The organism is Candidatus Profftia sp. (ex Adelges kitamiensis) (assembly GCF_020342455.1).
GTDB lineage: Bacteria > Pseudomonadota > Gammaproteobacteria > Enterobacterales > Enterobacteriaceae > Profftia.
This window is the reverse complement of the sequence record NZ_CP080506.1, coordinates 1095755-1153425: the sequence shown is the minus strand read 5'-3', so window position 1 is coordinate 1153425 and position 57671 is coordinate 1095755. Positions and strand designations below refer to the sequence as shown.

General features: G+C 26.0%; 28 protein-coding genes and 4 tRNA genes (1 of these 32 cut by a window edge). 20 read left to right on the top strand and 12 right to left on the bottom strand.

The genetic code is table 11. The annotated features are described in order from the left end of the window. The first annotated feature begins 1394 nt into the window (after positions 1 to 1394). The gene (pdxY, locus tag K0T98_RS03000; protein WP_225639370.1) at positions 1395 to 2255 is read left to right on the top strand and encodes a pyridoxal kinase PdxY; all 861 of its coding nucleotides are present in this window, start codon (positions 1395 to 1397) and stop codon (positions 2253 to 2255) included. 1035 nt (positions 2256 to 3290) lie between these two features. Here the strand turns inward: pdxY and lnt are convergent. The 5 genes from lnt to ydiK form a co-directional block, all read right to left on the bottom strand. Beyond that, the gene (gene lnt, locus K0T98_RS02995) at positions 3291 to 4826 is read right to left on the bottom strand and encodes an apolipoprotein N-acyltransferase (protein WP_225639369.1); all 1536 of its coding nucleotides are present in this window, start codon (positions 4824 to 4826) and stop codon (positions 3291 to 3293) included. Positions 4827 to 4830: 4 nt separating this feature from the next. Then, complete coding sequence (corC, locus tag K0T98_RS02990) at positions 4831 to 5718, bottom strand: CNNM family magnesium/cobalt transport protein CorC (protein WP_225639368.1); 888 nt, start codon at positions 5716 to 5718, stop codon at positions 4831 to 4833. Between the two features lie 102 nt (positions 5719 to 5820). Further along, positions 5821 to 6270: an rRNA maturation RNase YbeY gene (gene ybeY, locus K0T98_RS02985; protein WP_225639367.1), complete on the bottom strand. Its 450-nt coding sequence runs from the start codon at positions 6268 to 6270 to the stop codon at positions 5821 to 5823. A gap of 1573 nt (positions 6271 to 7843) precedes the next feature. Continuing rightward, positions 7844 to 8188, bottom strand: coding sequence for an iron-sulfur cluster insertion protein ErpA (gene erpA, locus K0T98_RS02980; RefSeq protein ID WP_225639366.1), 345 nt, complete (start codon positions 8186 to 8188; stop codon positions 7844 to 7846). Positions 8189 to 8756: 568 nt separating this feature from the next. Beyond that, entirely contained in the window at positions 8757 to 9860 is a 1104-nt protein-coding gene (ydiK, locus tag K0T98_RS02975) for an AI-2E family transporter YdiK (protein ID WP_225639365.1), read from the bottom strand. 2544 nt (positions 9861 to 12404) lie between these two features. On the opposite strand from ydiK, the gene zwf reads away from it, so the two are divergent. From zwf to kdsA, 5 genes are all read left to right on the top strand, one after another. Next, complete coding sequence (zwf, locus tag K0T98_RS02970; protein ID WP_225639364.1) at positions 12405 to 13859, top strand: glucose-6-phosphate dehydrogenase; 1455 nt, start codon at positions 12405 to 12407, stop codon at positions 13857 to 13859. Between the two features lie 100 nt (positions 13860 to 13959). Next, a complete protein-coding gene (pgl, locus tag K0T98_RS02965) occupies positions 13960 to 14658 on the top strand; it encodes a 6-phosphogluconolactonase (protein ID WP_225639363.1) in 699 nt (232 codons plus the stop codon). 2300 nt (positions 14659 to 16958) lie between these two features. Continuing rightward, the gene (gene metK / locus K0T98_RS02960; RefSeq protein WP_225639362.1) at positions 16959 to 18107 is read left to right on the top strand and encodes a methionine adenosyltransferase; all 1149 of its coding nucleotides are present in this window, start codon (positions 16959 to 16961) and stop codon (positions 18105 to 18107) included. A 949-nt stretch (positions 18108 to 19056) separates the two neighbouring features. Beyond that, a complete protein-coding gene (locus tag K0T98_RS02955) occupies positions 19057 to 19452 on the top strand; it encodes a DNA polymerase III subunit psi (RefSeq protein ID WP_225639361.1) in 396 nt (131 codons plus the stop codon). Positions 19453 to 20827: 1375 nt separating this feature from the next. Next, entirely contained in the window at positions 20828 to 21682 is an 855-nt protein-coding gene (gene kdsA / locus K0T98_RS02950; RefSeq protein WP_225639360.1) for a 3-deoxy-8-phosphooctulonate synthase, read from the top strand. A 1346-nt stretch (positions 21683 to 23028) separates the two neighbouring features. On the opposite strand, the gene K0T98_RS02945 is transcribed toward kdsA, so the two are convergent. Further along, complete coding sequence (locus K0T98_RS02945; protein WP_225639359.1) at positions 23029 to 23337, bottom strand: LapA family protein; 309 nt, start codon at positions 23335 to 23337, stop codon at positions 23029 to 23031. A 2270-nt stretch (positions 23338 to 25607) separates the two neighbouring features. Between K0T98_RS02945 and K0T98_RS02940 the strand changes: the two genes are divergently transcribed. The 14 genes from K0T98_RS02940 (at position 25608) to typA (ending at position 43827) form a co-directional block, all read left to right on the top strand. Beyond that, a tRNA-Thr gene (locus tag K0T98_RS02940) sits at positions 25608 to 25683 on the top strand. A 7-nt stretch (positions 25684 to 25690) separates the two neighbouring features. Then, positions 25691 to 25775, top strand: a tRNA-Tyr gene (locus tag K0T98_RS02935). A 119-nt stretch (positions 25776 to 25894) separates the two neighbouring features. After that, a tRNA-Gly gene (locus K0T98_RS02930) sits at positions 25895 to 25969 on the top strand. Positions 25970 to 25979: 10 nt separating this feature from the next. Continuing rightward, positions 25980 to 26052 (top strand) — tRNA-Thr (locus K0T98_RS02925). Positions 26053 to 27406: 1354 nt separating this feature from the next. Further along, positions 27407 to 27790, top strand: coding sequence for a preprotein translocase subunit SecE (gene secE / locus K0T98_RS02920; protein WP_225639358.1), 384 nt, complete (start codon positions 27407 to 27409; stop codon positions 27788 to 27790). A gap of 1 nt (position 27791) precedes the next feature. Beyond that, positions 27792 to 28340, top strand: a complete 549-nt coding sequence (gene nusG / locus K0T98_RS02915) for a transcription termination/antitermination protein NusG (protein ID WP_225639357.1) — start codon at positions 27792 to 27794, stop codon at positions 28338 to 28340. Between the two features lie 168 nt (positions 28341 to 28508). Then, positions 28509 to 28955 (top strand): 50S ribosomal protein L11, encoded by a 447-nt coding sequence (gene rplK, locus K0T98_RS02910; protein ID WP_225639356.1) that lies wholly within the window; start codon positions 28509 to 28511, stop codon positions 28953 to 28955. Further along, on the top strand, positions 28948 to 29652 hold the full coding sequence (gene rplA / locus K0T98_RS02905; RefSeq protein WP_225639355.1) for a 50S ribosomal protein L1: 705 nt from the start codon (positions 28948 to 28950) through the stop codon (positions 29650 to 29652). The genes rplK and rplA overlap by 8 nt, the downstream gene beginning before the upstream one ends. 348 nt (positions 29653 to 30000) lie before the next feature. Then, a complete protein-coding gene (rplJ, locus tag K0T98_RS02900) occupies positions 30001 to 30498 on the top strand; it encodes a 50S ribosomal protein L10 (RefSeq protein WP_225639354.1) in 498 nt (165 codons plus the stop codon). A 64-nt stretch (positions 30499 to 30562) separates the two neighbouring features. Then, complete coding sequence (rplL, locus tag K0T98_RS02895; protein WP_225639353.1) at positions 30563 to 30928, top strand: 50S ribosomal protein L7/L12; 366 nt, start codon at positions 30563 to 30565, stop codon at positions 30926 to 30928. Between the two features lie 338 nt (positions 30929 to 31266). Then, positions 31267 to 35298 carry a DNA-directed RNA polymerase subunit beta gene (gene rpoB, locus K0T98_RS02890; RefSeq protein ID WP_225639352.1) on the top strand — a complete coding sequence of 1344 codons (4032 nt, stop codon included), beginning with the start codon at positions 31267 to 31269 and terminating at the stop codon, positions 35296 to 35298. A 194-nt stretch (positions 35299 to 35492) separates the two neighbouring features. Next, positions 35493 to 39719 (top strand): DNA-directed RNA polymerase subunit beta', encoded by a 4227-nt coding sequence (gene rpoC / locus K0T98_RS02885; protein ID WP_225639686.1) that lies wholly within the window; start codon positions 35493 to 35495, stop codon positions 39717 to 39719. Between the two features lie 583 nt (positions 39720 to 40302). Further along, positions 40303 to 41265 (top strand): 6-phosphofructokinase, encoded by a 963-nt coding sequence (gene pfkA, locus K0T98_RS02880; protein ID WP_225639351.1) that lies wholly within the window; start codon positions 40303 to 40305, stop codon positions 41263 to 41265. A gap of 738 nt (positions 41266 to 42003) precedes the next feature. Further along, entirely contained in the window at positions 42004 to 43827 is a 1824-nt protein-coding gene (gene typA / locus K0T98_RS02875) for a translational GTPase TypA (protein ID WP_225639350.1), read from the top strand. 949 nt (positions 43828 to 44776) lie between these two features. Here typA and K0T98_RS02870 read toward each other — a convergent pair. From K0T98_RS02870 to ompC, 6 genes are all read right to left on the bottom strand, one after another. Continuing rightward, positions 44777 to 45550: an ABC transporter permease gene (locus tag K0T98_RS02870; RefSeq protein ID WP_225639349.1), complete on the bottom strand. Its 774-nt coding sequence runs from the start codon at positions 45548 to 45550 to the stop codon at positions 44777 to 44779. A 26-nt stretch (positions 45551 to 45576) separates the two neighbouring features. Beyond that, positions 45577 to 46488, bottom strand: coding sequence for an ABC transporter ATP-binding protein (locus tag K0T98_RS02865; protein ID WP_225639348.1), 912 nt, complete (start codon positions 46486 to 46488; stop codon positions 45577 to 45579). Positions 46489 to 47427: 939 nt separating this feature from the next. Next, the gene (gene eno / locus K0T98_RS02860) at positions 47428 to 48741 is read right to left on the bottom strand and encodes a phosphopyruvate hydratase (protein ID WP_225639347.1); all 1314 of its coding nucleotides are present in this window, start codon (positions 48739 to 48741) and stop codon (positions 47428 to 47430) included. Between the two features lie 1750 nt (positions 48742 to 50491). After that, on the bottom strand, positions 50492 to 51445 hold the full coding sequence (trhO, locus tag K0T98_RS02855; RefSeq protein ID WP_225639346.1) for an oxygen-dependent tRNA uridine(34) hydroxylase TrhO: 954 nt from the start codon (positions 51443 to 51445) through the stop codon (positions 50492 to 50494). Positions 51446 to 53005: 1560 nt separating this feature from the next. Beyond that, entirely contained in the window at positions 53006 to 54268 is a 1263-nt protein-coding gene (locus tag K0T98_RS02850; RefSeq protein WP_225639345.1) for an aromatic amino acid transporter, read from the bottom strand. A 3046-nt stretch (positions 54269 to 57314) separates the two neighbouring features. Further along, a protein-coding gene (ompC, locus tag K0T98_RS02845; RefSeq protein ID WP_225639344.1) for a porin OmpC crosses the window boundary here: on the bottom strand, positions 57315 to 57671 show its final stretch. The gene runs 798 nt beyond the window's last position; the window shows 357 of its 1155 coding nt (coding positions 799-1155); its start codon lies beyond the right edge, outside the window — the gene reads right to left on this strand; the stop codon is at positions 57315 to 57317.

The window sequence follows — 57671 nt, the reverse complement described above, 5'->3', positions numbered from 1 at the left end:
TATCTTATAAGATATAGCTTCTATAAGCTTTAAGTGATTATATAAATTAACTTTAATAAAAATAACTTTATTTTAAAATAGATTTTATAAAATAATACATTTATCATAATTAAAGTATATTATGATCTTTTTTGTAACATAGATTATTTTAATAAAATTTTATCAAAATTTCTTTTATAATATTATGATTTTTTTACTAACTAATTAATACTTAAAGTATTTTAACAATTTAAAAATATTTTATTAAATATAAGAACATTTATTCCTACCTAAATACTACTAATATTAATATTATAATAGAAAATTAATATTTTCTTATAAAATTTTTATTTTTACTTATAAAGTATCTAGTATATTAAGATATTGTAAAAGAGTTACTTCTAGTAACATTAATATTTAATAAAAAATAACTGTCTATTACAATATACAGATACTTTTAGTATAATATATTTAATATTGTATTACATTAATTAGAATTTTAGATATATTTTATGATTTATTGAATTATCACTATTTAAGTAAATTTAATGACAATTAAATAATAATATAAGTTATTTTAATCCTAATAATTATAAATTATGATATCATCATTAGATTTAACGTCTACTGAATAATTAATATTAATAATAAAATTAAATTAATTCTTTAAATATCATCCATATATAATATAATATTTATTAAATTAATAAATATTGGGATTAATCAAATTTTATTGAGAGGAGATATCATTTTAATATCTTTTAGATATTAAAATTATATCTCAAATAGATTCTAACTTTTTAAGTTATATAGTAATATTTTATAAATATATGATTAATTAATTTAATAATGGATATAAAAAATATTTTGTCTAAATAATTTTAAAATATTGTTTAATATCTTAGTAATATATAATAGTCTTTAAATAAAACAATATTACTTAATAAGTATTACTATTTTTATAGTATATAATAAAATAAATTTTTATTTTTTTAAGGTAATTAATTTCAATACTTAAAAAATTTAAGGTTATTATCATTTAGAATAAGTCATATTTTTCTTCTAAAGAAAACATAAATCAATTGATATTAATTAAAATTATAGACAAATAATCTTAGATAATTTTAAGAGTAAAATAATTTTTATACGTATTTTAAAGATAGTATATTTATAGACTTTGACTAAATTGTTATATAAGTCAAGATAATTGTAAATATCCTTTTTACGGAATTGTATAAAAATATTAAATTTAAATAAGTATTTAATAAAAGTATTTATTATTTAATAATAAGCTATTACATAGCTCTACTTTACTATAAATTTTTTCTAGAATATAGTTAAGATTCAGGATTTTTATATTTCTCGATTATAAACTATAGTAGTTATTGCTAGCGTAGGTTTATAGGTTTGCGTTCATGAAAAATATTTTATCTATTCAATCTCATGTAGTTTTTGGTCATGCAGGAAATAGTGTTGTAGTTTTTCCCATGCGTCGTATGGGAGTTAATGTTTGGCCGCTAAATACTGTTCAATTCTCGAATCATACTCAATATGGTCAATGGACTGGTTCTGTAATTCCAGGTAAATATTTAATAGATATTGTGCAGGGTATTCTAAATATTAATCAACTTAAAAATTGTGATGCTGTATTGAGTGGATATATTGGTTCATTAGAACAAGGATATTATATTCTAGATATTGTTCGCACAGTAAAAAATGTCAATCCAAATGCTTGGTATTTTTGCGATCCTGTTATGGGTCACCCAGAAAAAGGTTGTGTTGTTCCTCCGGGAGTAGCAGAGTTTTTTGTTCATAATGCAATAGTTAGTAGTGACATTATAGCGCCTAACTTACTTGAATTAGAATTCTTGACTGGAAATAAAATTAATAACGTAGAGGAAGTTTTATGTTCTGCTCGTAATATTATAACTGATAGTCACAAAGTAATCTTAGTGAAGCATTTATCTAATGCTGGGTATCATAAAGATTCTTTTGAAATGATGTTGATAGCCGCTAATGAAGCGTGGCATATTAGCCGTCCGTTAGTTGATTTTGGTATGCGGCAACCGGTTGGAGTTGGAGATTTAACTAGTGGTTTGTTATTAGTAAATATGCTAAAAGGTAAATCTTTAAAGAATTCTTTAGAACATGTGACTTCGGTAGTATATGATGTAATATTAACTACTAAAGCAATGGGGGCCTATGAACTACAAATTGTAGCCATGCAAGATCGTATTGTAAATCCTATGCATCACTTTACAGCGGTAGCTATATAAGATATATTATATCCTTAAATAACTCACTATAATAATAATTTAATAGTATAGTAGAAAATATATAGTTAAAATAATTGTAATTTATGATGTAATGTATTAATACTTCGTTAATTTATATAAATTATATTTATACTTTATAAGTATCATTTAAAATTACATTAATTTATAATATAATAATTATTATATAGTATTTAGATGACTGGTTAATACTGAAATTATATCTTATAGTTTATATTAGTTCATAGATACAGTATAATTATATCACTAAATAGTAATTTTGATTGTATCATTTTAATTTTTTTATTGATTTAAGTATATAGATATAAATGAAAATGGGGATAATAATTTTATAATTACTCTTATATAAATTTATTTACTCTATTTATAAAAAATTAAAAATTAATTGACAGTATATTATTATATTTATAAATAGAGTAGAAAGTATTATTTTTACATCTAAAATTTTCTTCTATTTATTATATAATCTAAAGTGAATTTATGATCTTAATATTATTACTTCTCCATGTTTTATTACATGTTAGATAAAAAATATTATAGTATAATAAAATTGAATCAATACTACTAGTTATAATAGTTAGCAATACAAATAAATGTGGATTATCTAGTATTAAAATTAGTAAGAAAAAATTTATTCAGAATTTTTTCGAAAATAAATTTAATATGCATTGAATATATAGTTAATTATAAGAAAAAAATTAAGGATCTAATCCTATTATAAGAAGGTAAATACTTAAAATTAATAGTAAATTTCTTGGGGTAATTATTATATTAATATTTCACTACAATAGTTACTCTGAGATCTACCATTGATTATAATAAATGGTAATAAAATTGATATTAATAGAATATCTTATGGTTAGAAATTATAAATTATAATAAATTTATTTATAGATGATATCTTGTATATTACTCTAGATTTATGTAGTTTATAAGAACTAAAAAGATGCAAGATTTAGTACATAGTACTATCTTGATTATCTACAATCATTCATATTAACCTTAAGATATAACAAATTATTTTAATGGTATATTTCTAAAATATATAGATAAATAAGACATAGTAAAGATTATAATCCATAATGGAATAGATCCAAAACGAGCATAAGGAGTAATTCCAATAGTTGGCATAATCATTACCTCTAAGACTTTCCGTTTAAATTGTGGTATTTTAGCAATTACGTTACCTGAGGCATCTACTGCTGCCGTAATACCATTATTAGTACTACATAATAATGGGCGACCAAGCTCTAATGCACGAATACGCGCCATTTGGAAGTGTTGCCACGGACCTATGGAGTGACCAAACCAAGCATCATTAGATATAGTGAGTAAGAAGTTAGTATCAGGACTAAAATTTGCTCGTATCTGTTCTCCTAGTAAGATCTCATAACAAATCATAGATGTTATCTTATATCCTTGTACACTGAGTGGTGGCTGAATATAATTACCTTTTGTAAAAGAAGACATAGGTAAATTAAATAAAGGAGCGAGAGGCCTTAGAAAGCGTTCGATTGGTACAAACTCACCAAACGGTACTAGATGATGCTTATTGTATCGATTGCTGCCTGCATATTTATAAGGTTTTTGATCTCCTAGTACAATAATACTATTGTAATAACATATATTATACTGACTATTCTCGCATATATTATCATTAATAATACCAGTAACAAGACTACTGTGATGTAAATAAAATAAGCGGTCAAGCATAATGAGAGATTGGTTTTGATGTTTCTCCGTATCTGTAATAGTTAACTCAGGCCAAATAATAATTTGAGCTTTATAAAGATAAGGATAAGACTCTGCGAGATAAGTTTTTAGTGTATCAATAAATAAATTTGGATTCCATTTTATTGTTTGTTTAATATTACCCTGAACCATTGCTACACGAACTACCCTACAAGGTTGACTCTGATAAAATTGAATACTACACAATGGATAAGGTAAAATTAATAAAATAATAGCTAAAATAGAAGGTGTTACTGTCCGTGATGATATAGATAGTACTAATAAACCGCTAATAGTCATTAGTAAGTAAGTAATTATATTTACACCAAAAATAGGTATTAGTCCTTTTAGTGGGCCGTTGATTTGGCTATATCCAAACTGTAACCAAGGGAACCCAGTTAAAATATAACTACGTAAGAGTTCAGTGATTTGCCAAAGTGTAGGAGCAGCAACAACTAAACGCCAAAAATTAACAGTAGGCCAAAAATAGTTAAGTAATCCAGTAAATAGCATGGGATAAAATGAAAGATAAGTGATTAGCAGGGTTATTAGTAATATATTTATAGGAGTTGACATACCCCCAAATTGTTTTATGCTTATATAAATCCAGCTAACTCCGGTACCAAATAATCCCATACCCCATAAAAAACCTAATATAATAGTCTTTTTAGTTTTACAATTTAAAGGCACAGCAAGTAAACCTATCATAGAAATTAGTGCCGTTGGCCAACAATCGTAGGGAGAGAAAGAAAGCGTTCCAGTGGCACCTAATATAAATGCTAGTAGAGCTGATAACCAATTATATGAAAAAAATAAAGACATATTATTATAGATTTTCCAGGTGTAATATTGGTTCAGGAGATTTTTCTGGTATTTTTACATGAACCTGTATAATACGCCTGCTATCTACTATCGCTACTTTAAACTGATACCCATCAATATTTAGGATATCTCCGCGTACAGGTAAATGTCCAAAAGATCGCATTATTAAACCACCTAAAGTATCTACTTCTTCATCACTAAAAGTAGTGCTAAAGGACAAGTTGAAATCTTTAATCTGGATGAGCGCACGTATTGTATACACATTACGACTAATTTGACGTATATCTCTATCCTCTATTTCATCATACTCATCATCTATTTCACCTACGATAAGTTCAAGAATATCTTCTATAGTTACTAATCCGGAAACACCACCGAACTCATCAATAACGATTGCCATATGATAACGTTGTGAACGGAACTCTTTTAGCATACGATCAACACGTTTGCTTTCTGGGACAATTACAGCAGAACGTAATATTGTATCAATATTAAAAGGTTTAGAATCATTATGCATAAACTGCAGTAGATCTTTTGCTAGTAAAATTCCTTCAATATGATCTTTATCTTCGCTAATTACAGGGAACCGAGAATGTGCAGAATCAACAATAATATCTAAACATTCTTCTATGGTTTGATTACATCTTAAAGTAATCATTTGGCTTCGTGGAATCATTATATCGCGTACTCTCTGCTCAGTAATATCCATTACCCCTTCCAACATATCACGGGTATCTAGATCTATTAATTCATTTTGCTCAGAGTCACGAATCAGCTCAACTAAATCTTTACGATTTTTAGGTTCTCCATGAAATAGTAGGTTGAAAATCAAAGAAAAAAAGCTTTTTTTTGGACTATGGTTATCTGCGTCTAGCGAATGTGCGTCGCTCATAGTATTAATCTGTGGTTACCTGGAATAAGTTTTAAATCAATAAAAGATGATAGTGTATTTTATTAAAGGGTATCAAAATTGAATTTAATTATTCTTTAGTTTTTAAATATTAATATATCCTAGTTCTTGCATTATTTCCGTTTCTAAAGCTTCCATTTCTTCTGCTTCGTTATCAAAAATATGATTATACCCTAGTAGATGTAAACTGCCGTGGATAACCATATGCGCCCAATGTGATATCAGTGATATATTTTGCTCTTTAGATTCTCTTTCAACTATTTGGCGACAGATGATAATATCACCTAATAAAGGAATATTCATACCTAAAGGTGATTCAAATGGAAAAGATAAAACATTTGTAGGTTTATGTTGACCACGATAAGTCATATTTAGTTTATAACTTTCAGTATCATCAATTAGGCGAATAGTAATCTCTGTATTTTTTTTATACTGCCGTAAAGCTATATTTAACCAATGATAAAAATTATCTTTATTGGGAATACCCTCAATATTTTTACAGGCTATTTGTAGATCTAGTATTAGATGATGCATATTTTAAATATTTATTAAATAAGTTAGGTTGAGTAAATACGTTCTTAGTATAATATATTTATATATCATGAAATAATGGTATTAGGCGTAAGTGTGTAAGTTAAGGCTGTATAACTAAGAGGGTGTTGGTACTTTATAATTCTTTCTTTAGTTAAATATAAATCATGATAATTTTTTCTGTATTAATATAGAGTAATTAACTTACATTTATTAATATATTTAAAGTTTAATTGTATATTTATAATTTATTATTTATTTTAATATTATATTACTTTATATAAAGTATAAAATAAACATTAGTAATTATGCTTCTAATCAACGTGATCTTGACATATAAAAGCTAATATTGTTCATGTTATAATATAAATGTTTCTTTTGTAGATAATAATCAATATATTTATATTACTCCATTTATCGTAAAATATCATAATATAATTTATTACTCATTAAGAAACTGAATCCTCTATATCTTATTTAGTTAACACAATGAAGTTAATAAAAATTTTATTTGTATTATATTTTAGATATCTTATTAAACTTTATGTCTGTTTATAAACATAATACAGGATTACACTATTATTAATAATATAAAAAGTTTTTATCTTGTATATCAATTATTATTTTATATGATTCCATTTTTTAGCATAATTTTTAAGTTATTTTAGTATTCTACATGGGACTATCTCATCTAGAATAACATACAATTATTATATTAAATGTTCTATCGTATCAATTAGAGTATTAATAATATTGAATCCAATGTATGAAAGAATTATAGTGTTTATAAAATAGTATTATCAGTTTATATGTTTCATATATAGTACGTATACTGATTATATCAGTATAATAATCCTATTTTATAGTATGTAATACATTATATTTTATATTATAGAGCTATATGAAAGAGTTAATTATTTGATTTTTAATAAGATAGATTACCTAATGTTTATATTTATGAGATAAAAATCATGGTATATCTTAAAATATTACTTAATACCTTATTGAAATACTTTTACAACACTCACTTTATTCTAAGTAATAAAGATATAATATATAATAGATTATTGTTTTTATAATTAGAATATCATTTAAAAAATAACATAAATACAATTACTTATTCAAGATACTTAATATGAATTTAATTCAGACTTAAGATGCATATATATTATTTAAAATTATTACTGAAATTAAAAATATATTATAAAAACTTAATAAGTTAGGTATCTTTTACTTATTTACTAATAGATATTTTAATAGTATACTATCAAATATAGCTATTACAATTAGCTATAACTTAATTCATTATATTTAAGATTTTTAGTAAAAAATAGATTTAATATTATCTCTTATAAAGAGAGTATATTATTTATTACAGTTAATATTGTAGTTAATAATAATTACTACCATCTTATTGAATCTAATAATTTATTAATTTTATTTAAAAGTCACTCATTATTACAATAAATGATTTTAGCTTATTAGCTATAATATACTATAGAAATAGTAAATTAAAATTTAATAAGTCTTATTTTTACTGTTCTTCATAAAGAGTTAGTTATTATAAAAATTAATCTTATATACTAAATGATAATCCACATCCGCATATTATTTTAGCATTTGGATTGTTAACAATAAAGCGAGAACCTTGCAAGTTTTCTATATAATCAATAGATCCGTTAACTAGATATTGCATGCTAATTGGATCAACAACTAACATAACACCGTCTTTATCTAAAATTAGATCTTCTGCATTTATCTGATCATCTAAGATAAAACCGTACTCAAAACCGCTACATCCACCACCATTAATATAAACTCTTAGCTTTAGATTAGGATTTGACTCTTCTGCAAGCAGCATTTTTAATTTACATGCTGCAGCTTGAGTAAATTCTAACGGCAACTTTAAATCTTCATTCATTTTTTATTCCAAATTGTATTTTGATTGGATATTACACAATTATTAATTAGTGTAGCCATACAAAGTATCCTAAAGAAGTCTATAATGTTTTACTTAGTTTTGAATTCACTAATTATATATTTTATAATATTGTTTAATAATAAAATTTAATTCAGTTCCTTTATAGGAAGTGATTTATAAGGTAATCTTGATATTACATATTTTATTAAACAAAATAACCAATAATCTTATATTATTTTAATATTTTATTGCTTTAAATATTACTTAATTATATATTTAAAGCAATATTTTTATTTATTTACTAATTATATTGAATTTTTATTAATAAATAAAATTATTATATATTAAAATATTTATTATTCTAATATATTACTTTGTAAAAATATTTATTATTTATAACGTTATGATATGTTTGTTAAAATAACATTAGGTGATTAAATATTCTTATTATATTTATATACTGAATATAGTGCAATTAGTATTTAGTCACTACTGAATGTTATTATTTTAGATTTAGTAAAATATATATTAAATTAATTAAATATCTCTATATGAGAGAATCATATAATTATATTTTATCATATTTTTTTTGAGTAATTTGTTTATTTTGTTGAAATGGTATGGGATTTTCATGAATCCATGATGATACTAATAGATAGGTAACAGCCAGTACTACTGGACCTATAAATAGTCCTATCATACCAAAAGCTAGTAGACCACCAATAACTCCAGATACTATCAAAACCATTGGTAAATTTGCGCCCATAGATATCAGTGCTGGACGTAAGAAATTATCTAATATACTAACTATGCAACTCCATACTACTAAAATAGTACCGTGAGTATTATCGCCAATCCAGTAAAGCCAGATAATTGCTGGGATTAGAATTAATAATGGTCCAAGCTGCGCAAGACAACAGATAAACATTAATAATGTTAGTAGCATTGAGTATCTAACACCACTAATAGCTAGACCAAGTCCTCCCAAAATTGATTGTACTAGAGCAGTTACTACCACGCATAGTGCAACGGCGCGAATCGCTTGAGCTGCTAACATTACGGCAGCCTCTCCACGCTCAGATCCTAAACGGATTGCAAATTGGCGTATTCCTAAGGCTATACTTTCACCATGGCTGTGTAATAAGGCACTAAATAATAGCATTAGCGCACAATGCAGTACAAAAGAGCCTAGATGAGCAGCTTGCGCCACAAACCAAGTAATAGTCCGGCCAATATATGGTTGAATTTTAGTAATAATTATACTACCCCCACCAGTTAATGTTAAATGCCAACTATTGTATAGCTTATAACCAATAATAGGAATACTTTTGAGCCATAAAAGTTCAGGAATTGACCAGTTTTTAGCTGATGATGCCCAAATTAAAATAAGACCACTATTGTCGATTAAACTACCAATAATTAAAGATACTGGGATAATAAAAAGCATAAGAAGTAGAAGTGTCATAAGTAATACAGCTATCCAACGTTTACCCCAAAATATATTCTGTAACTTTATAAGCACGGGCCAAGTTGAAATAACTATCATACTTGCCCATGTAAATCCAAAAAGAAATGGCTTAATTACCCAAAAGCATGCAAGCATCATAAGTGATATAAATAAAACCTCAAAAGTAATACGTGGTACATCATAATTATTCTTTTTTTTATACATTTTATGTAGTATCCTAAAATATAATATTAGGTTATATATATTGATAATAATATTTTTAAATATTTCTTTTTTTAGAATATCTCTAAAATTAGAGTTAATATTTTAATTATTGGTAATTATATAATATTAATTGGATTAATCTTTTATTTACTAAAATATAGAAAACTTTATACAGTTAAGGAGGTGAGATAATTAGCTTTTATTTAGTCAGTGTATACAGTTAATCTATATTTGTAAGTGTATAACTCCATTAATAATGATATCGTATATCTTTATAGAATAACAGATAAAAAGTATCATTAAGATATTATAAGGTAGAGCATAAAGTAGTATGAGTTTTTATTAATATAAAAGTTACACTTTAGAAAAAGTATTGTAACTAACATTCTCAATCAAATACCCAAAATTTCAATAATAGCAAAATATTGATTTCTAAGAAAAATAAATTGGAATCAAATAGTATTACTACTATCAGTAATCAGTTGTAATATACAAGGTATCGTCAAAACTTATATTTTATATAAAAATATTATAGTATACTACTAAATGCTTTTAATTTATGTATAATTATATAGTAATAAATATTATCTAGTAATATGAGTATATTTTTGAAGGTTTTATAACTAAAGAGTATAATATTATTTTTTACTTGAATATTATTCATGCCCTTAAAAATGTATTCTTAGTATGTTTTAATTATATAAAGATCATGAGTTAGTTATTTATATTTAAAATGTATTGTATTAAAATTAACCTGATACATTTAGTATTTTAAAAACTTTATATAATTAGAATTAAACTTATTATTTATAGCTATAGTGTTAAATTTTAATGTATTATCGATTATCTATAAGATAATAAAACTTTAGTAATATTGTATCCTAACTATTATTATCCCAGTAATCAATAAGCAAAATTATACGATAATCTTTAAATATAATATTCAGAATAAACTTATCACAAGGTATATATTAATCTAATAAAGATTAAAATTAGTTATTTATATTATATGATGTAGGTATATTATACGAGAAAGGAATAATACAAAATCTTACATTTATAGTTTTAATAAACTTTTAGTAACCATAATTTAATTTAATAATTAAATACTAATAAGATATCTTATCGAAGATAATTTATCTAAATTACTATAATTTATTAAAATTATTTAATTAAAACTTTTAATTAAAAAATACTTTATTATTTGAATAAATATTAGGATTATATCCTACTTAATTATCAGGATATAATCCTAATATTTTTAAGTTATAAATATGATTAGAATTATATATAATATACTTCTTAGTAAATGTTTAGAAACTCTGATTCCACATAAATCTAACTCTTTTAGAGAGTATCTGTGTTCAATTTAATCTTAAAGTAGTAAAAGTAGTAGAATAGATTTATAATCTATTTATGTAAATATATTTCTTTTAAATATTTGATATAGATATATATAAAATTTATTTTTACCAATAAAGTTCAATGAAAATGATTTTGATATAATTATAAATTATATAACAGCTAGTATTTATAAGACACAATGTTTTACGTTAACTGATTTTTATATAAGATAATAACTAGAGTATAAGATTACATTTTTAGATATTTTATATAAAAATTATTTTAAAGTGTAAGGTGTAAATAATGTTATTAACCCATAGACATTATCTATGATAATTAAGTAGTATTTTATTACTATTCATTTAAGAGTATAATTTTATAGTAATTATAGTGATACTTTGGGTATATTTTTATTTATTATATTCTAGTAATGTCTTTTATTTGTATTATAATATTGTTATTATTATATATAATATACGACATACTATGTTAGTATGAAGATCAATTCTATAATTATTTAATTACCCTATATACCATAAATAATTTAAAATTATTCACATTACAGTGTAGAATAAAATATACATAAAATATGATTTTATCACTATCCAACTTTATATATTTAGATATGTCCTTATGTATATGTTTTTATTAATCAGCATCTCTATTCCCTTTTAGTTTTTTTACCTACAAACATTTAGTACCCTTACTGTATACTATATTTACTGTTATCTTTGTTTATTTTATGATAAATAAATAGTTAATACAGCATAATAATAATTATCTAAGTATCAAGTATAATTACATGCATGTTTTAATTTTATGTGATGTATAAAAAGTTATAATATATTTTATTCTTAATAGAATACTAGATAACATGTTATTTACATTATATAAGTTACTATAACATTCAAAAATAGACATACAATATTTTTAGATTGGTTATCTATACATTAACTCTATTCTATCATTTAGTCTCTAATACTAAAAGTTTAATTACCATTTTTAGTCAGTTATTAATTTCATTTTCTCTTTTATAATCTAAGCTATATTATTTGTAATAATACTTCAACTGTTTTAACTATAATTATATGTTATAAATTATATTAGTACAATAAAATCTACTATGATCAAAATCATAAATTTATATTTTTTGTAATTCAATAAATAAAATTACAAGTATCCTGCAACGAGGAAAGAAATATGGCAATGATATCAACAGTACAGGCTTGTAACCTAGTTATTTTTGGTACAAAAGGAGATTTAGCCCGTCGTAAACTATTACCTTCGTTATACGAATTAGAAAAAGCCGGCCATATGCATCCTGATACTCGTATTATTGGTGTTGGTCGCGCTATATGGGACAAAGAGTTATATATTAAATTTGTTCGTGAATCCTTGGATACTTTTTTAAAAGAAAAAGTTAATGAAGTACTATGGAATAAATTTATTAAACGTCTAGATTTTTGTAATTTAGACGTAAATAATATTCAATATTTTAAAAATTTAACTAAAATTATAGATAATAAAAAAAGAATAAATATCAATTATTTAGCTATGCCACCAAGTACTTTTGGTGCTATATGTAAAGGGCTTAATGCATCAGGATTAAATAAAAAACCAAGCCGTATTGTAATGGAAAAACCCTTGGGTAATGATTTAAACTCCTCACGTGATATTAATAATCAGGTGGCTAAATTCTTTGATGAGTCGCAAGTTTATCGTATTGATCACTATCTAGGAAAAGAAACAGTACTCAACCTATTAGCGTTACGTTTTGCAAATTCATTATTTATTAATAATTGGGATAATAGGACTATTGATCGTGTGCAAATCATTGTTGCCGAGGAAGTTGGAATAGAAGAACGTTGGAGTTATTTTGATAAAATAGGTCAAATGCGAGATATGATTCAAAGTCATTTATTACAAATATTAGCTATAATAGCCATGTCACCTCCAGCTGATCTTTCTACTGATTCTATTCGTGATGAAAAATTAAAAATATTACGTGCTCTACGTCATATCAATTATTCCAATGTACATGATACCACTATACGTGGTCAATATATATCAGGCATGATAAATGGTAAAAAAGTTCCAGGGTATTTAGAAGAAAAAGGTGCTAATAAATCTAGTAATACAGAAACTTTTGTCTTTGTTCGTGTAGATATTGATACTTGGTCTTGGACTGGTGTTCCTTTTTATTTACATACTGGTAAATGTTTGTCTTCAAAATGTTCTGAGATCGTTATTTTCTTTAAGAAACCACAGCTGAATTTGTTTGGTAATTCTTATAAAGAGTTACCACAAAATAAACTAACAATAAGATTACAGCCTAATGAAGGTATCCATATTGATATTCTAAATAAAGTACCTAGTGTAGAACATACAGAACTTTTGCAACAAACTACATTAAATGTAAATTTCTCAGATATTTTTTATCATAAACATTTAATGGATGCTTACGAGCGTCTATTATTAGAAATAATGAGGGGGAATCAAGCGCTATTTGTTTGTCGTGACGAAGTAGAAGCAGCATGGAAATGGGTCGACTCTATAATGGAAGCATGGGCCATGCATAATGAATCTCCTGAGTTATATCAAGCAGGTACTTGCGGTCCAATAACACCTATTGGGATAGACCTTTGTATGAAATAAATACAATATACTTAAAATATATTTATTTATAATACTAATTAACAAAATAAAAAAGTAAAAATCTTTATTAAATAATTTTAAGTATTGGGAGTTGTTATAAATGGTAAAATTTAAAGAATTTATTAATCAAGAAATTCTTAACAAATTTTTTGCTAATGAAATTTCTACAACTATAAAATATAGAATTCAATATAATGAAAAAGCTAGTTTAGTAGTTTCAGGTGGTAGTACACCATTAGGATTTTTTAAGGCATTATCTCATAAACAAAATATTGAGTGGCATAAAGTTATGATAACTTTGGCTGATGAGCGTTGGGTAGATGTACAAGATGATTCTAGTAACGAAAAACTTATACGTAAATACTTACTACAACATTCTGTATTAAATGCAAAGTTTATTGGTTTAAAAAATAATTATAAAACCCCGTTTAATGGGGATGTTTATACCGAACATATGCTAAAAATTATTGCGAGACCTTTTGATATAGTTATACTTGGTATGGGTGATGATGGACATACAGCATCTCTATTTCCCAGAGCAAACAATTTATTTACTGCTCTTGCTATGGATTCTGGTCGAGTTTGTATAGGTATAACCCCATTGAATTCTTCACTTAATAGGATTACCCTTACACTACCAACCCTACTTAATAGTCGACGTATTTACCTTCATATAACAGGAAGTAAAAAGCTTGATGTTTATAAACGTGCTATGCATGGTGTAGATATAAATGAAATGCCCATACGTGCTATATTACATCAAACACAAACACCGGTTAGTGTGTATTGGACATTATAAGATATTGTAATTAATCATATATTATTATTATTCATAATAAAAATTATTTAATTTAATTACTGTTGCTAATAGTATATAAAAATTGAGTATATACAAGATAACAGTATATAATTATTAATTAATTCATAAATATTTAATCATAATATATAGGTATTTTTTAGTTAGAATATTCAATTCTATTAAGATGATACTTGAACATAATAAATATTATTTCTTGTATAAATAGCTGTATAATATTTTACTTCGTAAAAAGATTAGATTACTGCTATCACTAATAAATAATAATCTATTATTAGTATATAATATGCATAATATATGAAAGAAATGTATATATAATATAGAATTCTTATAGAGAAGCGTATTAGTCCTTTTTATGTATATTAGCTTGATAAGCTATATGAAAAATATTATTCTGTATGTAATATTATTTCATTATTATTAGATTAAATATAAAAGTTTTCTTAAACTACAACTAAATTATCCTAATAATATAGTAGATAAATTATAAATTTTTAACATATATAGAAAATTTTTTATTAATTAACATTTTATAGTTTACTTTAACTAATTTTTAAAATTATATTGCTTTATATAAGTATAAATTAACTAAATAGTTGAAATTATATTGAATATATAATTATATTAAGTTATCTCTTAGTAGTACTTAGAGTATATAGTAATAATTATGTTGTTATTAATCAGTAAAACATAAAGTATCTAGAAGTTAGATCTATAAGAATAGTAAAAGATTTTTAATAGATTATTTATTATATTAAATGCATATAAATATTAATATTTCATTTAATATTTACTTTATATTATATATAAAAATATATAATAATATGTATTTTAAATAAAGTTGGTTATTATTTACCATGTGGTTTTATAATAAAAACTGAATAGAGTATTTTTTAAAAAATTTACTTGAAATAATATATCCTGTGTATAATTTAATCTCAGATATATATCTAATGTATATTTACTATGATACTTTATATAGATCTATAGATATATAGTTTTGTATTTTATATTAAATATTTTAAACCAAATTAGTGTCTGTATAAAGTATATGTAGTTAATAATATTATGGATTATTATGATATGAATTATATTTAGTTATGTAAATAAATATTAAATTAATTATTTATTAAAATAAACAAGTATTAAATATAAAATATAATAACTCGTAAAATTATTAACATAAGTATTGATAATCACTTCGTTTACTAGTGTTCTATTAAATACAGAATACCAGTAATATTATGATAATAACAAATACAGCTAATACTATATCTATTACGTTTAATATTCTTAGTGCAAATCATCTATTAGTGTTACTTATATACAATAAAATATTCTCTAATTATATTTTGTTTAATATCTTACACCACTGCGATATATATGGTTATATCAATAATTACAAGTATTATTGCAAGATAGTGGTTAAGTAGTTTTTAGTTAAAGTTAAACTATTCTATAATTATAATAATATTAACCTAATGATTATAAAAATTACAAATATAGAAAGTACTGCATTATAATATAATAATTATTAATTATATTATACTTTGAAATTAGTAAAGTTAGTAAAAATAGATAAGATACTACGCTAAATAGTATCTTACTACCTTAAGTAGTAGATATTATAGTCGATACCTATAATATCTCAAGTTATTAAGTAAAATATAAATATATTTACGTAATTTATAAATCTTATTAAGCAGTAACTTGGTTATAGTATAAAGATATTGATTTATAGAAAGATAATAATTTATTAGTATTATTAGTTTTATATTTCTAGTTAAAATAACACTAGTACGCAGATATATTACATAAAATTATCATATTAATTTTATTGATTAATGCTATGTAAATATAATTAAAATATTATGCTATGCATTACAGATTATTAATCTGTTAGACCATATATAGATATTACAAAGAGTATTGTTATTTAAAATATCTTGAATAATTATTACTTATTATTTGTAGTACATGCCGTACAGTAGTGATATTCCTAATAATAAAAACTAATAGATAAAACACCTTTTATATATTTTTAAAATTATCCAGAATAATTCCCCTAGTACATATTATCTGACTCTTAGTTAGTGACATTAAGTTATTCAATAGTATTGTAGAAGAGATATTTTCTAAAATTAATTTACTCCCATAAAAGTAATTTCTTATCTTATATAAAGCATAATATGCTAAATAAATCTATATGGTTAAAGAGATTATATACATAATTTATTTATTATTTAGTTATAATCCCCTAATTTTATCAAGGTAAAACATATATGTCTAGATACCTTTTTACTTCTGAATCAGTTTCTGAAGGACATCCAGATAAGATTGCTGATCAGATTTCTGATACCATACTAGATGCAATTTTAGAACAGGATCCTAAAGCACATGTAGCCTGTGAAACCTATGTGCAAACTGGTATGGTACTTGTTGGTGGTGAAATTACCGCTAATGCATGGATAGATATCGAAGAATTAACTCGTCAAACTATTGCTGAAATTGGTTATATAAGTTCCGACATGGGTTTTGATGCTTATTCTTGTGCTGTAATAAGTGCTATAGGTAAACAGTCTTTAGATATTAATCAAGGCATTAACAACACTAATCCATTAGAGCAGGGTGCTGGTGATCAAGGTATTATGTTTGGTTATGCAACTAACGAAACTGAAGTTTTTATGCCTGCACCAATTATATATGCGCATCGCCTGATGGCACGTCAAGCAGAAGTACGAAAAAATGGTACTTTGCCATGGCTATGCCCAGATGCTAAAAGTCAAGTAACTTTCTTATACGAGAATGGTAAAATTTCTGGTATTGATACAGTAGTTATATCTACTCAACATGCTAATTGTATAACTTTATCAAAGTTAAAAGAAGCAGTTATGGAAGAGATTATTAAGCCAGTTCTTCCGCCAAAATGGTTGTCTTGTAGTACTAAATACTTTATTAACCCTACTGGACGCTTCGTTATTGGTGGTCCAAAAGGAGACTGTGGATTAACTGGCCGTAAAATTATAGTTGATACATATGGTGGTGCTGCTCGTCATGGAGGTGGTGCATTTTCTGGGAAAGACCCTTCAAAGGTTGATCGTTCAGCTGCATATGCAGCTCGTTATGTTGCAAAAAATATTGTTGCTGCAGGTTTAGCAGATCGTTGTGAAATTCAAGTATCTTATGCTATCGGAGTAGCCGAACCAACTTCAATTATGATTGAAACTTTTGGTACTGAGAAGATATCAACTAAGAAGTTAATTTTTCTAGTGCGTAAATTTTTTGATTTACGTCCATTTGGTTTAATTAGAATGCTTAATCTTATACAACCTATCTATCGTCAAACAGCATCTTATGGTCACTTTGGTCGTGAGAATTTTCCTTGGGAAAAAACTGATATATCAGTTATGTTGAGTGAAGAAAGTTTCTAACTAATATTTATCAATATGAGATAAATTATAATGAGCACGAAAATTTTTTTAAGTATAATAAGCTTACATGAATAATAAAAATTATTATAAAACATAAAGCGGGCAGTATCTTAATACTAGATTAAAATAAAGTAAGCTATTAAGAATATTTTATTTATTTTAATTCAAGAGAAATTACATAACGTTGTCAACGTCATATATAGCATATATATTATAATAATCCCAAATTACTAACTATAAGAATTTTTCTAAAATATATATAGTTATAGTTTAGATATCAAAAATAATATGCTTTTAAATATTTATTTATTATTAATACTGATTAACTATAGTTAGGTGTTATTTATTTAATAAATTAATAATTTAGTATTCTACTAAATAGTAATTTTATTCTTTTTAGAAAAATTATTGTTTACTAGAAAAAAATTTTTAACTCAAAAGTATATACTAAAGGAGTAAATTTTAAAGGTTTCTTATCTATATTATAGATAATATCTAATATATAATTTATTTTAAAATCAAATATGATATAATGATTTTAGTGTATATCAATTATCTATCAGATTATTTGAATATAAGGATATTTCATGTATTTATTTAAAATATTATTAAGAGTATTATTTTAGTTTATATATTAACTACCAATATCTCCCTATCCATCTATTGACTTAACAGTAAATAGTTATAATAGAATATTATAATAAAGTATGTATGGTATAATAAATAAAATTTCTATATTATTTTACGTACTATACTTAATAAGGTATATGTATTTAATCTTATATTCTCTCCTATATTAATAAATATATAGATTGTATAATTTATTTTTCCAAATAAAATAATATATATTTAAATATAACTTATACATAAAAAATTAAATTAAGTATCCTTTATGATAACCGAATAAATAAAATTTTTAAATATTTTTTACATATTACAAAATATATTTATGACTTCCAGAAATAAGCTTATTTTACAGCATCTTGGTATTACTCATTGGGTTATAAGACGCCCAATTATTTTATATGGTAAACTTGACATTAGAGTATTTTCCCCTAAACCTTATTTACTTGTTGTTTCTTCTGAGCCAATGACTAGTAATAATCTTTTATTGTGTGACGTACTCAGGGCGCTTCGAATGTCTTATGAACAGGTAATTATCTTTACTCCAGATAAATATGCTATGTTGAAACATACGGGAGAATACTATATTTGGTATCTTGGTACACTGATAACTCAAAAAAGTACCATTGCAACACTATACTCCCCTCCTCTTAGTAAGTTTTATAAAAATGTTAGTGCAAAAAGATCTTTATGGCATCAAATATATATGATAAATAAATAAAGATTATTTCTCCGAGTACTATTATATAAATAATAGATTGAGTATAATACCAGAATGTTTATTAGTATTTATATTCATTATTATAGATAATACGTATAATATTATTATAATTTTTTATAAATATTTTATTATATTTAGATTTTTTCTTATCATTTATTTTAAGTATTTTATACTTTTATATAGTGGTTCTAATTATCTATAATAATTATTATACTCCTAATTATTTAACAATCTAGGTATCTTTAATACCAATATTATTTGTATATTTTGACTTAAATATCTAAAGAAGATTAATTTTAAAAGTTTTTATAAAAAAATTTTATTAGAAGTTTGAGTCAATATAAGTATGATACAGCAAGGATCATATTGTTGAATATAATGTCCAATATCAATGCAACTTTGTTTCTATGTTGATAACACAAATCTATAGACTATAAAGTTTTGCTAACTAATGATTTGCTGAGTAAGAATTATAAACTTACTAAAAATTCAAGAATCTTATATAAATGTATATATTTTATTGATTTTATTTTTACAATATAAAATTGTCATAATTTATAATAAATAATATAGTTTATTATAGATATGTATTGTAAATAGGTGATATTTATTCTAGTTTTATACTGTATTATAATTATATTAATTTTTGTCCTTTTAATTAATTCTTCTCTAGTGCCTAGAAAATATTATAAAATTAAGTATTAAGAATTTATAGTATAGAGTACACTTATTTATTTCTCGGTATCACTAATATTTTATTATAATACTCAAAATAATACACACTACACTCAACGGGTACTACTTTATACTCTGGTATAAAAGTAAGCTACTATAAAATAGTAATTATAAAATTAATCTATTTTATCTTTTTTCTAAAGAAAAAATAGTAAAGTAAATGTTTTTCAATATTATTGAAGTTAATCCATCTTTTTAAAATTTTTAATATATACATTATTACTATTATAAATAAGAAACATAGCAATTAAATTATATTAACATGGATAATATTATATAATCTTTGTTATATTAGATATATTTATCTATATACTTATATTCCATATTACACTACTATATAGAATAGTATTAAATAAGTAATAAAATTAATATTCATTATCATAATTAATTAGCTTATATTATGTATTTCAATACATATAAGATCTAGGTCTTAGATTGCTTTCTATCTATTGTATATATTAGATAATAAATTATCTAAAATATACTTAATACTATAATTATAAAATATTTTAATATTATTATATTAATCTAAATATGCTTGAAAAGCATATAAATACTTATATCTATATATTTATTAATTTTTTTAACTTATTTTTATTGAAAAAACAGTATACTCTAATTGGAGTATAAAGGTAAAAATATGAAACAGAAAGTTGTCAGAATTCATGATATAAATATTGCTAACGATTTGCCATTTACTCTTTTTGGTGGAATGAACGTACTTGAATCTCATGATTTAGCTATGCGTGTCTGTGAGCATTATCTTTTAATTACTCAAAAATTAAATATACCTTACGTTTTTAAGGCCTCTTTTGATAAAGCTAATCGCACTTCTATTCATTCTTACCGTGGCCCAGGTCTGGTAGCAGGAATGCGTATTTTTCAAGAGATCAAACGGGCTTTTGGTGTTAAAATTATAACTGATGTTCACACTCCAGAACAAGTTCAAACTGTGTCTGAAGTTGTAGATGTTATCCAGATACCAGCATTTCTAGCGCGCCAGACTGATCTAATTAAAGCTATTGCAAAAACTAACGCTGTAATTAACGTTAAAAAACCACAATTTTTAAGCCCAGGACAGATCATACATATTTTAGATAATCTTAAATCAGCTGGAAATGATAAAGTTATTTTATGTGATCGTGGTACTAATTTTGGTTATGATAATTTAGTTGTTGATATGTTAGGTTTTGGTGTAATGAAAGACTCTTCTCAAGGAAGCCCAATTATTTTTGATGTGACTCATGCTCTACAGTATCGTAATCCTTTTAGTGCTATATCTAGTGGACGTCGTAAGCAAATAACAGAATTAGCTCGTGCAGGTATAGCAGTTGGTTTAGCTGGTTTATTTATTGAAGCTCATCCAGATCCATCAAATGCTCTTTGTGATGGCTCATCAGCTTTACCGCTTAGTATGTTAGAATCTTTTTTAATTCAAATAAAAAAGATTGATGATCTAGTGAAAAGTTTTCCATTATTAAATACTTCTAACTAATACTATTATATAGTACTAAGTTATTAGTATTTCGAATGTTAATAGTAAAAATATAAATATATTAATTAATAAAATTTTTTTAAAAGTTATTTATATAATTTATTATTCAATATTAATTGTATTTAAAAGAGGATTAATTAAAGATATTTTCTGACTAGAATGCATTAGGGTAGGTATCATTAAAAATGGTATTTCTAATATTAAATTAGAATATAAGTAATATCATAAAAGAGATTTTTTATTATAATAAAAGGTATGAAATTTTACATATTATCTAAAGTTAGATTACATGGATATATTTTACTAACATACATTATGTAATACATAAGTAATAACTATTATATATTAATAATAATTACTATATTAAATAACAAGATTAAATATTTAAGAGATAGATAACTCATGAATTAATTACTTAATTTTATTTATAGCTATATAGTTTATATATTATATTTTTATAATTCTTTAAAAATATTTAGATACTTTAAGAGAGTATATCCTAATTATAATGTTTTAATGTTAGCAGTATTAAAATGAAATTTTATATAAATTTTAATTAATTTTAATCCCTTTTTCTGTTCTCAATTCACTTATCTAGCATGAGTTTGTCAGTAATAGGTGATTTAGCTATGAGTAGTAATACTCTATTATAATCAACACCATATATTAACTAAATTTTATTTTAGTAAAGTATTATTACTAATATTTCTATAATTTTAGTATATTAATATTTTATAATATAAAATATTAACTGATATTATACAGACAAACATATAATTTTTATACATTATAGTCGTTTTTAGTAAAATTATATTAATAATCTAAATAATTACTTTTATTTTATTCAGTAATAGTTTGTAATAAGAAATATAATCTGTTAGATTTTTAATAATTTTTTCTAATATATAAGTTTCTGGGGAAATATAAATAATCTTATCCAAGTTATAAGTAGTTTAATGAAATTATTAATAAATTTACGGTGTATAAATTTAAAAATATTTTATTTAATTTATCTAATTAAATATCTCTTCAATATGTTTGTACCAACTAATCTATAGATATTAACTATCTAGTTGTTAGATAGGTAAATAAATATTTATTTAAAATCTAAAATATAACTTTTTTAAATTGTAGTTGAATGCTAATAATGTATTTTATTTCGCTCTTCTAATAAATAATTAATTTAATGTAAGGTAATAAAATTTTAATTATATGGATATATATTTCGTTATAGAAGAATATATTGCTATCTATAGAACTATCTAGTTCTTTTGTTTCTTTATTTGTATCATCTGTAAATATTCATAAATAATAGTAATATACATATCTATTTTATATAATATCTATTAATGAGATTTTTTAATAGAAGGAATAGCACTTCCCTTTTTAGTATGTATTACCTGTTTTTCTTCTAAGATACGAATCTTACGTTCTGCACGAGCTAAACATAAGCGAATGCGTAAATAAAATATACCGCAGATAATCCAACATAAAATAAACCCACTAGCAAATAGAGTTGCAAGTAATGTTGATAAACAATACTCATTTTGAGCAATTAAATAATTAAAAGTAACTACTTGATCATTATGTGCACCTAATGTTACTGAAAGAACAAATATTGCCAAAACTACTAAAAAAAATAGCAGATATTTCATGTAATTCCTATTAAAAAAGTGGAAAGATATTTATGCGAGTTAATGATTAAATTAATATTGAAAGTTATTATTTAATTAATAACATAAAAGGTATATTATAAATAGCAATAAAATAATTATTATAGAGTTATATTAATTTTAATATTTATAATAACACCTATTTTTTGTTCTTTAAATATTTTGGTAAGTCTCATACAAGTATAAATACTACATTATCTAAAAATTAATTAAAACTTTATGCTTTTATCTTGTTTTTAAATTATATTTATTCAAATTGGTATTTTACTATTTTAGGTATGTATTACTTTTTTAAAAAGAATTTACAAATATATATTTTAGTATAATAGAAATGACTATTCCTTAAAAATAGTAATAGTTTCTAAATTAGATTACATCTATTTCTACTTTACATTAAGTAAGAGTAAATATATTTTTTATTTCAACTACCCATATATACAAAGTAAAGATTTAAAAATACAATTTACAAAAAAATATAATACTTTAATTCCATAACATCCAATATCTAAATTAGATTTATAAGTATTATTTTTATAAGCTATATTGATAGTAGTATCAATACTATTGATATAATGTGAATTATATTACTAGAATATAACTAGAGTATTGCTATAGTATTAGATATTGTTAACTATTTATGAGTTATGTTATATAGGTTGTAAATTATTATTGCTATAACATATTTTATGTAGTTATTGTATACAGACAATATCTTTTATTATGTATTTGCTTATTGAATGGCGTCACTTCTTATGGAGAAGTAAATTACTTTTGTATTATTTCTAAGTTTTTGAAAGTTATAATATATTTTATTAAATAAAATATAAAATATAAAATATATTTATTAATGTTTGTATAAATCATATGATACTATATCATAACTGTATGAAGTAAAAAATTATAGATAAAAATAATAGGGTAGAGTTTTAAACTGAAATTATATTTTATAGTTTTTATACTGTATGTTCATGTAAATTTATTAATTATTATTAATCAATAAAATAATTACCTCTTTAACTTTTATAAAATTCTAAAATATTTTATGGGACTTTAAATATAATTTAAAATTACATAAATTTTTAATTATATAAAGTATTTGTCAAAAAATATATTTTGTATAATGTCACTATAAATCTTTTAACACTATTAAAGCTTCTATTACTTTTAGTGTTTATAAAATACATAACATTAATATAATTTATTTTTTTAGCTATAATATTTTGATATTCTATTATATTATATTTAATAATTTTTATTATTATATCATTCATAGTTATATAAAATAAAAATTGAGAATAATCTAATGTTATACATACTTAATAGTTAATATTTAATTTTTTCTTTAATAAAATACATCTTATCTTATTAGATATTTTAAAAGGTTAAATTATATTAAACTATAGTTAAATACCTTATATATTACCAAATATTTTAAGAGAATATTTTTCTAATTGCATAAATGTTAGATATAAAACATTTAATTTATATTTATGTTTGTATATATGATATGAAATATATTGATTATAAAGATTAGATTTTATCTAAAGTTCATGTGACTATTTTTAATTAAAAATATAAAATTAAGAATAAGTATTAAATAATATTTTAAAAGAAATGATAGATTTATGATCTATTATAAACAATAGATGTCTAAAATATTGCATTAAGGTATACAAAAATTTATTTGGTTTACATGGAAATATATATTATATAAAGTGATATCATAACTTATTTTAAGTTGGGTTATATAAGAATAAAAAATATTGGATTATATATTTATTTTAATCTAGTTTGATTTACTTATATTTTATTTATGCTTATAAAATATAACTAATAAATGTAAAATAACTTTACATTTATTAGTTATTTTATTATGTATGAGGGTTATATGTTCTTATATAAAAATAATAGATTGATTTTATAAAAATAACTAAAAAATTAGTTAGATTAACAATCTAGTTTATAAATATTGTTTTGTTAATAATTATTTTAGATGCTATTCTAATTCTTAGAATACATCAAACTTATATTTGATATTTGATGAACAAATAAAAATAGAGTAAGTAACAGCTATGTTGGTGTTAGTGGTGAGTAATAATATAATCTATTAATTATTTTAATAATTTATGACTTTAAAAGAGTTTTTTAATTTATTTAAAATTTAGTACACACTTATTTTAATTTTTACTTTACTTAAAATAAAAATTAGTTGCATATAGTGTTTGAATTGCTTAAAATACAAATTACTTGATGCCGGCTTAGCTCAGTTGGTAGAGCAACTGACTTGTAATCAGTAGGTCACCAGTTCAATTCCGGTAGCCGGCACCATCAAGTGGGTGGGATTCCCGAGTGGCCAAAGGGAGCAGACTGTAAATCTGCCGTTTAATACTTCGAAGGTTCGAATCCTTCTCCCACCACCATAAAAATTACCTTAATAAACAATATATACTATAACTAAATTATATAAAATTATTTATTATACATACAGGGTATTAATATAAAAACTTAAATAATTTATTAATTATCTCAGTTATAATATGCGGGCATCGTATAATGGTTATTACATTAGCCTTCCAAGCTGGTTATGCGGGTTCGATTCCCGCTGCCCGCTCCAAGTTATCTTGGCTGATATGGCTCAGTCGGTAGAGCACACCCTTGGTAAGGGTGAGGTCCCCAGTTCGATTCTGGGTATCAGCATCAAAGTTTTATTTACTCCTTATTTTATTGTATAAAATATTTTCTGCTATTCTTTATATTTTATAAGCTATCAAAAAATTTATTAGTTTAATTATAATTATTTATAATTTTATTTTATATAAGGTATAGAATTTAGTATAGTAAATTAATTTTTATAAAAATAAAAAATATTTTTCTATATATAAATGCCCTAAATTTTTTTATCTAACTATCCACTTGGAATAATAGTTATTCTATATAACTTACTTAATGATTTATTACTTATCAAATTATTCTACAATAGAAGTGCTAAATATTTTAAAGTTATTAGTATGTTTAATACGTTTTTATAGTTTTATTTATTGAGTCATGGTGCAATATTATTGAAATACAAAATATTATTAATATCTGATTAATTGTTTTTAATTCTTTTATGTAATATAATTAAAATTATTTATTTTTAATGTGATTTAAAGTATTTTACTTGATCTTAGTTATTATAATGTTAAAACATAAAAGTTTATTGATTGTATACTTTGATTACCTTCTTTTGAATATCTAAAATTACTTTACTTTGTAGTATACATATTCAGCATAATATGCTTATGTTGTATATTTATTTTTTATTTAATTATTTCAATTGTGTTCATGGTTAGTTATTTATAAAACTGTGTATATATGTCATAAAAGATAGTAAAACTAGAATATTCAATGTATTTCTTACTGGAATAAAATTTCACTGATGCTAAAGTATTTTTTGTATATATTTCTTTGTATATCTATGCAATAATTAATATTAATAATATTAATAACAATACTGTTCTAGTATAAATATAAGCAGATTAATATTCTAGTTGTTATTATTGATAAGAAAATAATATAATAGTTTTTTACTAGAAATTTTAAAATTAGCATTACTACTAACTATCTAGCTCTAATCAATAGTAGAAATAATATAATATTGATATACTCAATAATATAATTTATAAAATATGATATAAATTTATATTTCATTTTATAGATCGAGATAAAAATACTCGTAGTTACTATTAATATAAGTATTTTAATAAAATTAGTCTAAAGTAAAATTAGACGTGATATACTATTACAAGTATAATATTTAATATTATGTATTATTAATAATAATAATCAAAAATAAACTTATAAAGTATTTTTGCGTTACTTTTAGATGTAATAAAGTACCTAATAATAAGAACTAAAATGTCTTATAATAAATAAATTACTTGTGTGCTTTAATACTTATATATTAAGAGATAATGACGCAAATTCCATTTGTTTTTTATAAAAAATTATTTAGTTAGTCTTACTCAAAGTAAGACCGAGTATTTTTATAATCTAATAACAGGTTGTTTTTATGAGTATAAATATCAATTCTAAAAGAAGCAGATGTGGTATACAAATACTTAAATGGCTGTTTGTTGTTATACTACTCCTCACTGCTATTATAGGTAATTTCCTTTATCGTGATTTAATTCTACCATTACGTACGATGATAGTAGTAATAATGATTTTTATAGCTAGTTCTATAGCCTTTAGTACAAACCAGGGTAAGAATGCCATAGCATTCGCTCGTGAGGCGCGCACTGAAATGCGTAAAGTTATATGGCCCAAACGTCAAGAAACATTTTATACAACATTGATAGTAGCTGTGGTTACAGTGATTATATCACTAATTTTATGGGGACTGGATAGTATACTGGTCCGTCTAGTTTCGTGTATTACTGATATGAGGTTTTAATATGTCTGAAACCTTGAAAAAGCGTTGGTACGTAATTCAGGCCTTTTCTGGCTTTGAAAGTCGTGTAGTTCAATCATTATCTGAATATATTAAATTACATAAGATGGAAGAGTTATTCGGAACGATAATGGTTCCTACTGAAGAAATTGTTGAAATACGTAGCGGTCAACGACGTAAAAGTGAACGTAAATTTTTTCCTAGTTATGTATTGATTCAAATGGTAATGAATGATTCTAGCTGGCATTTAGTACGCAGTATACCACGTGTGATGGGCTTTATTGGAGGAACTTCTGATTCCCCAGCTCCAATTAGTGACAAAGAAGTAGATGCAATTATGAATAGACTTCAAAAAGCAGGTGATAAACCTCGTCCGAAAACTATGTTTGATCCAGGAGAAATGGTACGTGTAAGTGATGGACCATTTTCTGATTTTAATGGTGTTGTTGAAGGTGTTGATTACGAAAAAAGCCGTATAAAAGTCTCTGTATCTATCTTTGGTCGTAGCACTCCATTAGAACTAGACTTTAATCAGGTAGAAAAAGCTAATTAAAATAAACAAATTATAATATTTTAATTGCTAAAATTAAAAAATATAACTATAATTTTATACATTTTGTTTATATATAGTCTAGATTAGTATAAATCCATTATATAGATGTTTTATAAAAATTCAGGCAAGCATTCTTAAGAATGCTATAATCCAATCAAGGATATTACCATGGCTAAAAAAGTACAAGCTTATATTAAATTACAAGTTGCAGCCGGTATGGCAAATCCAAGTCCTCCAGTTGGTCCAGCTCTAGGTCAAAAGGGTGTTAATATTATGGAGTTTTGTAAAGAATTTAATATTAAAACTGATAACCTTGAGAAAGGCTTGCCTATTCCTGTAGTGATTACTGTTTATGCTGACCGTTCTTTTACCTTTATAATTAAAACTCCTCCAGCATCAGTATTACTTAAGAAAGCTGCTGGTATTAAGTTAGGTTCTTGTAATCCTAATAAGAATATAGTAGGTGAAGTAACTAGTGCCCAAGTGCGTGCGATAGCAAAAACTAAAGCAATAGATATGACTGGTGCTAATATCGAAGCAATGACTAGTTCGATTAAGGGTACTGCTATTTCTATGGGATTAGTTGTTGTTGAAGGATTAAGTGATAATGGCTAAAATGACTAAGCGTATGCGTATGATCCATAATAAAATAGATACTACTAAAAAATATGATATTGAAACAGCTATTTATTTATTAAAAGATTTAGCTACTGTTAAATTTATCGAAAGTGTTGATGTTGCTATAAATCTTGGAATAGATGCTCGTAAATCTGATCAAAATATACGCGGAGCTACCGTACTACCACACGGTACTGGTCGTTTAGTACGTATTGCTGTGTTTGCTCAAGGTAATAATGCTGAGTTAGCAAAATCTGAAGGGGTTAAACTAGTGGGCATGGAAGATCTGGCAGATCAAATCAAAAAAGGAGAAAAAAATTTTGATGTAGTGATCGCATCTCCAGATTCTATGCATATTGTCGGTCAGTTAGGTCAACTATTAGGGCCACGCGGTTTGATGCCAAACCCTAAAATTGGTACTGTGACTGATAATATTAACCAAGCAATTAAAAATGCTAAATCTGGTCAGGTTTGTTACCGTAACGATAAAAATGGAATTATTCATAGTAATATAGGTAGAATAGATTTTGATTTTAATCAATTAAAAGAAAACTTAGAGGTTCTTTTAATTGCTCTTAAAAAAGCTAAACCATCTACCGCTAAAGGTGTTTTTTTTAAAAAAATTAGCTTATCTACTACTATGGGTGCTGGATTATTAATAGAACATAACAGCCTCATTATAAATTCTTACTAATAAGAAAAAATAATTAATTGTATTTTTATCTTTATCAAGATGTTTTATTGTTATAAAATCTAACGTCTGTTTATTATCTTTTATATAATTTATTTTTATTACAATAGAGAAAATATATAAGAGAAATAAATTTTATTAGAATGCAATTCTATCTATAATTTACTCCTCTAGAGTATAGGAATATAATATAATATAATATATTTAATAATATCGTATAAATAGTAATAAGGTGCATAAAATATTTTTAATAAAATATTCTAATTACTGTATTAAAAATCTAAATCGTTTACGATATTTAGATAATACTATTTACGGAAAACGCGGAATAAAATCCAGGAGTTAAATCTCATGGCATTAAATCTTCAAGATAAAAAAGCAATTATAGCCAAATTTATAGAAGTAACTAGGAGTGCGCACTCTGCTGTTATTGCTGACTCTCGTGGTATAACTGTAGATAAAATAACTAAATTGCGTAAAGAAGGTCGTGGATGTGGTGTTTACATGCATGTTGTTCGTAACACTTTAATGCGCCGAGTTGTGAAGGATACTCCCTTTCAATGTTTACAGAATGATTTTTTAGGTCCAACTTTAATTGCATTTTCTATGGAACATCCTGGTGCTGCTGCTCGGTTATTTAAAGATTTTGCGAAATTAAATAAAAAATTTAAAATTAAATCTGCAGCTTTTCAGAGTAAATTTATTCCAGCATCTCAGATCGACTTTTTGGCAACTATGCCAACTTATGAGGAAGCGATAGCGTCCTTTATGTCAGTCTTAAAAGACGCTTGTGCGGGAAAATTAGTTCGTACTCTTACTGCCTTGTGTGAGAAAATAAAAGATGATTAATCAACTTTTATTTTATAAAATGTTCGCTTATATAATTTATTTCTAAATTTTAGGAACAATTCTTATGTCTATCTCTAAAGACGAGATTTTAAATGCGATTGCCAAAATGTCCGTAATGGATATTGTTGAGTTAATCTCTATGATGGAAGAAAAATTTGGTGTTATCGCTACTGTTTCTGCTGTTACTGCTACAGGATCAGATGAAGTTATTGAAGAAAAAACTGAGTTTGATGTTATTCTTAAGAATATCGGTACTAACAAAATTGCTGTAATAAAAGCAGTTCGTAGTGCAACTGGGCTTGGATTAAAAGAGGCTAAAGATTTAGTAGAGTCCGCTCCAGCCACCCTAAAAGAAGGAGTTAATAAAGAAGATGCTGCCGTTCTAAAAAAATCCTTGGAAGATGCTGGTGCTGAAGTTGCAGTTAAATAAACCAACTATAAAGTTGTACTCTAAGAGAGTTGGGTTAATAACTGGTAACTAAATGTTACCAGTTATTTTATTCTATGAAGAATACCAGTAATATGTCATACTGTTTAGCTCTTGGTGTTTTCCTTAATAATTATCTCTATTTTCGACTTAATATATTTATGTTTTTAATTTTATATTCTTTAAATTGGATAGTAATAAAATATTTTTTAAATTATATAAACAAGTATTTTGAGAGGCATTTCTGCCTTTCAGCCATAAATAGTGTGGCATGACATGAACTATTATCCTTAAAATTAGGATTAACAGTTTGGTCACTGATCATCTAGCTGAGGAACCCTATGGTTTTGTACTCCTATACTGAAAAAAAACGTATTCGTAAAGATTTTGGTAAGCGCCCACAAGTTTTGGATATACCGTATCTTCTTTCTATCCAACTTGATTCTTTTCAGAAATTTATCGAGCAAGACCCAGATGGGCAGCGTGGTTTAGAGGCAGCATTTCGCTCTATATTCCCAATCGATAGTTACAGTCGCAATGCCGAACTACAGTACGTTAGTTACCGGCTGGGTAAGCCGGTATTTGATGTTAAAGAATGCCAGATGCGTGGCGTAACTTACTCAGCTGCGCTGCGTGTTAAATTACGTCTAGTTATTTATGAGCGAGAAGAATTAGAAGGTACGATTAAAGATATTAAAGAGCAAGAAGTATACATGGGAGAGATTCCATTAATGACGAATAATGGTACTTTTATAATTAATGGTACCGAACGTGTAATAGTCTCTCAGTTACATCGTAGTCCAGGTGTATTCTTTGATAGTGATAAAGGTAAAACACATACATCAGGTAAAGTACTTTATAATGCACGTATTATTCCTTATCGTGGTGCATGGTTAGACTTTGAATTTGATCCTAGAGATAATTTATTTATACGTATTGATCGTCGTCGTAAATTAGCAGCTACTATCCTGCTTCGAGCATTAAATCTTACAACTGAAGATATTCTTGAATTATTTTTTGAAAAAGTTATTTTTAAATTTTCTAATAATATATTACAGATGGAATTGGTCCCAGAGAGACTGCGTGGTGAAACTACTACTTTTGATATTGAAGTTGACGGTATAACATATGTTAAAAAGGGTCGCCGTATTACTACGCGACACATTCGTCAATTAGAAAAAGACAATATTAAGTTAATACAAGTGCCAGTAGAATATATCTCTGGTAAGGTAATTGCTAAGAATTATATAGATAAAAATACAGGAAATCTAATATGTACAGCCAATACGGAGTTATCACTTGATTTACTAAAAAAATTGCATAAGTTAGGTTATGAACGTATTGAGACATTATTTACCAATGATCTAGATCATGGTGCTTATATATCTGAGACAATGAGAGTTGATCCAACCAATGATCGTATCAGTGCTCTTGTTGAAATATATCGTATGATGCGTCCTGGTGAGCCTCCAACAAAAGAAGCAGCTGAAAATTTATTCGAAAATTTAATATTTTCTGTAGATCGTTACGATTTATCAGCAGTTGGACGTATGAAGTTTAATCGTTCATTGCTGCGTGAAAATATTGATGGATCAGGTATTCTGAGTAAAGATGATATTATCGATGTAATTCGCAAATTAATTGATATTCGTAATGGTAAGGGAGAAGTAGATGATATCGACCATCTAGGTAATCGTCGCATTCGTTCTGTAGGTGAAATGGCAGAGAACCAGTTTCGTATAGGGTTAGTACGTGTTGAACGTGCAGTGAGAGAGCGCTTATCTTTGGGAGACATTGAGACTCTTATGCCTCAAGATATGATTAATGCTAAGCCAATTTCAGCAGCAGTAAAAGAGTTTTTTAGTTCTAGTCAGTTATCTCAATTTATGGATCAAAATAATCCTCTATCAGAAATTACACATAAGCGTCGTATATCTGCTTTAGGACCAGGAGGTTTAACACGTGAGCGTGCTGGATTTGAAGTAAGAGATGTGCATCCTACTCATTATGGTCGTGTATGTCCAATAGAAACACCTGAAGGACCAAACATTGGTTTAATTAATTCTTTATCTGTTTATGCACAAACTAATGAGTATGGTTTTTTAGAAACCCCATATCGTTTGGTTCGTGATGGAAGAGTAACTAATGAGATTAATTACCTATCTGCTATAGAAGAAGGTAATTATGTTATAGCTCAGGCTAACTCTAACTTAAATTATGAAAATAGTTTTATTGAAGATTTAATTACTTGCCGTAATAAAGGAGAATCAAGTTTATTTAGTAGTGAACAAATTGATTATATGGATGTTTCCACCCAACAGATAGTGTCTGTAGGTGCTTCTCTTATACCCTTCCTAGAACATGATGATGCTAATCGTGCACTTATGGGAGCAAATATGCAACGTCAGGCTGTTCCAACTCTTCGTGCGGATAAGCCATTGGTTGGTACTGGTATGGAAAGAGCTGTAGCAGTTGACTCTGGTGTTACTGTTGTTGCTAAACGTGGTGGTATTATTCAGTATGTGGATGCTTCTCGTGTTGTTATCAGAGTAAACGAAGATGAAATGAATCCAGGTGAAGCAGGTATTGATATTTATAATTTAACCAAGTATACACGTTCTAATCAAAATACTTGTATTACTCAGATACCATGCGTTAATCTAAGTGAAGTAGTTAATCGTGGTGATGTGTTGGCTGATGGTCCATCTACTGATTTAGGTGAATTAGCTCTAGGACAGAATATGCGAGTTGCATTTATGCCATGGAATGGGTATAACTTTGAAGACTCTATTTTAATTTCAGAGCGTGTTGTGCAGGAAGATAGATTTACTTCCATCCATATTCAGGAACTATCCTGTATATCTCGTGATACTAAGTTAGGGCCAGAAGAGATAACTGCTGATATTCCTAATGTAGGTGAAGCTGCTCTTTCCAAATTAGATCAATCTGGTATTGCTTATATAGGTGCAGAAGTAAAAGGTGGTGATATTCTTGTTGGTAAAGTAACACCCAAGGGTGAAACTCAGTTAACTCCAGAAGAAAAATTGCTTCGTGCTATTTTTGGCGAAAAAGCGTCGGATGTTAAAGATTCTTCTTTACGGGTTCCAAACAGCGTTTCTGGCACTGTTATTGACGTACAGATTTTTACTCGAGATGGTGTAGAGAAAGATAAGCGTGCTCTTGAAATAGAAGATATGCAGCTTAAGAAAGCTAAAAAGGATTTAACTGAGGAATTACAAATCCTAGAGATAGGATTATTCACTCGTATACACGATCTATTGGTATCTGCTGATATAGAAGTGAGTAAAATATCTAAGTTACCGCGTAATCACTGGTTAGACATTAGTTTAGATGATAAATTTAAACAAAATAAATTAGAACAGTTAGCTAAACAATATAATGAGCTAAGAACTTATTTTGAAAAGACCCTAGATGCAAAACGTCATAAGATTACTCAGGGTGATGATTTAGCACCAGGGGTACTAAAAATTGTTAAAGTTTATTTAGCTGTAAAACGTCATATCCAGACTGGTGATAAAATGGCAGGACGTCACGGTAATAAAGGAGTGATTTCCAAGATTAATCCAATTGAAGATATGCCTTATGATGTCAACGGTACTCCTGTGGATATTGTGTTAAACCCATTGGGTGTTCCATCACGCATGAATATAGGTCAAATTTTAGAAACTCATTTAGGTATGGCTGCAAAAGGTATTGGTGAAAAAATTAACTTAATGCTTAAACAACAGCAAAAAGTTACTAAACTGCGTGATTTTATCCAAAAAGCTTATGATCTAGGAGAGAATACACGTCAGAATGTTGATCTTAGCAAATTCACCGATGAAGAAGTGATACGTTTAGCTGAGAATTTAAAAAAAGGCTTACCAATCGCAACCCCGGTATTCGATGGAGCTAATGAAAAAGAAATTAAATCACTTCTGAAATTAGCTGGTATCCCTACTTCTGGTCAGATTATACTATTTGATGGCTGTACTGGCGAACAGTTCGAACGTCCAGTGACTATTGGTTATATGTATATGCTAAAATTAAATCATTTAGTTGATGATAAGATGCATGCGCGATCTACTGGTTCTTATAGTTTGGTGACTCAACAGCCGTTAGGTGGTAAAGCCCAGTTTGGTGGTCAGCGCTTTGGCGAAATGGAAGTATGGGCTCTTGAAGCTTATGGAGCAGCTTATACACTACAAGAAATGTTAACCGTTAAGTCCGACGATGTAAATGGTCGTACTAAGATGTATAAAAATATCATTAATGGTGATCATCGTATGGAACCAAGTATGCCGGAATCTTTCAATGTATTATTAAAAGAAATCCGTTCTCTTGGTATTAATATCGAACTAGAGGACGAATAATAAATTTATTTAAATTATTTCAATACCTATATATTCTACTTATTAATTACTTTAAATGCGATGGGTATTTACACCAGATATTAAGCATTTTATTGTATTAATAATTAAGGCGCTTGGTGAGTAATAGTGCTAATTATAAAAGTATTGAAGGTATTTAAATTCCAATGGGTCTTAACTCCGACAGGAGCCAATTAGTGAAAGACTTACTAAAGTTTCTGAAAGCTCAAACCAAGACTGAAGAGTTTGATGCAATCAAGATTTCTCTGGCCTCGCCAGATATGATCCGTTCTTGGTCTTTCGGTGAAGTAAAAAAGCCGGAAACCATCAATTATCGTACGTTTAAACCAGAGCGCGACGGTCTTTTTTGTGCCCGTATCTTTGGGCCAGTAAAAGATTACGAATGTCTTTGTGGTAAGTATAAAAGATTAAAACATCGTGGTGTTATCTGTGAAAAATGTGGCGTTGAGGTGACTCAAACAAAGGTACGTCGCGAGCGTATGGGTCATATTGAATTAGCCTCTCCCACTGCTCATATTTGGTTTCTAAAATCACTGCCATCTCGTATAGGTTTACTTTTAGATATGCCGCTACGCGATATTGAGCGCGTACTTTATTTTGAATCATATGTAGTAGTCGAATGTGGTATGACTCATTTAGAACGTCGCCAAATTTTAACTGAAGAGCAATATCTAGATGCTCTTGAAGAGTTTGGTGATGAGTTTGAAGCAAAGATGGGAGCTGAAGCTATACAATGCTTGTTGAAAAATATGGTTTTAGAAGACGAATGTGAGTATTTACGCGAAGAATTAAAGATAACTCACTCCGAAACTAAACGTAAAAAAATGACCAAGCGCATAAAATTATTAGAATCTTTTATTTATTCTGATAATAAACCAGAATGGATGATTCTCACCGTTCTTCCGGTCTTGCCACCAGAACTACGCCCATTAGTACCTTTAGATGGCGGTCGTTTTGCTACTTCCGACTTGAACGATTTATATCGTCGTGTTATTAACCGTAACAACAGATTAAAACGTCTTTTAGATTTAGCTGCTCCTGATATAATTGTACGTAATGAAAAACGTATGCTTCAAGAAGCAGTTGACGCCTTATTAGATAATGGTCGTCGTGGTCGCGCAATAACTGGCTCCAATAAACGTCCTCTGAAATCTTTAGCGGATATGATTAAAGGTAAACAAGGTCGTTTCCGTCAAAATCTTTTAGGTAAACGTGTTGATTACTCTGGTCGTTCTGTAATTACTGTAGGTCCGTATTTACGTTTACACCAGTGCGGTCTACCTAAAAAAATGGCTTTAGAGCTTTTTAAGCCATTCATTTATGGCAAGTTAGAAATGCGTGGTCTTTCTACAACCATTAAAGCTGCCAAAAAAATGGTTGAGCGTGAAGAAGCTATTGTATGGGATATCTTAGATGAAGTGATTCGGGAACATCCAGTAATGCTCAATCGTGCACCAACACTGCATCGCTTAGGTATTCAGGCATTTGAACCTTTATTAATTGAAGGTAAAGCCATTCAGTTACACCCCTTAGTTTGTGCAGCTTATAACGCCGATTTTGATGGTGATCAAATGGCTGTTCATGTTCCTTTAACTTTAGAAGCTCAATTAGAAGCCCGCGCGTTGATGATGTCTACTAATAATATTTTATCACCTGCTAATGGCGAGCCAATTATTGTTCCTTCTCAGGATGTTGTATTAGGACTATATTACATGACTCGTGATTGTGTTAATGCTAAAGGTGAAGGTATGGTTCTTAGTAGTCCTAAAGAAGCAGAACGTATTTATCGTGCTGGTTTAGCTTCTTTACATGCACGTGTTAAGGTCCGTATTACACAAACTGAGAAAAATGTAAAAGGAACATGGGTGGATACTACTAGTGTTATAGATACTACTATTGGTCGTGCAATTCTATGGATGATTGTGCCATCAGGACTACCATATACTATTGTAAATCAGTTATTAGGTAAAAAAGCTATCTCTAAGATGCTAAATATTTGTTACCGTATATTGGGTCTTAAACCTACTGTTATTTTTGCTGATCAAATCATGTATACCGGTTTTGCTTATGCTGCACGTTCAGGAGCTTCTGTTGGTATCGATGATATGGTTATTCCAGAAAAAAAAGTAGAAATTATTTCCGAAGCTGAGGTAGAGGTAGCTGATATTCAAGAGCAGTTCCAGTCAGGTCTTGTGACAGCAGGAGAACGTTATAATAAAGTTATTGATATATGGGCTGCAGCAAATGAACGTGTTGCTAAAGCTATGATGAAAAATATATCTACAGAGTTAGTCATGAATAAGGAAAACAAAGAAGAACGTCAGGTTTCTTTTAATAGCATTTTTATGATGGCTGATTCTGGTGCTCGGGGTTCTGCTGCTCAGATTCGTCAATTAGCTGGTATGCGTGGACTCATGGCTAAACCTGATGGTTCGATTATCGAAACTCCTATTACCGCAAATTTTCGTGAAGGGTTAAATGTATTGCAGTATTTTATTTCTACTCATGGTGCGCGTAAAGGTTTGGCTGATACTGCATTGAAGACTGCTAACTCAGGTTATCTAACTCGTCGTCTAGTAGATGTCGCTCAAGACTTAGTCGTTATAGAAGATGATTGTGGTACTCATAATGGTATTATAATGACTCCTGTTATTGAAGGTGGTGATGTAAAAGAACCTCTTCGTGATAGGGTATTGGGACGTGTAACTGCTGAAGAAGTTATTAAACCTGGTACTACAGAGATTCTTGTATCACGGAATATATTGCTCCATGAAGAGTTGTGTGATATGTTAGAATTGTACTCCGTAGATATAATTAAAGTACGTTCAGTAGTGACCTGTGAAACAGATTTTGGTGTATGTGCACACTGTTATGGCCGTGATTTAGCTCGTGGTCATCTTATTAATAAAGGTGAAGCAATAGGTGTTATTGCAGCACAATCTATTGGTGAACCTGGTACACAACTAACAATGCGTACATTCCATATTGGTGGCGCTGCATCTCGTGCGGCAGCAGAATCTAGTATTCAGGTAAAAAATCAAGGTAATTTACAATTAAATAATGCCAAGTTTGTTTTGAATAGCGATAATAAATTAGTAATAACTTCACGTAATACTGAATTAAAACTTATTGATAAATTTGGTCGTACTAAAGAGAGTTATAAAGTTCCCTACGGTGCTATTATGGCTAAAGGAGATGGAGCAGAAGTAAATGGAGGCGACACTGTAGTTAATTGGGATCCACATACTATGCCGGTTGTTTCAGAGGTTAGTGGATTTTTACGTTTTATTGATATTATTGATACTCAGACTATTACCCGCCAGACTGATGAATTAACTGGTTTATCTTCTTTAGTAGTTCTAGATTCAGCAGAGCGTACGGGTAACAGTAAAGATTTGCGTCCAGCACTCAAAATAGTTGATATTAAAGGAAAAGATGTATTAATACCTGGTACTGATATAGCAGCTCAATATTTTTTACCAGGTAAATCTATTGTACAGTTGTCAGATACTGCTAAGATATATGCAGGTGATACCTTAGCACGGATACCTCAAGAATCCGGTGGTACTAAAGATATTACTGGTGGTTTGCCTCGTGTTGTAGATCTTTTTGAAGCACGTCGTCCTAAAGAACCTGCTATTTTAGCAGAAATTACGGGTATAATTTCTTTTGGTAAAGAAACAAAAGGTAAACGACGTCTGGTTATTACTCCATTAGACGGTAGCGATCCTTATGAAGAAATGATCCCCAAGTGGCGTCAGCTCAATGTATTTGAAGGTGAACGTGTAGAACGTGGTGATGTAGTATCTGATGGCCCAGAATCTCCTCATGATATTTTGCGTCTTAGGGGTATTCACGCTGTAACACGTTATATTACTAATGAAGTACAGGATGTTTATAGGTTACAAGGTGTTAAGATTAACGATAAACATATTGAAGTAATAGTGCGTCAGATGCTGCGAAAAGCAACAATTGAAGGCTCTAGTAATTGCGAATTCCTTGAAGGCGAGCAGGTTGAATTTTCTCGTATAAAAATAGCGAATCGTTATTTAGAAGATAATAGTAAAATTATGACTACTTATAGCCGTGATTTATTAGGTATTACTAAAGCTTCACTAGCAACTGAATCTTTTATTTCTGCAGCTTCGTTCCAAGAAACTACTCGGGTTCTTACTGAAGCAGCAGTTGCAGGGAAAGGAGATGAACTTCGTGGTCTAAAAGAAAATGTTATTGTAGGTCGTTTGATTCCAGCTGGTACTGGTTACTCTTATCATAAAGATCGTACACGTCGTAAAGCTCAAGATGATTCTTTAGTAGAGATACCTCAGGTAAGTGCTGAAGAAGCAACTGCTAATTTAGCAGAATTACTAAATGCAGACACAAATACAGATGATAGGCACTAATTAGTTTTAATTAATAAAACCGCCCAAAAAGGCGGTTTTATTCTTAAAATTAAAATGTTATTTTTAATATTTTTTAAATTGTTATTTTTAAATTTAATTTTAATACTGAAATAACCCCTGAACTGCCTTTTATCTTTTATTTACTAAAAATTTATTATTATAAACTAATTAATCAATATATATTTCAGTATAAATATAATGATATGTTTTATTAAAAATTAAAACGGTAAACATTATATTAAATATAATTATATGTTTTATATTAATTATTTATAAATATTAAAATATTACCACATTATTTATAATAAAATAATGTCATAAAATATATTTAAATTATTTACTAGTCACTAATGATACAATTATGATTGTTATCATATTAAAATATAATTATAAATATAGATAGCAGTATATTAATTTTTTATCTTAATGTATTTATTAAAAATTAATTTTAATCTTTTTCTGTAATTTTAATTAATACACATAAATTAATAATCTAAAATCAAAAGTAATTCTTAATATTTATTAATATTTATTATAATAGAAAAAATATTTAGATGAGCATCTAATAAGTCAAAGGTTAGTCATGATTAATAAAATAGGTGTATTGACTAGTGGCGGTGATGCCCCTGGTATGAATGCTGCTATACGTGGTGTTGTACGTGCTACATTAGCAAAAGGATTAAAAGTATATGGTATTGAAGAAGGATATCTTGGTTTATATCAAGGTCGTATAAAGAAACTTGATCGTTCTAGTGTTTCTGATATAATTAATCGTGGTGGTACGTTTCTTGGATCTGCACGTTTCCCAGAATTTCAAGATGATAATATACGTGAGCAAGCTGTTAAAAATATAAGTAAAGTTGGTTTAGATGCTATGGTAGTAATTGGTGGTGACGGTTCTTATATGGGAGCTAAGCGTATTACTGAAATGGGATTTCCTTGCATTGGTCTACCTGGTACCATTGATAATGACGTTGCTGGCACAGATTATACTATTGGTTACTTTACAGCACTCGAAACTATTGTTGAAGCAATTGATCGCTTACGTGATACCTCTTCTTCTCACCAACGTATTTCTATAGTTGAAGTTATGGGCCGCTACTGTGGTGATCTTACTTTAGCTGCTGCTATTGCAGGGGGATGTGAGTTTATTGTTTTGCCAGAAGTTCCATTTAAATGTGAAGATCTAGTTAATGAAATTAAAGCTGGTATTATTAAAGGTAAAAAACATGCTATTGTCGCAATTACTGAACATATTTGCGATGTAAATAAATTAGCAAGAATTATTGAGAAAGAAACTAGTCGTGAAACTAGAGCAACTGTTTTAGGTCATATACAGCGTGGTGGTGCACCAGTAGCTTACGATCGTATTCTAGCATCTAGAATGGGAGCATATTCTATTGAGCTACTATTATTAGGGTACGGGGGACGTTGTGTAGGTATACAGAACGAAAAATTAGTACATCATGATCTTATAGATGCCGTAGAGAATATGAAACGTCCATTTAAAAGGGACTGGCTTCAAACAGCTAAAATGTTGTACTAATTGCTTTAAAATTAGGGATATAGTAATAGACATTATATGTTTTAAGTATATATTATTATTTAAAATTTAGTTATATAAATAGATTTTATAATATTATTCAATTATCCCTCTATTTTGGATTAAATTTGTTTTGTTATTTTGAGTTGTAATGTATTAATAATTTATTAATATAAATTATTAATGTTTAATCCTACAAAATTTCTTTAGTCGTTTTTATATATAACGTATAGTGATTATTGTATATATTTTAAGATAGTTATGCTTCTGATAATTTATATCTTAAGTAAAAATTTTTAAAGTGAAAGAACTATATTGATATATAAAATATCAGCAAGATTGTAATTAATCCCATACAATATATATTTAAACTATATTATAAATATTAGGTAAGTATTTTTCAGAGTAGAAAGAGAGTAATTTTTTAAAAAATTTAGGTTTAATGAATATTAAATTTTATATTTTAACCCAATGTTTATTTATATTCTTTATAAGAGATATATCAAAATAGTTTATATATAATAAAAGTTTTTATTAAGACCTAAATTTACATATGAATGATAAATATTACAAGTATATTGTCTAAGTGCAAATTTTTTATTTGTACTATATTTTATTTATACAATATATTTATACTTAACATTTTGTACTCTATTCATAAATAGGATTATTGTAGTATTTAATGATCTACTTAATGCATGGTATAATAGATGTACTATTTTATAATTATGAGGCAAAGTTGTGATCAGGAATTTGCGTAACATTGCTATTATTGCGCATGTTGACCATGGAAAAACTACTCTTGTTGATAAGTTACTACAGCAATCCGGTACATTAGATAAACATGAAGAAGTAACTGAACGCATTATGGATTCTAACTACTTAGAAAAAGAACGTGGTATTACTATACTTGCAAAAAATACTGCTATTAATTGGAAAAATTATCGTATTAACATAGTTGATACTCCAGGACATGCGGATTTTGGTGGTGAAGTTGAGCGTGTAATATCAATGGTTGATTCGGTACTTCTTGTTGTTGATGCAATTGATGGCCCTATGCCACAGACACGTTTTGTGACTCAAAAAGCATTTATTAATAATCTAAAACCAATTGTTGTAATTAACAAGGTCGATCGTGTAGGATCGCGACCCGATTGGGTCGTAGATCATGTATTTGATTTATTTGTCAATTTAGATGCAACTGATGAACAATTAGATTTTCCCATTATTTATACCTCTGCTTTATATGGTACTGCTGGTTTAGATTATAAAAATATGGCTCAAGATATGACGCCTCTTTATAATACAATTATTAAACATGTATCTTCACCACAAGTTGAGATTAATGCTCCTTTTCAAATGCAAATATCTCAACTAGATTATAATAACTATCTAGGAGTAATTGGTGTTGGTCGTATTAAACGGGGTAAAGTATATCCTAACCAACAGGTCACTATTATCGATAGCAAAGGTAGAACCTATAACGGCAAAATAAATAAAGTTTTAACCCATATGGGTTTGGATAGAATTGAAACTAATATAGCTGAAGCTGGTGATATTGTTGCGATTACTGGACTTAGTAATCTAAATATTTCTGATGTTATATGTGAGGTTAGTCATATTGAGTCATTACCTGCACTTAGTGTTGATAAACCAACTGTTACTATGTATTTTTGTGTCAATACTTCTCCATTTTGTGGTAAAGAAGGAAAATACATAACTTCCCGTCAAATTTTAAATCGCCTACAAAAAGAACTCACATATAATGTTGCATTACAAGTTGAAGAAACTGAAGATGCAGACGCATTTCGTGTGTCAGGACGTGGTGAATTGCATTTATCTGTACTTATAGAAAATATGCGTCGTGAAGGTTTTGAGCTGGCGGTATCTCGACCTAAGGTTATTAATCTTAACATTAATGGTCATATACAGGAACCATTTGAAAATGTTATTCTAGATATTGAAGTACAATATCAGGGTGTAATTATGCAGGCTATGGGAGAGCGTAAAAGTGATATTAAAAATATGGTTCCAGATAATAAGGGACGTATTAGGTTAGAATATCTTATACCCGCTCGAGGTCTAATTGGTTTTCGTACCGAATTCATGACCCTTACGTCTGGTACCGGTTTATTGCATTCAACCTTTAGTCATTATGATGATGTACGTCCAGGTTATATTGGTCAGCGTCATAATGGTGTTCTGATTTCTAATGGTGAGGGTAAAGCTGTTGCTTTTGCGCTGTATGGTCTACAAGACCGTGGTAAGCTATTTTTAGGTCACGGAACTGAAGTTTATGAGGGTCAGATTATAGGTATTCATACTAGATCTAACGATCTTACAGTAAATTGCCTTACTGGTAAGAAACTTACTAATATGCGTGCTTCTGGTACTGATGAAGCAACTACTTTAGTGCCTGCAATTAAACTATCATTGGAACAAGCTTTGGCATTTATAGATGAAGATGAATTAGTAGAAGTTACTCCAACCTCTATACGCCTTCGTAAACGTTATCTTATCGAAAATGATCGTCGTCGTGCTACTCGTATTTTTAAAGAAAAATAATTTATTTTAATTAATATTATTTTGTAAAATGTTATATCCTTAAGATATAACATTAATAAATAATTAATTTTTAATTATATTATAATTGTTATTGTAATAATAGATTTTTATATTAATAAAATTATAACTGCGTAAGTCTTAATACTTTATATTTATTTTAGTTAGTAGATATAAGTAAAGAAAAAAATTTAGTAAAATTATATTTATTTATGTTTTATTAACATTCTTTTAATAAAAATATATTTACTATGTTATAGTATAGGATGCAAAATATTTCTTACAATTAGAATAAATTATTCTCTATTACTTCTCGAGGTATGTCAATAAAAATTAATTTTATAATATTTTATACTAAATAATCTTTATAAGATTGTTAATTTTATATAATATTAGATATTTTTAATGGCGGTATTATAAAATTATCAGTTGTTTACTATCTTATCTGAAATATATATAAAATATATATAATTATTATTATAATTATAAGTGATTATATATTATAGTAGTAATTCTTTAATTTATATTAAAAATATTATGATAATAGTTTACACAAATAATTTAGAATGTATTATAGATCTAGACATCTTTTGTAATTGTACTATACTAGTACAAGTTTTTTATTAAGAATTGAATTGAATTATTCTTAATGACATAAAAAGTTTTTATATTAAAGTTTACATTATTATTTTTTTAGATTATCTAATTTGTAATTAAATCATTTAATATTAATATTTTTAAGTTTAATAATGTATATATTATAGTATATAGATTTTTTTATCTACTAAATAGTGTTTTACTATTTGATATATTATTTATATATATTTAAAGTTAATTATAAATGATATTAACACATATAGATATTAATTAATCTTTATGAATTTAAAGTGCTCTGTATAATCAAAGTAAAAGTTATTCTAAATCATTTTGTATTATATAATTTTTATATTTATCAGTTACGTATACTATTACCATAGTTTATGAAATACGCAGCTGTTAGGTAAAATAATAATATTAATGCTATTAATATAACAAAAGTAAAGACTAGTAAAGTATCGTTAATTCCAAGAAATCCAAAACGTAATCCACTAATCATATAAAATATAGGATTTAGTTTTGATACTGTCTGCCAAAAAGCAGTTAAAAATGTTAATGGATAAAAGACTCCCCCAAGGTAAATTAACGGTGTTAATATAAAAGTTGGTATTAAACTAATATCATCAAAGTTTTTAGCAAAAATAGCATTTAATAGTCCTATTAACGAAAATAAAATAGCTGTAGATAGTAATATTGCTAAGATAACAATCCAATTATGTATATGTAGCGGTATAAATAATAGTGATATTAGCATAACAATAGTTCCAACAAATATACCGCGTATTACTCCTCCACTAATTAATCCAGTAATAATTATATATGTTGGTATAGGAGCTACTAGTAATTCTTCAATATTACGTTGAAATTTCGCACTAAAAACTGATGATGCTACATTTGAGTAGGCATTAGTAATCACTGACATCATCACTAATCCTGGTATAATATATTCTATATAACTATAATTTTGTATTACTCCTATTCGAGGACCTATTAAATTACCGAATATAATAAAATAAAGCGTAATAGTAATTATTGGTGGTATTAAAGTTTGAATCCAAATTCTAGCTAGACGGTGTATTTCTTTATTACAAATACTTTTAAAGGCAATCCAATGTAGGAGGATATTCATATTTTTTTCCTTATTTACAAAGAGTTTTAATTATTATTTACCAGAGTAAATAATAACTCTTCCAGACGGTTTACTTTATTACGCATACTTAATACTTTAATACCCTGTTTATTAAGTTGATTAAATAGTCCATTCAGTCCTTGTTCTCTAGATACTTGTACTTCTAATGTTGTTGTATTATGAAGAATGTTGTTATAATTTTTTATGATTGGTGTTGAGCTATTAGGTTCTAGATCTAATAAAAAGGACTCTAGCTTTAATTTAGATAATAATGCTTTAATTGAGGTGTTCTCTATTAACTCACCATTTTTAATAATACCGATATTGTGGCATAGTATTTCCGCTTCTTCTATATAATTAGTTGTAAGAATGATTGTAGTACCCTGTGAATTTAATTCTTTTAATAATCTCCATATATAACGACGTAGTTCGATATCAATTCCTGCAGTTGGTTCATCAAGGATAAGTAATTTGGGTTCGTGCATCAATGCACGAGCAATCATAAGACGACGTTTCATACCACCAGATAAAGTATACGCATGTTTATCGCGTTGACTCCATAGGCAAAGTTGTTTTAGGTATTTTTTTGCGCGCAATATTGCTTCTAAATATGTTATACCATAGTAGCCAGCTTGATTCACTAGGATTTGTGTTACAGTTTCAAATTGGCTAAAGTTAAATTCCTGTGGTACTAAACCTAACTGTCGTTTAGCATTAATAGTATCTTTATCAAGATCATAACCAAATACATTAACTGTACCAGAAGATTTATTAACTAAAGAGCTTATAATACCAATAGTAGTTGACTTACCTGCGCCATTAGGACCTAACAAAGCGTAAAAATCTCCTATTGCAATTTTAAGCGTAATGCCTCGCAATGCATTTACATAACCATTATATTTTTTTTTAATTTGTAAAAGTTTGAGTGCGTATATCATTGTATGTATGTTCCTTGATATCCGTAAAACAACTAAAGATTGATAGGGGAAAGAAAGAATTTAATAGTCTATTTTATCATTTATAATATAGGCATAGATATTTAATAAATATTTTATATAATACCTTAATTAATTCGAATATTAATTCTCATAAAAGAATATCAATGAATTTAATTAGTTTGCTATTTTATATTAATTTATTGATAAAGATTACAATAATATTAAGGTGATATTTTGATATTAATAAGTAGATTTTTATAAAAATATTTAGGTTAATATAAAAGTTAGTTTATAGTGTGAATTTAAGTTAATTATATATAATATTATCTTAATTAATTTTATTTAAAAAATAGTAATATATTTATTATAATAATATAGTGTATAAGATTAAAAACTTTCTTATAAATTTTATTTATTATCCCCCTGGTTTTAATAATGCTATATATCTTTATGGTTAAACTTATACTGAATGTGTAATAAGGTTATTACATATATTTAGTTTATATAGTAAGTTATTACTACTTAAAATGAGTTCTAAAAATTTTGCTGTAATATATTACAGTGTGTTTAATAAAATGTAATAGATGGTATTCATTTATTAAAAATAATCCAATTATTAATTTTATTAATAGATACATTACAATTTAGTCTATTATCCAAAATATAGAACTAATTTAATACAGTATTTTGTATATTAAATTTATTAGTTATATTATTAATATAATTTAAAGTTTCTTGGCATAATTCCCTTTTTATCTAAAATATCAAAAGAAGATATATATTAAAGATCTATATTTCTAATATAAAAACTCAAGATATGAGAACTAAGCCAAGATCTATTATGAATAAAAATTATAAGTATTAATATTAGATTGAAAATAATACTCTAAGGAGTATTTGTACTATAACTTTAATATTTATTATAAATACAAAATAATATTAAGATTTTTTTTGATTTTTAACTTCCTTTAGACTATTAAAAGGAGCTAAGTCACCCTGTGCAGTTAAGTATTCTTCTATACGAATTAATTGGTTATACTTAGCAACACGGTCAGAACGGCTGATAGAGCCAGTTTTAATTTGCCCTGCAGAAGTCCCAACAGCTAGGTCAGATATTGTAGCATCTTCTGTTTCACCTGAACGGTGAGAGATAATTGTAGTATAACCAGCGTTTTTTGCTATTCTAATAGTAGCTAAAGTTTCAGTTAAAGAACCTATTTGATTAAGTTTAATAAGAATAGAGTTAGCTATATTTTGCTGAATACCTTTTTTTAATATTTCACTATTAGTTACAAATAGATCATCACCAACTAGTTGTATTTTATTTCCTAGAATTTTAGTCTGATATTGAAATCCAGTCCAATCAGATTCATCTAAGCCGTCTTCTATAGAAACTATTGGGTATATTTTAGTCATATCCTCTAAGAAGTGGGTAAATTCTTCAGAGGTAAAAGTTTTATTTCCTTCGCTAGCTAGAATATATTGACCATTTCGATAAAATTCAGAAGCAGCACAGTCAATAGCAAAAGTAATGTCTTGACCTAATTTATACCCTGCATCTTGAACTGCAGTAGAGATAATATCAAGTGCTTCTGCGTTACATCTTAAGTTTGGTGCGTATCCACCCTCATCACCAACAGCAACACTCATACCTTTAGATTTAAGAATTTTGGCTAAACTATGAAATATTTCAGAACCGATTCGCACTGCTTCTTTCAGTGTTTTAGCGCCAATAGGTTGAATCATGAATTCTTGTATATCGACGTTATTATTAGCATGTGCACCACCATTGATAATGTTCATCATAGGTAGGGGCATAGAATATTTATTTGGCATGCCGTTAAGTTCAGCTATATGAGCATATAGCGGTAAACCCTTAGAAGCAGCAGCAGCTTTAGCTACAGCTAAAGAAACAGCTAAGATAGCATTAGCACCAAAATTACATTTATTTTCTGTACCATCAAGATCAATCATGATATTATCTATGTTAAATTGATCTTTTGCATCCTTCCCTATTATTGCTTTAGCAATTGGACCGTTAACAGCTGCAACAGCTTTGAGAACCCCTTTACCCATAAAGCGGTATTTATCACCATCACGTAGTTCTAAAGCTTCACGTGAACCAGTTGAAGCACCTGATGGTGTAGCGGCCATCCCTAGAAAACCACCTTCTAGATGTATCTCAGCTTCTACAGTTGGGTTTCCTCGTGAATCTATTATTTCACGACCAATAACTTTAATAATTTTAGACATTATAATATCCTTTTATAACAGTTAAAATAAAGAATATAAACTAAGTAATATACTGTATATTATTATCATTTATTTATATTCAGTATAGTAAATATTACTTATTAACACTTTTTATACTCATAAATTGTTTTAATGAATCTAGCAAACAATAGATCTTTATTACTCAGTGTATAAGTAAATTATTTGTAAAATTGAAAAGTAATAAAATAAGAGTGATCCTAACAGTTATGTAATTAGCTAATAGCTTATTCTCAAAAAACTACTAGAGTTATATACAGTCTTGTATATCTTATCTGCGTAAATAGCATATTATTTACTTTATATAGATTAAGATAATATTCGATAATTAGTAAATTATATATCTTAGGTATTATATTACCTGTAATAAGAGACTATATTATTATTTATTAAAACTTATTACTTTACTTAAATTATTTTTATACGCATCTTTTCTATATTTCTTGTTTTGTTATGTTATTTTGATATCAAGCATAATAACGGAATATTTGTACTAGAAATATCAGCTATGTTATGGGTTAAATTATATTCGAGAAATTAGTAGACCTATTTACTATAATAGTATCTACATTTGTTAGTAACCTTATTATTTTAATTGTACGGTAATTTTATATATTTATAGACTATTATAATCATTATCTTTATCGTAAATATATTCTGCCTTATTAATAAATTATTTCCAATCTATTCGATTTTTTTATAGATAATTTAAACTATATTTTGATAGTAATCAACAAATAGTCTTTATTATTCAAATCATTACATTGCTTTATAAAAGCATTAATATTTTTAAAGAAATGACATACTATTTAGTATTATTATATAATATTTATACTTTTAGCTTATTCATTTGTAATAACTGTAATGTCTAAGCGACAAATTATAAAATTTAATTTAATACCAATAAACAAAATACTCTTATACAATGTTATATAGATTTATTCTTTTTTTTACTTAGCATAGCAGCTAAATAAAACATCATAGTTAATCATATATAGTGTGCTTACAACTAAAATATATTAAAATTTGGTAAATATCTTTCAGATATGTTAGTAATTTTATATTACTAACATATTTTTTTATTAAAAAACATTATATTTTTAATACCTGTAATAATTAATCTTTTAATTTTATTTATAATATAAGTTATTATTTATTATATATACATCTCAATAATAACTACGATATTCTTTTTATATCATATAAAAAAATAATAAATTTATTATAGTAAACAACTTTTTATAAATAAAAGACTCGTCATTACCTAATCTAAATAAGTTTCTGTACCATCTTTAATGATATATACTTCATTTATTTTAGGATTGACTCATTACACCTGGATTTACATTGACATATGGATCTAATTTTATTACATGCATTAAGAATGTCTACTGAGAATTCTACAATAATACTGTTTATATAAGAATAATAGTAGTATATCGGTTATAACGATATACTTTAGTTACTATACTTAACTAAAGGTATATTAATTAACAAGATAAAAAAATAAAATAAGGGTGAATGAGAATTAAATGCATTATTTATTCTATAATAAATAACTGTTTTAATTTAAAATATATCTAAGAATAATGTTATATTTTGCTGAATTTCTATTAGAATAGTATATAATATTACTCTTGATTTTTACGTATAGAAATGTATAAAAATTATATTTTATTGCGCTATTTATTAAAAATAATTAAACTCCATTAAGTCTAGTTTTGTTATTGTATTAATTATCTAACATCGATTCTATTTGTCTTTGACATCTTATACTACAGCATTTGTTATATATTTCAGCACATCTTAGGCACTGGATAAATAGTACATGACAAAAATTATTAAAACAGTTTCTGTGTGTATCACATGACGTACCACATTGATGACAGTGAGATATTATATCGTCTGTAATACGTTCTCCCATACGTGCATCGAAAACAAAATTTTTTCCTATAAATTTTAATGGTAATCCATGTTTTCTAGCATAATTTGTATATTCAATAATTCCTCCTGCTATATGATATACGTTATTAAAGCCGTTATATAGCATATATGCACTAGCTTTTTCACAGCGTATCCCTCCCGTACAGTACATAATAATTTTTTTGTTTTTATTTTTTTTGAGTATTTTCACTACCATAAGTATTTGATCTCGGAAAGTATCTGATGGTATTGTTATAGCATTAATAAAGTGTCCTACTTCATATTCATAATTATTTCTCATATCTACTAATATTGTATCAGGATCTTCTATACTATCATTAACTTCTCTTACTTTTAAATATTTTCCTACATTAGAAGGTTGAAAATAAGGATCATCAATACCATCAGCCAAAATGCGATTTCGTACTTTTATGCGCAGTACCCAAAATGATTTTGCATTATTATCCACTGCAATATTCATATGTAAATTATTAAAATCTGGATGCATTTGATATAAATATTTTTTCATCTTCTTATATCTACTAATTGGTACTGATATTTGTGCATTTATACCTTCCTGAGCAATATAAATGCGCCCTAAAACTTCTAGTTTAAAAAAATTTATATATAAAATATCTCGAAATATTTGATGATCTTTTATCAAGCAATATTTATAAAATGAGATTGTAATACGTGGTTCAGTTTCAGCGATCAATCTTGCTTTTAGTTCTTGATTTGAAATTTTATTATGTAATACTGGCATAAATATTATCTCTGATTATATAATATATATAAAGTCTTTATAATTAAACTTAAATATTAGATATAAATTAAAAAATATATAGCAAAGTTATAGCTATTATGGATTAAATGTAATTTTACCTTCTAAAATTAATGTACTAATGGTTTATAAATGAATGTTATATATAACATAACAAATATTTTTTAAAAGTTAATATTTTATTAAAGTAATGTTAATGATATTACATTAAGTCATTATTAGTACTTTAGATTATAATCTAATATTATTTTTTATTTTTAGTATTAAGATTGAAGATAAAATATCTAATGTTATTATTATTTTGTCTATACTCATTATTCAATACGTATATACCGCTTATATTATTTTAGATGAATTTAATATAGTATTTTTATTAAAATTTAGTTATAGTTAATAACTAACTATTATATTTTTGTAGTAAAAAATACTATAAAATAATTTAGTAAATTATACTTTATATATTGTTTTGGATTTTTTAATATCTATTAAACAAAAAATTAAGTGATATATTAATTATAAATAATTAGCCTTATAAAATAAATGAATTATTTAAAGATTGTACGTATTATTTATATTATAACCTTACTTATTGAAATTACTAAGAGCCTAATTTTTAGTGATATTATTAAAATAACTTCTTTTATATATTTCCTAACAAATAATAAGTAGTAAATTTAGTTATATAAATTAATAAAAAGGGGTGTTATCTACCCCTTATTTTTTGCTTTTTTTTAATAAAACTTATCATTATTTATTAAGGTAATAGTACACATATCACATATATTCAGTATATTAATAAATTTTATTTGATTTTAAAAGTAGTATAGTTTTTATATAGTATAATCTATAAATTACTGTAATTTTTAATTTAAAATGATATAAATAATTATCTGTGTTAAAATGACATATTAAAAAATACCTTTTATACTATATTATGTTTTTGTTAGTATTATTTTTTTTAAAAATATTCATTGCTTTTTTAAAAGTTATTAAAGATCATTATATTCTTACAAATAAATTTTATTAAATAAGTTGTTTACTCTCTTATAATGAATTTAATTTTTATATTTAATATAGTAATGTTTTACTGATATCAGTATAAATTTAGATATTATGAGTTATTGGTATATAAGTTTTATAGTAGTACTAATTAATCATACCAAGACTTCTTATTTATATGAGACATTGAATATAACTATAGTTTTATAAGAATTAGACATAATGCACTATTTAATATATTCTAATTAAAAGGCTATATTTTATTATAGATTATCTTCATCTATTAATTTAATATTTCTATTATAAAGCGTTACTTGTTAGTTAATTTTTAATTAAAATCGTTTATCATAGTAATAGTTAGGTAAGTGAATTTTTATTTTTTATGAAATGATATAAAATGAATTCTATTATAACAAGATTATTAGCTATTTGCTAAATTTAGTATTTATCTTAAAAGCAATATATGTCTTGTGCTAAATTTTTAGGTTTAAATTATTTTTTAAATAAAATTTAATAAAATTATGTATTAAATTTTTATAATTATTATGAATAAACTGGTAATAATTTACATACCGATAAAATATAAGCAATAGTATTAATTAATCCAAAAGTAATGATAAATAAAATCATAATGAATCCTCCTGGAGCTCGATAATTAGCATTAGGAAAACGTTTACGGCTAGCATATGCTAGCATTGCCGGCGTAATTACAGTCCAAATTGTTGCAGATAATCCTGCAAAACCAATAGCGTCTAAAAAATTATTTGGGAAAATTAAAGCCCCAATAGTTGGTGGTATAAAAGTAATTAATGTTGATTTAGTACGTCCAGTTACATTATCTGTAAATTTACAGAAGTCAGAGATAAAATCAAATAGACCTAATGAAACACCAAGAAAAGAACTTGTTAATGCCATAGAAGAGAAAACGTTTAGTAACTGATTAATAATACTACTACTAGTCATAATACTGATTTGTTTAAGTATATTTTTAATATTTCCACCTTCAATAATTATCTTTTGAAATTTTACGCGGGTAATATTACCTTGAATTACATACTGCCAAAAAATATAAATTATTAATGTAATAAAAGTGCCGATAAATAGACTAAGTACGATAGATTTAGTATCTTTTTGGTAATACCTTACTAGACTAGGAACATTTCCATGATAACCAAATGATGTTAATAGATATGGTAGTGATGCAAGTGCATACGGTAGATATCTAGCTTTAATATCATTGCTATTAAATAATACTGATGTATTTACATGAGTAAACATGTCAAAAGTAAAAAGAAAGAATGTAATCATCATACCACTAATAAGAATAGTATTTAAACGATCAACTGCGCTAGTGGATAACCATACAATAATAGCAATTAATATAGTAAATAATAAACTTGCAGTAGTTTGTTCAGTAGTACTTAAGTCTAATCCAAGCGTATAGATCATAATAGAACTACCAGAGGTAAGAATATAAACATAAATTAATAGATATAGTACAAATGCGATAGAAATTCCATTCAGAAAATTCCATTTTTTACCCAGCAAATCGCCAACTATAGTATAAAAACTTGATCCTGTTGGATAATTTAGGTTAGCTTCTAAAATCATTAAACCAGATATATACATACAAAACCAGGTATAAATAAGTAAACATATAGAGCCAGTAAACCATATACCTGCTGTGACTACTGGCATAGAAAACATTCCCACCCCCCCTATAGCAGTTCCAATGATAATCATTGCTCCTCCTAAAACTGATGGTTGGTGTTTAGTTTTAGTTAAGTTGTTATTTTTTATTGCCATAGTATACTCCTGATTGGATCAGATAATATTAAAATTTATATCTATATTTTTATGTATATAAATAGTATGACTATATGACACTGATATTAAATGGAATTTTATAGATAAATTAATTGTACCATTCTTATCAAGAAACAATTTATATAGGTATTAGATTACTGAAGAAATTCTTTTGTTAATTAACAAATATTTTATAGTACAGTACTATTACTAATTAAATTTTATTAATATTTAAGATTTAATGTTTGATTAAGTAATATTTGTATATAGCCTTTTTATAAGATAAAAAAGTTATTTATATTATAAAAATTTCAATAAAGAGATAATAAAAATACTTTATAAGACAGTATTATATAAAAGTTTGATCGGTATACAGCTTTTTTACACTAACAACTAGTTTATTAGTTATGTTAGTTTTGGAGGATTTAAAAATAGATAACAGTTATCTTAGTTTTATAAGTTAAATTATTACTATTTTTATATAGAATATTTAAAGTTTTAATTTAGCTTAATAATATTTAAAGAGTTTTATATTACTAGTATTTTTCTTACAAAAAGTAATATTTTTTAGATTAAAACATATATAAAAATTATTTTTTTCAATCATCCAGTATATATTTCAATGCTAAAAATCATATAATTGAATCTTCAGTTTTGTATAAAGTAGTATTTGTATGTTACTCAAATATTTAAACTTCTAAGTATCTTATTAACAAAATATAGAAATTATTAATATTATTAAGTTAGTTTATAATATAAAAATATTTTTTAATATCTTAGGAAATTTTTTGTATAAAGAATTAGATTAATTATGTTTACTACTATACTTTATTATAACTTTAAAGTATTTAATATTGACTAATATTCTAAATATTAAATTACTTAAAGTACAAAATAAATTATAAATATAATTTTATATAGCATTCAATACTATATAATAACTTTATAAAACATTTTATTATTGTATTTTAAATTTATTTAATACTATATAATAATTTTTGTTTATACCTAAAATATTAGGTAGTATTTTAAATGTTAAGCGCCATCTATATAAGCATACCTATTTAAATTAGTATATTAATTTATGAGTTAAAATAGAAAAAATACATGAATATTATAATATTAATCAGTAATAAGTATGATACTTATATCATATATATGATATAAATTATTTTAAGAAACAAATTATATTAATATGTTCTTTTGAAAATATAAACAAACTTTATTTATCTCATCTTTTTTAGAGTTCTAAATAATATCAATAAATACTTATTTAGTATTGTTAATAACAATATCATTGTTATGACTTTATTATTATATTATATATAGAATATTTTATAATTTTTGTTTAAATATTTAATTATTTTATTTATGGTATTTTACCAACATAAATAATAAAATATTTAAGTAATCAAATAATTATAATTATTTAATACTCTAAAATTTAATTTTTTTACAATCAAACTAAACTTAGTTAAGTAAAGTTTTTATAAATTAATTTTTTGTATTTAAATAGTCAGTTAAAATATTATTAGTGATTGCTAATCAATATAGTATATAATAATCCAAGTAATAAATGTTAACACTTTATATGAAGTATTATTGGCGTTAAGTATTGAAATTATAGTATTTTTATACTAAATCTGTCTTATAGAAGGGTAACATTTTTATCCAAATATACCATTATATTTTTACCTTATATTTTTTAGTATATTACTCATAGTTATTGTAGGATGAACATTATAACTTCATATAATGTAAGCATATTTTTTGTTACTATCCCCTCTATATTTATAGAAATAGAATATACTGTATAAATATCAAACTTATCACACAGATGTATAACCTCTTCTTTAGTTGAATATTTTAAAGAGAACATACTTTTTGTTTAATAATAAAACTAAAGTTAAGTTTTGCTTTTTTCTTCAGTAAAGCTTTAACAAAGAGCTAATACATATATTTAATACGTTCACGCATATTGGTTAGTTTTTACTCCTACATTATGTGTAGTATTATAGTATTATTAAAAATAGATACTATTACCGATATGCTATGTGTAGGTAGATTAGAATAGTGAGTACTAGTGGTAGCTTTAATTTATCTAAATGTGCTTTTTACTGTTTTATTATTGTTGCAACTAATGTGTAAGCTTCTACGTGTCTGTTGTATAAATTAAAGTTTTTCGCATAAGAACTAGCAATAATTAACTCTTAATTTTTAGCAGCAAACATTTATAGTCCTTATGTATCTTCTTCTAAACTATTATCAAAACCCTGATAAACAAAATAAAACATTTGTACCTAACTTTTTTTAATATCGATACCTCTCAGATATGATGTCTTACTGCTCTGGTGTTAGATCAATAACAGTAGGTGGTTGTGATAATAACAATGAAATAATACTATGTAAAAAGCTACAGACTATTTTAAATTATTTTAAAAAACTGAACAATCTAATGGATGATTTTAGGAGTCATAGTATTTGTATTTACATACCTCAAGACCTTAGGCATTAAATATTTTTTTATTGTTAAGCTAGATAATGTTTCTTATCTAAATAAGCTTGATTGTAGTTTTATTTAAAATAAAATAAGTTGCTATAATAGGAGCTCCCGTACCACCTAGTATTTGAATGGTATATATACGTGTTTATATATCTTTAAGTATTGCGCTTTCTTTACTAAAGAGAAATTCCAGAGTACAATGAACTAATATAGGCACACAGTCTATACTGAGATAGTTTTTGTAGTTTTATTATCTATTAGTACGATAGTTAGTAAAAAATAAATTGTTTAAATCTAAAAGAGAACCCTCTGATACTGTTATAATATTTTGAAATATGTAGATATGTTCATTATATTTCTAGTTAAGATCTAATACTTTAGATTCATACTTTAGTATTAATCTTTATTTAGTTGATTTTATTATAAATAAATAGAAAGAATATTATTCAGAAATAAATTATAAGAGCAAACAAAAGGCAGGGCATATGCCCTGCCTTTTGTTTGCTCTTATAATTTATTTCTGAATAATATTCTAATAGATTATTAGAATCGGTACACTAAACCAACTGCTATAATATCATCAGTACTAATACTATTATCTTTAGTAAAGTTGTTATTATTTAGTAAGTTAATTTTATAATCTAAATAGGTAGACATATTTTTCTTAAAGTCATAAGTTGCGCCTACATCGATATATTTTACTAAATGTTTATAGCCTGGTGTAGAATGGTTGGTTTTAGGATCTTTACCTTTAGATTGTAGGTAGGATACAGATGGACGAAGACCAAAGTCAAACTGATATTGCGCAACAACTTCTAAATTCTGTGTTTTATCTGCAATACTATCGTGATATGGGGTCATATTGTGAGTTTCTGCATATGTAGTTGCTAGATATACGTT

Coding starts and splice junctions, on each gene's coding strand:
- lnt (WP_225639369.1), bottom strand. CDS start 4,826: ATGTCTTTATTTTTTTCATATAATTGGTTATCAGCTCTACTAGCATTT.
- rplK (WP_225639356.1), top strand. CDS start 28,509: ATGGCTAAAAAAGTACAAGCTTATATTAAATTACAAGTTGCAGCCGGT.
- nusG (WP_225639357.1), top strand. CDS start 27,792: ATGTCTGAAACCTTGAAAAAGCGTTGGTACGTAATTCAGGCCTTTTCT.
- pdxY (WP_225639370.1), top strand. CDS start 1,395: ATGAAAAATATTTTATCTATTCAATCTCATGTAGTTTTTGGTCATGCA.
- zwf (WP_225639364.1), top strand. CDS start 12,405: ATGGCAATGATATCAACAGTACAGGCTTGTAACCTAGTTATTTTTGGT.
- K0T98_RS02945 (WP_225639359.1), bottom strand. CDS start 23,337: ATGAAATATCTGCTATTTTTTTTAGTAGTTTTGGCAATATTTGTTCTT.
- K0T98_RS02955 (WP_225639361.1), top strand. CDS start 19,057: ATGACTTCCAGAAATAAGCTTATTTTACAGCATCTTGGTATTACTCAT.
- eno (WP_225639347.1), bottom strand. CDS start 48,741: ATGTCTAAAATTATTAAAGTTATTGGTCGTGAAATAATAGATTCACGA.
- K0T98_RS02870 (WP_225639349.1), bottom strand. CDS start 45,550: ATGAATATCCTCCTACATTGGATTGCCTTTAAAAGTATTTGTAATAAA.
- rplJ (WP_225639354.1), top strand. CDS start 30,001: ATGGCATTAAATCTTCAAGATAAAAAAGCAATTATAGCCAAATTTATA.
- rplA (WP_225639355.1), top strand. CDS start 28,948: ATGGCTAAAATGACTAAGCGTATGCGTATGATCCATAATAAAATAGAT.
- pgl (WP_225639363.1), top strand. CDS start 13,960: ATGGTAAAATTTAAAGAATTTATTAATCAAGAAATTCTTAACAAATTT.
- ybeY (WP_225639367.1), bottom strand. CDS start 6,270: ATGCATCATCTAATACTAGATCTACAAATAGCCTGTAAAAATATTGAG.
- pfkA (WP_225639351.1), top strand. CDS start 40,303: ATGATTAATAAAATAGGTGTATTGACTAGTGGCGGTGATGCCCCTGGT.
- rplL (WP_225639353.1), top strand. CDS start 30,563: ATGTCTATCTCTAAAGACGAGATTTTAAATGCGATTGCCAAAATGTCC.
- kdsA (WP_225639360.1), top strand. CDS start 20,828: ATGAAACAGAAAGTTGTCAGAATTCATGATATAAATATTGCTAACGAT.
- trhO (WP_225639346.1), bottom strand. CDS start 51,445: ATGCCAGTATTACATAATAAAATTTCAAATCAAGAACTAAAAGCAAGA.
- rpoB (WP_225639352.1), top strand. CDS start 31,267: ATGGTTTTGTACTCCTATACTGAAAAAAAACGTATTCGTAAAGATTTT.
- secE (WP_225639358.1), top strand. CDS start 27,407: ATGAGTATAAATATCAATTCTAAAAGAAGCAGATGTGGTATACAAATA.
- corC (WP_225639368.1), bottom strand. CDS start 5,718: ATGAGCGACGCACATTCGCTAGACGCAGATAACCATAGTCCAAAAAAA.
- K0T98_RS02850 (WP_225639345.1), bottom strand. CDS start 54,268: ATGGCAATAAAAAATAACAACTTAACTAAAACTAAACACCAACCATCA.
- K0T98_RS02865 (WP_225639348.1), bottom strand. CDS start 46,488: ATGATATACGCACTCAAACTTTTACAAATTAAAAAAAAATATAATGGT.
- ydiK (WP_225639365.1), bottom strand. CDS start 9,860: ATGTATAAAAAAAAGAATAATTATGATGTACCACGTATTACTTTTGAG.
- metK (WP_225639362.1), top strand. CDS start 16,959: ATGTCTAGATACCTTTTTACTTCTGAATCAGTTTCTGAAGGACATCCA.
- erpA (WP_225639366.1), bottom strand. CDS start 8,188: ATGAATGAAGATTTAAAGTTGCCGTTAGAATTTACTCAAGCTGCAGCA.